This window comes from Paenibacillus sp. P32E (assembly GCF_001909085.1).
Lineage (GTDB): Bacteria > Bacillota > Bacilli > Paenibacillales > Paenibacillaceae > Paenibacillus_AQ > Paenibacillus_AQ helianthi.
On the sequence record NZ_LVYY01000008.1, the window covers coordinates 115,344 to 173,014 of the forward strand.

General features: G+C 51.0%; 46 protein-coding genes and 1 other annotated feature (2 of these 47 cut by a window edge). Of the genes, 11 read left to right on the forward strand and 35 right to left on the reverse strand.

Features of this window, described 5'->3' with window-relative positions:
* A protein-coding gene (locus A3848_RS09295) for an endonuclease MutS2 (protein ID WP_074084672.1) crosses the window boundary here: on the reverse strand, positions 1-989 show its beginning. It extends 1,378 nt beyond the left edge of the window; only the first 989 of its 2,367 coding nucleotides appear in the window; its start codon is at positions 987-989; its stop codon lies beyond the left edge, outside the window.
* A gap of 152 nt (positions 990-1,141) precedes the next feature.
* On the opposite strand from A3848_RS09295, the gene A3848_RS09300 reads away from it, so the two are divergent.
* The gene (locus A3848_RS09300; protein ID WP_074084673.1) at positions 1,142-1,489 is read left to right on the forward strand and encodes a phage holin family protein; all 348 of its coding nucleotides are present in this window, start codon (positions 1,142-1,144) and stop codon (positions 1,487-1,489) included.
* Between the two features lie 83 nt (positions 1,490-1,572).
* On the opposite strand, the gene A3848_RS09305 is transcribed toward A3848_RS09300, so the two are convergent.
* The gene (locus A3848_RS09305) at positions 1,573-2,619 is read right to left on the reverse strand and encodes a GGDEF domain-containing protein (RefSeq protein WP_143192365.1); all 1,047 of its coding nucleotides are present in this window, start codon (positions 2,617-2,619) and stop codon (positions 1,573-1,575) included.
* A 290-nt stretch (positions 2,620-2,909) separates the two neighbouring features.
* On the opposite strand from A3848_RS09305, the gene A3848_RS09310 reads away from it, so the two are divergent.
* Positions 2,910-3,302 (forward strand): cupredoxin domain-containing protein, encoded by a 393-nt coding sequence (locus A3848_RS09310; protein WP_074084675.1) that lies wholly within the window; start codon positions 2,910-2,912, stop codon positions 3,300-3,302.
* A gap of 101 nt (positions 3,303-3,403) precedes the next feature.
* Here the strand turns inward: A3848_RS09310 and A3848_RS09315 are convergent, their stop codons facing one another.
* The 4 genes from A3848_RS09315 to A3848_RS32850 all read right to left on the reverse strand — a co-directional run bounded on the left by A3848_RS09315 (position 3,404) and on the right by A3848_RS32850 (position 10,157).
* Positions 3,404-5,575 (reverse strand): cell division protein ZapA, encoded by a 2,172-nt coding sequence (locus tag A3848_RS09315; protein ID WP_074084676.1) that lies wholly within the window; start codon positions 5,573-5,575, stop codon positions 3,404-3,406.
* Between the two features lie 197 nt (positions 5,576-5,772).
* Positions 5,773-8,217, reverse strand: a complete 2,445-nt coding sequence (gene pheT, locus A3848_RS09320) for a phenylalanine--tRNA ligase subunit beta (protein WP_074084677.1) — start codon at positions 8,215-8,217, stop codon at positions 5,773-5,775.
* A gap of 338 nt (positions 8,218-8,555) precedes the next feature.
* Entirely contained in the window at positions 8,556-9,590 is a 1,035-nt protein-coding gene (gene pheS / locus A3848_RS09325) for a phenylalanine--tRNA ligase subunit alpha (protein WP_074084678.1), read from the reverse strand.
* A 65-nt stretch (positions 9,591-9,655) separates the two neighbouring features.
* Positions 9,656-9,940: a binding site (T-box leader), on the reverse strand.
* Positions 9,941-10,031: 91 nt separating this feature from the next.
* Positions 10,032-10,157, reverse strand: coding sequence for a hypothetical protein (locus A3848_RS32850; protein WP_256702252.1), 126 nt, complete (start codon positions 10,155-10,157; stop codon positions 10,032-10,034).
* A gap of 32 nt (positions 10,158-10,189) precedes the next feature.
* Between A3848_RS32850 and A3848_RS31275 the strand changes: the two genes are divergently transcribed.
* Together A3848_RS31275 and A3848_RS09330 are read left to right on the forward strand one after the other, a co-directional pair.
* Positions 10,190-10,357, forward strand: coding sequence for a hypothetical protein (locus A3848_RS31275; RefSeq protein ID WP_178381948.1), 168 nt, complete (start codon positions 10,190-10,192; stop codon positions 10,355-10,357).
* Positions 10,358-10,969: 612 nt separating this feature from the next.
* Positions 10,970-12,574: a diguanylate cyclase domain-containing protein gene (locus tag A3848_RS09330; RefSeq protein WP_074084679.1), complete on the forward strand. Its 1,605-nt coding sequence runs from the start codon at positions 10,970-10,972 to the stop codon at positions 12,572-12,574.
* Between the two features lie 148 nt (positions 12,575-12,722).
* Here the strand turns inward: A3848_RS09330 and pulA are convergent, their stop codons facing one another.
* The 13 genes from pulA to A3848_RS09395 all read right to left on the reverse strand — a co-directional run bounded on the left by pulA (position 12,723) and on the right by A3848_RS09395 (position 30,875).
* Positions 12,723-15,119 (reverse strand): type I pullulanase, encoded by a 2,397-nt coding sequence (pulA, locus tag A3848_RS09335; RefSeq protein WP_074084680.1) that lies wholly within the window; start codon positions 15,117-15,119, stop codon positions 12,723-12,725.
* A gap of 520 nt (positions 15,120-15,639) precedes the next feature.
* The gene (gene ptsP / locus A3848_RS09340; RefSeq protein WP_074084681.1) at positions 15,640-17,352 is read right to left on the reverse strand and encodes a phosphoenolpyruvate--protein phosphotransferase; all 1,713 of its coding nucleotides are present in this window, start codon (positions 17,350-17,352) and stop codon (positions 15,640-15,642) included.
* A complete protein-coding gene (locus A3848_RS09345) occupies positions 17,345-17,620 on the reverse strand; it encodes an HPr family phosphocarrier protein (protein ID WP_074084740.1) in 276 nt (91 codons plus the stop codon). Before A3848_RS09345 ends, ptsP begins: the two co-directional genes overlap by 8 nt.
* Before the next feature lie 100 nt (positions 17,621-17,720).
* Positions 17,721-19,784: a glucose-specific PTS transporter subunit IIBC gene (gene ptsG, locus A3848_RS09350; protein ID WP_074084682.1), complete on the reverse strand. Its 2,064-nt coding sequence runs from the start codon at positions 19,782-19,784 to the stop codon at positions 17,721-17,723.
* A 271-nt stretch (positions 19,785-20,055) separates the two neighbouring features.
* Entirely contained in the window at positions 20,056-20,925 is an 870-nt protein-coding gene (gene glcT / locus A3848_RS09355; protein ID WP_074084683.1) for a glucose PTS transporter transcription antiterminator GlcT, read from the reverse strand.
* Between the two features lie 150 nt (positions 20,926-21,075).
* Complete coding sequence (locus A3848_RS09360; protein ID WP_074084684.1) at positions 21,076-22,692, reverse strand: hypothetical protein; 1,617 nt, start codon at positions 22,690-22,692, stop codon at positions 21,076-21,078.
* Positions 22,685-23,395, reverse strand: a complete 711-nt coding sequence (locus A3848_RS09365; RefSeq protein WP_074084685.1) for an ABC transporter ATP-binding protein — start codon at positions 23,393-23,395, stop codon at positions 22,685-22,687. Before A3848_RS09365 ends, A3848_RS09360 begins: the two co-directional genes overlap by 8 nt.
* A gap of 91 nt (positions 23,396-23,486) precedes the next feature.
* Positions 23,487-25,037 (reverse strand): flotillin lipid rafts scaffold protein FloT, encoded by a 1,551-nt coding sequence (locus tag A3848_RS09370; protein ID WP_143192366.1) that lies wholly within the window; start codon positions 25,035-25,037, stop codon positions 23,487-23,489.
* Positions 25,037-25,573, reverse strand: coding sequence for an NfeD family membrane protein (locus tag A3848_RS09375; RefSeq protein WP_074084686.1), 537 nt, complete (start codon positions 25,571-25,573; stop codon positions 25,037-25,039). Before A3848_RS09375 ends, A3848_RS09370 begins: the two co-directional genes overlap by 1 nt.
* 184 nt (positions 25,574-25,757) lie before the next feature.
* Positions 25,758-26,921 carry an iron-containing alcohol dehydrogenase gene (locus A3848_RS09380; protein WP_074084687.1) on the reverse strand — a complete coding sequence of 388 codons (1,164 nt, stop codon included), beginning with the start codon at positions 26,919-26,921 and terminating at the stop codon, positions 25,758-25,760.
* Between the two features lie 180 nt (positions 26,922-27,101).
* Entirely contained in the window at positions 27,102-28,682 is a 1,581-nt protein-coding gene (locus tag A3848_RS09385) for a UDP-glucose--hexose-1-phosphate uridylyltransferase (RefSeq protein ID WP_074084688.1), read from the reverse strand.
* A gap of 26 nt (positions 28,683-28,708) precedes the next feature.
* Entirely contained in the window at positions 28,709-29,695 is a 987-nt protein-coding gene (gene galE, locus A3848_RS09390) for a UDP-glucose 4-epimerase GalE (protein WP_074084689.1), read from the reverse strand.
* A gap of 1 nt (position 29,696) precedes the next feature.
* A complete protein-coding gene (locus tag A3848_RS09395) occupies positions 29,697-30,875 on the reverse strand; it encodes a galactokinase (RefSeq protein WP_074084690.1) in 1,179 nt (392 codons plus the stop codon).
* 236 nt (positions 30,876-31,111) lie between these two features.
* On the opposite strand from A3848_RS09395, the gene A3848_RS09400 reads away from it, so the two are divergent.
* Positions 31,112-31,972 (forward strand): AraC family transcriptional regulator, encoded by an 861-nt coding sequence (locus tag A3848_RS09400; protein WP_074084691.1) that lies wholly within the window; start codon positions 31,112-31,114, stop codon positions 31,970-31,972.
* Between the two features lie 608 nt (positions 31,973-32,580).
* Here the strand turns inward: A3848_RS09400 and mgrA are convergent.
* The 4 genes from mgrA to A3848_RS09420 all read right to left on the reverse strand — a co-directional run bounded on the left by mgrA (position 32,581) and on the right by A3848_RS09420 (position 36,127).
* Positions 32,581-33,585, reverse strand: coding sequence for an L-glyceraldehyde 3-phosphate reductase (gene mgrA / locus A3848_RS09405; RefSeq protein WP_074084692.1), 1,005 nt, complete (start codon positions 33,583-33,585; stop codon positions 32,581-32,583).
* A 229-nt stretch (positions 33,586-33,814) separates the two neighbouring features.
* Positions 33,815-34,552: an NAD-dependent protein deacylase gene (locus A3848_RS09410; protein ID WP_074084693.1), complete on the reverse strand. Its 738-nt coding sequence runs from the start codon at positions 34,550-34,552 to the stop codon at positions 33,815-33,817.
* Positions 34,553-34,582: 30 nt separating this feature from the next.
* Positions 34,583-35,353: an HAD family hydrolase gene (locus A3848_RS09415; RefSeq protein ID WP_074084694.1), complete on the reverse strand. Its 771-nt coding sequence runs from the start codon at positions 35,351-35,353 to the stop codon at positions 34,583-34,585.
* A 33-nt stretch (positions 35,354-35,386) separates the two neighbouring features.
* Positions 35,387-36,127: an alpha/beta hydrolase gene (locus A3848_RS09420; RefSeq protein ID WP_074084695.1), complete on the reverse strand. Its 741-nt coding sequence runs from the start codon at positions 36,125-36,127 to the stop codon at positions 35,387-35,389.
* Between the two features lie 205 nt (positions 36,128-36,332).
* Between A3848_RS09420 and A3848_RS09425 the strand changes: the two genes are divergently transcribed.
* Both A3848_RS09425 and ilvD read left to right on the forward strand, forming a co-directional pair.
* Positions 36,333-37,373 carry an acyltransferase family protein gene (locus A3848_RS09425; protein WP_074084696.1) on the forward strand — a complete coding sequence of 347 codons (1,041 nt, stop codon included), beginning with the start codon at positions 36,333-36,335 and terminating at the stop codon, positions 37,371-37,373.
* A gap of 302 nt (positions 37,374-37,675) precedes the next feature.
* Complete coding sequence (ilvD, locus tag A3848_RS09430; RefSeq protein WP_074084697.1) at positions 37,676-39,361, forward strand: dihydroxy-acid dehydratase; 1,686 nt, start codon at positions 37,676-37,678, stop codon at positions 39,359-39,361.
* Positions 39,362-39,720: 359 nt separating this feature from the next.
* On the opposite strand, the gene A3848_RS09435 is transcribed toward ilvD, so the two are convergent.
* From A3848_RS09435 to A3848_RS09450, 4 genes are all read right to left on the reverse strand, one after another.
* Positions 39,721-40,815, reverse strand: a complete 1,095-nt coding sequence (locus tag A3848_RS09435) for a GerAB/ArcD/ProY family transporter (RefSeq protein WP_074084698.1) — start codon at positions 40,813-40,815, stop codon at positions 39,721-39,723.
* A 37-nt stretch (positions 40,816-40,852) separates the two neighbouring features.
* Positions 40,853-42,070 carry a Ger(x)C family spore germination protein gene (locus A3848_RS09440; protein WP_256701729.1) on the reverse strand — a complete coding sequence of 406 codons (1,218 nt, stop codon included), beginning with the start codon at positions 42,068-42,070 and terminating at the stop codon, positions 40,853-40,855.
* A 14-nt stretch (positions 42,071-42,084) separates the two neighbouring features.
* A complete protein-coding gene (locus tag A3848_RS09445) occupies positions 42,085-43,713 on the reverse strand; it encodes a spore germination protein (protein ID WP_074084700.1) in 1,629 nt (542 codons plus the stop codon).
* Between the two features lie 173 nt (positions 43,714-43,886).
* Entirely contained in the window at positions 43,887-45,266 is a 1,380-nt protein-coding gene (locus A3848_RS09450) for a polysaccharide deacetylase family protein (RefSeq protein ID WP_074084701.1), read from the reverse strand.
* A gap of 243 nt (positions 45,267-45,509) precedes the next feature.
* Between A3848_RS09450 and A3848_RS09455 the strand changes: the two genes are divergently transcribed.
* Positions 45,510-46,709 carry an AI-2E family transporter gene (locus tag A3848_RS09455; RefSeq protein WP_074084702.1) on the forward strand — a complete coding sequence of 400 codons (1,200 nt, stop codon included), beginning with the start codon at positions 45,510-45,512 and terminating at the stop codon, positions 46,707-46,709.
* Here the strand turns inward: A3848_RS09455 and A3848_RS09460 are convergent.
* The 3 genes from A3848_RS09460 to A3848_RS09470 all read right to left on the reverse strand — a co-directional run bounded on the left by A3848_RS09460 (position 46,670) and on the right by A3848_RS09470 (position 49,881).
* Positions 46,670-48,466 carry a peptidoglycan D,D-transpeptidase FtsI family protein gene (locus tag A3848_RS09460; protein WP_256702257.1) on the reverse strand — a complete coding sequence of 599 codons (1,797 nt, stop codon included), beginning with the start codon at positions 48,464-48,466 and terminating at the stop codon, positions 46,670-46,672. The genes A3848_RS09455 and A3848_RS09460 overlap by 40 nt on opposite strands.
* Before the next feature lie 242 nt (positions 48,467-48,708).
* Positions 48,709-48,912 carry a methyl-accepting chemotaxis protein gene (locus tag A3848_RS09465; RefSeq protein ID WP_074084704.1) on the reverse strand — a complete coding sequence of 68 codons (204 nt, stop codon included), beginning with the start codon at positions 48,910-48,912 and terminating at the stop codon, positions 48,709-48,711.
* 9 nt (positions 48,913-48,921) lie between these two features.
* Positions 48,922-49,881: an acetylxylan esterase gene (locus A3848_RS09470; protein ID WP_074084705.1), complete on the reverse strand. Its 960-nt coding sequence runs from the start codon at positions 49,879-49,881 to the stop codon at positions 48,922-48,924.
* 399 nt (positions 49,882-50,280) lie between these two features.
* Here A3848_RS09470 and A3848_RS32220 point away from each other — a divergent pair, with 399 nt between their 5' ends.
* Positions 50,281-50,430 carry a hypothetical protein gene (locus A3848_RS32220; RefSeq protein WP_178381949.1) on the forward strand — a complete coding sequence of 50 codons (150 nt, stop codon included), beginning with the start codon at positions 50,281-50,283 and terminating at the stop codon, positions 50,428-50,430.
* Here A3848_RS32220 and A3848_RS09475 read toward each other — a convergent pair.
* From A3848_RS09475 to A3848_RS09495, 5 genes are all read right to left on the reverse strand, one after another.
* Positions 50,427-51,452, reverse strand: a complete 1,026-nt coding sequence (locus tag A3848_RS09475; RefSeq protein WP_074084706.1) for a glycoside hydrolase family 130 protein — start codon at positions 51,450-51,452, stop codon at positions 50,427-50,429. The genes A3848_RS32220 and A3848_RS09475 overlap by 4 nt on opposite strands.
* Before the next feature lie 60 nt (positions 51,453-51,512).
* Positions 51,513-52,346 (reverse strand): carbohydrate ABC transporter permease, encoded by an 834-nt coding sequence (locus tag A3848_RS09480; protein ID WP_074084707.1) that lies wholly within the window; start codon positions 52,344-52,346, stop codon positions 51,513-51,515.
* 5 nt (positions 52,347-52,351) lie between these two features.
* Positions 52,352-53,233, reverse strand: a complete 882-nt coding sequence (locus A3848_RS09485; protein WP_074084708.1) for a carbohydrate ABC transporter permease — start codon at positions 53,231-53,233, stop codon at positions 52,352-52,354.
* Positions 53,234-53,359: 126 nt separating this feature from the next.
* Positions 53,360-54,733 (reverse strand): ABC transporter substrate-binding protein, encoded by a 1,374-nt coding sequence (locus A3848_RS09490; RefSeq protein WP_074084709.1) that lies wholly within the window; start codon positions 54,731-54,733, stop codon positions 53,360-53,362.
* Positions 54,734-55,124: 391 nt separating this feature from the next.
* Entirely contained in the window at positions 55,125-55,886 is a 762-nt protein-coding gene (locus tag A3848_RS09495; RefSeq protein ID WP_074084742.1) for a response regulator transcription factor, read from the reverse strand.
* A 275-nt stretch (positions 55,887-56,161) separates the two neighbouring features.
* On the opposite strand from A3848_RS09495, the gene A3848_RS09500 reads away from it, so the two are divergent.
* Both A3848_RS09500 and A3848_RS09505 read left to right on the forward strand, forming a co-directional pair.
* Positions 56,162-57,112 carry a glycoside hydrolase family 113 gene (locus A3848_RS09500; protein ID WP_074084710.1) on the forward strand — a complete coding sequence of 317 codons (951 nt, stop codon included), beginning with the start codon at positions 56,162-56,164 and terminating at the stop codon, positions 57,110-57,112.
* A gap of 80 nt (positions 57,113-57,192) precedes the next feature.
* Positions 57,193-57,671 carry the 5' portion of an AGE family epimerase/isomerase gene (locus tag A3848_RS09505; RefSeq protein ID WP_074084711.1) on the forward strand. Its footprint extends 751 nt past the window's final position, so the window shows 479 of its 1,230 coding nt (coding positions 1-479); it begins with the start codon at positions 57,193-57,195; its stop codon lies off the right edge, out of view.

A 57,671-nucleotide genomic window follows, 5' to 3' on the forward strand; every position in this document is an offset into this window, starting at 1 on the left:
ATTGAGCTATAGTGGTTGCCAAGCTCGACATCCAGCGGTACCACCTGCTCTGCCGGAATCAGCGGATGCCGTCCCTTGCGCAGCTTGAGGTAGCCCCGGTCATTCATGCGGGGCTGGGTCGCCTTCATATCACGGGCCAGACGCGCCTTGGCAAAAATGAAGTCCAGCTCGCCCAGAATATCCACGTCATAGGCCATTTCCTCAGCAATATCGCCAACGAGAGCAGTTAGCCGGTGCAGGATGATCTCAATCTCCCGCTCCTCACGCAGCCGGGTTTCACGCAGCTTGTTGTTCATGGCCACAATGGATTCCGGTTCGATAAAGAGCGTGGCACCGGAGCCAGACTGGTCATGCACAATTCCGCCGAAATGAGCACGGTATTCCGCTTTGACCGGAATGACGAAACGGTCACCACGAATCGTCACAAGCTGATCCTGCAGCATTTTGGCAACGGAGGAAGAGCGGATCATGGAATCCAGCTTCTCGCGGATTCGGGTCTCGCCTCCGCGCAGCTCACGGCGGATGGTGGCCAGCTCAGGGCTGGCCGTGTCCAGCACATCGGCATTCTCGTCGATGCAGCTGCGGATGGCATCCTCAACATGCTTCTGTTCTGACAGCAGATCACTTTGTGCGAACAAAAGGGCGATGGTCTCATCTTCATGCATCGCCGCCAGAAACCGCTTGACTCTGCGTGCACCGCCGATAGTATTGCCAACAGAAAGGAGCTCGCTGGTTCCCAGCATTCCTCCAATGGAGGCACGTTTCAGGGCCATTTTGATGTCCGTTATGCCGCCGAAGGAAGGAATGCCTTTCAGCCGGTCTACATTCGCCGCTTCGTCCGTAGCCTGCAGCAGCTTTTTCACAGCTTCAAAATCACCGGAAGGCTTGAGGCTTTCCGCCAGCAGCCGTCCCATCGGGGTCTGCGTATATTGCGCCAATTTATTTAAAATCTTGCGATATTCAAGCGTATGCAAAATTTTGTCGTCCAATTACAGTCACAGCTCCCTTCATAGATGGTTACATTATACCTAATTCAGCCGGGTTTCGCTATTTGGGTAAGTTTTCAGGAATAGAAAATCAGATGCAGGCCACAATAACAACTGCACATATCCTTATGCGAAGGCCAAAGGAGGTTAGTTCAGTGAGATTTTTAGGTCATGTGGTCCGTTTTATCGTGGCAGCAATCGTGCTGCTGGTGGTTGGCTGGATTGTCCCGCAGTTCACGATTGGCGGTTTCTGGAGTGCGCTTATTCTTGCGCTAGTCATTGCACTGCTCGGCTGGGTCATTGAGGGCATCTTCGGCAAAAAAACAACGCCCTTCGGCCGCGGCATCGTCGGTTTTCTCGTTAGTGCACTGGTCATCTGGATCGCCCAATTCATCGTGAGCGGTGTCAGCGTCACCGTGCTGGGAGCGCTTCTGGCAGCACTGGTCATAGGCATCATCGACTTGTTCCTGCCGGTCTCCACACCGTTTGAAGCTGCAAAATAAAGAAGAAATCTGCTGGTCTTACTGCAGACACAAAACCCCCTACTCCGGAATTATAGCGGAATCAGGGGGTTTATTGTATTAACTTATGCATAAGACAGGATGTTATCGTTCATAGATGCAGTGACTACCGCATTTTTACCGGTGCGCTTGGCGGCATATAGGGCATGGTCTGTTTTGCGGAAAAGCATTTCTTTCCCGTCCCCGAGCTTGTAGTCACATAACCCGATACTGACTGTAATTGGCTTGCCGCCGGCATAGGGATGCTCCATCGCCGCAATGTTCAGCCGCAGCTCTTCAGCCGCAGCGTAGGCCTCGTGAAAGCTTTTATCTGTAAAGATCACCGCAAACTCTTCCCCGCCATAGCGGGCCGCAAAATCATTCAAGCCAATCAGGCCGCCGACCTTCGCCGCAACCTCCTTAAGCACAAGGTCCCCAACCCAATGACCATAGGTATCGTTGACCCGCTTAAAATTATCGATATCGAACAACGCCAGCTGCAGCCTGAGGCCGTTGCTCTCACACTGCTCCAGCAGCGAAACCAGATATTCATGAAAGGTCTTATGGTTGTAAAGTCCAGTCAGAGCGTCAATCTTGAGCAGCTTGTCCGAGATCGCCCGTTCCACCAAAAGTCCCTGTTCAGACTTGGTCAACTGCTCCAGATGCTCACGCACCTCGCGGGCCCGGATAATGACAGCCTGAGTCATGGCAACAAACACGATAAACACACACTCCACCATCAAAAACTCCAGCAATGGCTTCTCCAGCATTCTCCGCTCCAGCCCGAAGTAAATTCCACCATAGAACAGCAAGCTGAATGCACCCAGCACACCTAGAAGCCTCTGGTCAAAATAAATAAGAGCTATCATTATAGGCAGCATAAGTGTCATCTGCGCTCCATCCACAAAGGGCTCAAGGACAAAATACATAAGATAAGACACAATGAACCCGCACACGACCACCACCTGCTTGTGATACAGCAAAGTGGACCGGAGCCACATTTCCGCTGTCATCATGGCTATAAGAATCATGAGATTGCAGCCGATGAACAGATGCCCTTTAGTCGGAATTAGGACCGTTCGGACCTCAACCGCAGAATCCGACAAAACAAATAACAGCTGGGCTACCAGCATGAAAAAGACAATAATCCAATATCCGGTCAATATTTTACGGTGCCATTTCTCCGTATTCAGTGAAATTTGGGCTAAATTAATGTGGATCCCCTACTTCTCAAGCTATAATATAATTGCTTTAAGTATAATGAATTTTAAACTTTTTTGCATCATTTTTTTGCAAATTTCGACAAAGTTTGGAGTTTGCTTGCGGGAAGGAAGTTTTCCATTGATTTTCCAAGACTTCTTGGCCCAATTAAGCTATGCTAGGGGCACGCAAGGCTCACCACTATTCCTGGAGGAGGATGAAGATGATCCGGAGATTTACCATTCTACTGTCCATCGGTTTGCTGCTAGTACTGTCCGCCTGCGGAGGAACAAGCAGTAACACCAACGACGCAACTTCCCAGAATGAAACGGCTGATGCCGGAATTACGGCAAAAGAAGAACTCATCATTACAGCAGCGAACTACAGTTTTGATCAAAAGACGTACCATCTGAAAAAAGGGGTTCCGGTAAAGATTATTTTTAAAAATGAGAGCGGTAATCACGGCATTCTGATTCCGGAGCTGAATCTGCGGCTGGATGGCAAAGATGCCTCCCGGGTTATTGTCCCGGATGAAGCCGGAACGTTCGAAATGACCTGCGCGATCATGTGTGGCTCGGGCCACAGCGGGATGAGCGCTCAGGTGATCGTAGAGTAACAGCCATGTTCATACAGTCAATCTATATTAGGGCATGCATATAAAAGGCGGGCCCCAGGCAATCTTACTGCCTGGGGCCCGCCTTTTCATGCGTCCGCCATTCAACTGTCCTGTTCGATCAGTTGAATCCATTCATTATATTCACGCTGGAGCTTGGCATATTCCGCCTGAAGTCTGCGATGCTCCTCCGACAGCTTGTCCAGCTCGCCTTGCCGCAGTTCAAACTGTGCCTGAACCAGGCGCAATTGGCCCTGAACCAGCTCATAGTTCCCGCCGATCTCAGCAAGCTGCTGCTGCACTTGTGCATACTCGCGGCTCATGGAGTCCGTTTTCGCTTCGGCCTGTCCGGCTTCCTGCTCCCAAATCTCAATCTCCTCACGCAGCTGAGCTTCCGTCTCGTTCCACAGCCTCTGACTCTGCTCAAGCTCCTCGTATTTGCGCTTCCATGAGGCTTCCACCTCGCGGGTTTCCCGCAGAGCTTCCTGCTGTTCCACCGCCGCAGCGGCGGCTTCCCGCCCGGCCTCATACAGCTCTTCCAGACGGCGGGCATTTTCTTCACCTTCGGCTTCCAGAAGCTCGTATCTTTCTTTCAGCTGCTCACCGTCCTGCAGCACCTCATCATACTGCGCAATGAGCTCCTCATAACGTCCGCGCAGTGCTGCCAGCTCCTTGCGGGAGGCTTCGGCTTCTTCGCGATGCTGACGGCTCTCGGTTTCTGCCTCGGCCCGCAGTCCGGATTCACGGTCAAGCTGCTGCACCATGCCGTCCGCTTGCCCCCGCAGTGTATCGATCTCACGCTGCAGAGTCAAAGACTTCTCTTCCGCTTCCAACAGCTTCATCTCCAGCTCCCCGATAGCCTCCATATGCTTGTCGGCAAGTTCTTTCCAGTCTGCCGCTTCCGCTGCGGACTGGGTGAACTGACCTTGCAGCTGATGCAGGCTGGCCTTGGCTTCACCGAGGGACTCGCGGAGCGTTGAAGCTTCTTCCTGCTTCGCCTCATAACGCTGGCGCAGCTCTCCCAGTTCGTCACTGAGCAGGTCTCCGAGTTCATTAGCAGAACGCAGTTCTTCCTGAACCCGGCTCAGGCTATCCGCAGTTTCCTGCAGCGAAGCTCTAAGCCCTGCCGCTTCGTTCTGCGCGGCCTCATGACGTTCACGCAGATTCTCCAGCTCCTCGAGCTGCAGTGTTCCCTGCTGTGCTGCGGTACGAAGCTCTTCTGTCAGCTGTTCTTCGCGCAACAGCACCGCTTCATATTGAGCCAGCAGTGTCATGCGGGAATCACGCTCGCCCTTCAGGCCAGCTTCGGCTGCACGCAGCCTGGACTGCAGCTGCCCGGTGCCGCCGCGAAGCTCGCCAAGCTGCTTCTCCAGCTCCAGTACTTGCTGCTTATGCCGATGCTCCTGCGTGCCTTGCGACTGCCGCAGTTCCTTATTCTTGGCAAGCTCCTTCTGAAGCGCCTCGCGCTCCTCTGTGAGCTCCTTCTCCAGTGCGGACTTGGTATCCGCCAGCTCCTTGCTGAGTGATGAGCGGATCTCCACAATCTCGCCACCGAGCGACTCCCGGGTCTGGGTGAGCTCCACTTCAAGCTGGGATAGGGTTTCCGCCTTCTCCCGCTCCAATGTCTCGCTCAGGGTCTGCAGCTCCTTGAGGTGAGCAGCTTTCAGTTCTTCCAGCTGCTGCAGACGGGCCGCCTCAGCGGCAGCAAGCTCCTGCCGGCGGCTCTCACGGGCTGCAGTCTGCTCCTGCTCATAGCTCTCGCGCAGGGTCAACAGCTCTGCTTCACGCGCCTTAAGCTCTTCAGCCAGTTGCTCGCGGGCAGCCGTTGCTGCCGTCTCCGCTTCCAGCAGCGCCTCGGCATGCAGCTTCCGCTCCTGCTCCTGAATCTCCAGGTGCCGCCTGCGCTCCTCTTCGGCAGCGGCAATCAGACGGGCAGCCTCCTCCTTGGCTGCTGCCTCCATCCGTTCGTACTCTTCCTGCCGCTCCTTCTGCGCTTCCGTAAGGCGTGTGACTTCTACACGTAGCTCCGTACGCTCTCCGGTCAGCATATTCAGCTCATTCTTAAAGTCTTGCACCTGAATGGCCTGCTCTGCCATATGTACAGCAGCAAGCACCGCGATCCGCGGGGTATCCAACTGGGAATGTGATTTGGAGATTGCGCGCATATGCTCGTCTACATAGCGGGCAACCTGTTTCATATATTCAGTGCTGCTTCCTACAAGTTTATAAGATGTTCCATATATCTCCACGGCGACACGAGTCCGGTCCATAGCCACAGTTGTGCCCTCCTTTGTATGTGTGCTGATTCTAAGCTGGTATCTCTGCTCCTATTGTAGCGTCATTTATTCTCTTTTGCCAAAAAGCCGTACATTTCATAGATTCTGCCGGTAGCCGCCGTAGCCCCAAGGGTTAGAAAAAAACCGCAGCGAACTCCGTTTGTAAATGGATTCGCTGCGGCTTTGCACAATTCCTGCTACTTTCTTAATTCTGCGCCAAAAGTTTGCTGAAGTGCTGATACGACCCTATCATGCACTTCTACAACCTCTTCGTCAGTCAGGGTATGATCGGTATGGCGGTAGAGCAGTGAAATGGCCACGCTCTTCTTGCCGCTCTCCATCTTGCCTCCCGTGTACACATCAAATACCTGAACATTCTGCAGCAGAGTTCCGCCGTTCTCACGGATGGAAGCCAGCAGGTGACCTGCAGGCACTGCAGAATCCACCACAACGGCGATATCCCGCTCCATGCCCGGGAAGCGCTGCAGCTCAGTGTACTGTATATTGGTGCGTGCGTTGCTGTAGAGCGGCTGAAGCAGCAGCTCGGCCACGTAGGTATCTTCCAGATCCAGCCCGCGCTGCAGCTCTGGGTGGAGCTGTCCAAGCGTTCCCAGCTTCACTCGGCCTTCAGTACCCTGCAAGTATATCGAAGCCGAACGGCCCGGGTGGTAATCCTCAGGAGCATCGCCTTCATAAACCACGCTGTCCGCAAGGCCCAAGTGGTTAAATATAGTTTCCAGCGCACCCTTCAGGTCGAAGAAGTCCACAGGTTGCACGGCTACATTCCATTGCTTGGATGCACGGCTTCCACTCAGCAGAAGTCCCAGCACCGGCAGCTCACGGGGCTGGCGGGTGAGCTGATCTTCGTCTGTGAAGAACACATTCCCGATTTCGAACAGCGCCAGATCACTTTGACGGCGGTTCGTGTTGTAGCGGGCGATTTCCAGCAGCTGTGGAATCAGACTAGTGCGCAGTACACTGCGGTCCTCGCTCATCGGCATCGCCAGTTTGACAGAAAGCTTGCCTTCAGCAAGCGCCGGGAAAAGCTTACTTTGCTCCGGCTGAATGAAGGAATACCCCATAACCTCCTGATAGCCCCCATGTGCCAGCAGACGGCGCAGTTCACGGCGCTGGGACTGCTTGCTGGTCAGTGCTCCAGGTGTAGTCACACCCTCAATCAAAGTTGTAGGGATATTGTCATAGCCGTATAACCGGGCGATTTCTTCAATCAGATCGACATCATAGCTGATATCGCCGCGTCTTGTCGGAATCTGCACCTCTACGAGCCCCTGTCCCGCATCTCCGCACTTGAAGTGCAGACGGCTGAACAAAGTCTTCACTTCCAGCAGTGACAGTTCTGTGCCGAGATAACGGTTAAGCTTCTCCAGGGATAAGGTGAGCACCTTCTCTTCCGCAGTCTCCGTCCCTGCCTGCACAATATTCTCGTGCACAGAACCTCCGGCATATCGGGCAATCAGGGAAGCTGCGCGGTTCAATGCAGAGATCACGGCATTCGGATCGACTTCTTTCTCGAAGCGCAGAGAAGCTTCGGAGCGCAGACCCAGCTGACGTGAGGTTTTGCGGATCGTCCCGCCGTCGAACTTGGCCGATTCCAGTACAATATTGATGGTTTCATCTGTTACTTCAGTCTGCAGTCCGCCCATGACTCCGGCCAGACCCACAGCCTTCACCCCATCGGCAATAACCAGCATTTGCGGCTCCAGCTTGCGCTCCTGTCCGTCAAGCGTGGTCAAAAGCTCGCCGTCCTTGGCAAAACGCACACTCAGTACGCCGCCTTCCACTTTGTCGCCGTCAAATGCATGCAGCGGCTGTCCGTACTCCATCATCACATAGTTAGTGATGTCCACGATGTTATTAATCGGACGAACCCCCGCAGCCATCAGGCGGTTCTGAATCCAGAGCGGGGATGGCGCAGTCTTCACTCCGGCAATGTAGCGCACCGAATAATGCGTGCAGTAGTCTTCGTCTTCTATCCGGACAGAGATGGAGTCGGAGGCTGAGCCGCCCGATTCTACCAGATCAGCTGCCGGATCAGGCAGCTTAAGCTCACGTCCGAGAATTGCGCTTACTTCGTAGGCGGCACCAATCATGCTTAGACAGTCTGAACGGTTAGGCGTCAGATCGAAGTCGAGAACTTCATCATTCAGATCCAGCACCTTCAGAATGTCCTGACCGATTTCGGTGCCCTCAGGCAGCACCAGAATGCCCTCCTGCAGTTCCTTGGGCAGCAATTTATCGTTCAGCCCCAGCTCCTTGGCGGAACAGATCATCCCCTGCGACAATACGCCGCGAAGCTTGGCTTTTTTGATATCCAGACCAGGCAGCTTGGCACCCACCAGTGCTACAGGAACCTTTTGTCCAGCGGCCACGTTCTTGGCTCCGCAGACAATCTGCAGATCCTCGTCTTGTCCTGCATCTACAATGCATACATTCAGCTTATCGGCGTCAGGATGCTTTTCTTTCGATTTGACATAGCCGACCACTATGCCGGAAAGGCCTTTGTTGCGGTGCTCCACACCGTCAATCTCGATGCCGGCGGTCGTAATTTTCTCTGCCAGCTCATCTGCGGTAACGCCCTCAAGCGATATATATTCCGTGAGCCAGGAGGTTGATACTTTCATGTTCGCACACTTCCTTTTGTTTCAGATGTATTTATCTACGTGCCGGATTTGCTTGGCAATGCGGAAACAGTGAGCAGCATTGGATCTCTGTACTTCCGTTTTAAAATCATTCGTTAATAGGGTCCCTGCGGGGAATGTTTGGAATTCCGGCCGCTGTTAGATTTGAATCTCCTGATTTAAACCGCTGATCGCGGTAGAAATCCAAACCTAAAGGCGGACGCGTTCGCTCCTCCAGTTCCAAACTTCCCCTCCGGTCCATTTGTTAACAGATTGATAAAACAGAAACAAAGATCCTCGATAGCTGATCCTGCCCGCCCAGCCTCTTACCCGCCAAAAATCTAAATCCCCTTGAACTGCTTCACAAAAGCCATATCATTCGTGTAGAAATGACGGATGTCATCGATACCGTACTTCAGCATCGCTATCCGTTCGACACCCATACCGAAGGCGAAGCCGCTGTACTCCGCAGGATCATAGCCGCCCATTTCCAGAACGTTCGGGTGAACCATGCCGGCGCCCAGGATTTCCAGCCAACCGCTCTGCTTGCACAGACGGCAGCCGTCTCCACCGCATTTGAAGCAGCTCACATCCACCTCAACACTCGGCTCGGTGAACGGGAAGAAGCTTGGACGCAGGCGGATGCCCGCGTGCGGCCCGAACATTTCTTGGGCAAACTGCTGCAGCGTGCCCTTCAGATCGCTCATGCGGATATGGCGGTCAATCACCAGACCTTCAACCTGATGGAACTGGAAGGAGTGGGTCGCATCATCATCATCGCGGCGGAATACCTTGCCGGGACAGATGATTTTGACAGGGGCTTCGCCCTTCATGGCCTGCATGGTGCGAACCTGGACCGGTGAGGTCTGCGTGCGCATGAGGATATCCTCCGTCAAATAGAAGGAATCCTGCATATCACGGGCCGGATGGTTCTTCGGCAGGTTGAGCGCTTCAAAGTTATAGTAATCCGTTTCCACCTCTGGCCCTTCCGCCACCCGGTAGCCCATGCCAATGAAAATATCCTCGATCTCCTGAACCACCCGGCTAAGCGGATGAATTCCCCCTTGCGGCAGACTGCGGCCCGGCAGGGTTACATCCACTTTTTCCGCATTCAGGCGGTTTTGGGTCTCCTGCTGCTGGAAGGCCTCTTGTTTGTTTTCGATAATTTCCTCAATGGCGCCCCGCACCAGATTGGCTACCTGGCCGATCACCGGGCGCTCCTCCGCGCTGAGCCCGCCCATACCACGCAGAACCTCTGTAAGTTCGCCTTTTTTACCCAAGTACTTTACACGCAAATCATTCAGAACCTGCGGATCGGTAACTTCCTTCAGCTTCGCTAACGCTTCGACCTTCAATGCTTCAAGCTTTTCTTTCATGGCCGTGTACTGCCCCCTTATCATGGTGTTGTCCTTTTTGCAACAAAAAAAGGCCTTTCCTCCCGGTAAGGGACGAAAAGACCGTGGTACCACCCTTGTTAGACTGTCTGATGACATCCCCAATAGCATTGTTCTGCTTTCGGCATGACTAAGACCTGTCTCACTTTAGCAGAAATAACGGTCTGCCGCCGGTTTCCCCTACGCTCTCCATCAAGCATGGCTTGAAAGAAATTCAAGGAACTGCTCCGGAGTGAACTTCGGCAGCTCTGCTTCCTAGAAACGCTCTCAATCCACGGCGTCTCCTCCCTGTAAGCCAGGCACTGCGTACTCTTCTCCATCACTGCATTTATCATGGATGCTGCTGAATCAATCCATCTTCTGCTTAGAAGATATGTTTATTTATTATATGCAAAATTAGCCGGTTTGACAAGCCGGACAATTTCAGGCCAGTTTTTTATCTTCTTTTAAGCTTCCCTTAAGCTTCAAGGGGTATTTCAGGATCGCTTCTGCAGCTTCAAATACAGCCACAGCAGCAGCTGCTGCAACGGAAATTCCCACACTATCCATGCTGCTCCATCAAGCTCGGCACCGTACTTAGCGTGAAGCGGAGTGATCTGACTTCTTCTGCCCCAATGAATGTCGCCACCTCCTGGAACATGGTGATCATCTCTTTCCTGTTCTCTTGGTTTACCGGTATTGTCTTTGAAATGATGCCTGCAAACAAAGCGGCAAGAATGCGCCCTATCTACGCCCAGCGCAATGAATAGACTATAGTTGGTTTTACCCATGTTTACGCAAGACATACGGCCGCAAGCCTCTTTTTTGGAGGTTTATGGCACTTTTTGGGAGACTCCCGACTTTTTTTGCCTGAAATGCTGCGTTATGCCTATGGCCTTGGACCCTTCTCTGCGGATTATTAATCAGAGAGGGTATCGTTTCCGGTAAAGTTGGGTAATAGGACTCAAGGGCTGGAATATCTAGTAGGAAGCAGGCTATACATAATTTTTTCTAAAAAATAAGGATTTATGTTTCGCGACCATAAATCTGAGAATTAAAGGCAAATCTCCCACGGATCACGGATCTGAACCTGAGCCGAAGCTTCCGGAGTCTGGAGATTATTAAGCTATATCCACCTATTCCCAGGCAATTGCTCAACATAAGTGCTTCCTTTATACTGATGAGAAGAAACTTCGATCATACCGGGAGATTCCCATTCCCATTCCTGCCACCTTATTCTTCCCCTGCTCTGTATGACTCGCTTGGATCACAATCTCTTCATTATCCTGCTCACACAAGCAAAAGGTCCACTTATGAATAGACTTAGCGGTAATTAGACAGCATTAAAGAATACTTAATAGTTTTTGCAGGGGGTGGATGAAGTGGCAGGTTTTCCCGAGATCAAAAACACGCGCAGACTAATCCTTTTATTTGCCGCTATCTCCGTTCTTCTGGTGGGTATCAGTATTGCTTCCCTCCTATATTTAAACAACACAATGAATAAATTGTCAGCATCCTTATATAACGATGTCTATCAGAATTCCGAGCTCATTCTAAATGCTGACCGTGACCTGTACCAGTCTGCCTTAGCCCTCCATACTGCTATAAACGCAAATATTAACAGTGAGGAGCGCAGCAAACTGTCTCAGGATTTCGAAGAAAACAATGCCCAGGCGAAGCAGCGTCTTGGCATGGCCAGCTATAATATCAACTCTGTGGAGAATCCGTTTAGCGGGATGAGGCAAAGTGAACGGCTGCTTACTCAGCTGAAAGATGTCTTGGAAGACGTCGATGGCCCTTTTCAAACCTGGAAGGATACAGGCAGGGATCTCATCTCACAGCGGGTCCAGAGCAACTGGAACCCCAAATCGTTCTCTCCACTCCAAACTAATGCTCTGCTGGAGCAAGTCCGGGACCCTCTGGACCAAGCCGAGCAATTGATTGACGACTATGCACGGCAGGTAACTCAGGAATTCCGGGATAAAAAAAGCTCACTGTTCGCGTTGTACTCCCTATTCCTGTTTTTGCTGGTACTCGTTATTATTTATCTCTGCCGTAAGCTAATTACCCTTCAAAATGAAATGCTTGAGGAGAAGTCCCTGTATCAATTAATTGGCGAGACGATGTCCGACTTTATTATTTTGACAGATCCTAACGGGTTGATCTTATACGCTTCCCCTTCCCATTCGGGCCTGCTCGGATATATCCCGTCCAAAGGTGCTCCGCTCTCCAATTATATTAGGGAGGCGGAGATTACCTGGGCGAAGCTCAAAAGCGTGGTACAGGCCCCCCCGCGGATTTCCGAGCTGCGCATGCGTTCAGTAGAGGGACACTGGGTATGGCTTGAAACGAAGGTTACCCCGATTAAGGGCAGCGGCGCTTTTCCGGCGCAGTTCATGCTGGTATCGCGTGAAATCACCCAACGGAAGCAATATGAGGAACGCCTGCACAAGCTGGCCTTTTATGACCATCTGACTGCAATTCCTAACAGAGCCCATTTCAAGATGTACATGGAGAATCTGATCAATCAGCCGGAGGAACGCAAACAGAATATTGCGCTGGCCCTGCTCGACTGTGACCGCTTCAAGCAACTGAATGACACGCTTGGCCATCTGGCCGGAGATGAATTCCTGCAATTGCTCTCACGTGAGCTACAGCAGACCGTCAAGGGATCCGGACAGGCTTTCCGGATCGGAGGAGACGAGTTCGCCGTAGTGCTGCACCGCTTCACCAGCCCTGAGATGCTTGATGAGATCCTGGCCCGGCTGCTGCAACTCTTCAATAAATCCTGGTCGATCAACCAAGGCTCCAGCTTCCATACATCAGCCAGCATAGGAGTATCGCTATACCCGCAGCACGGAAGCAGTATTAATGAATTGCTCCGGGCCGCCGACCTGGCAATGTACCGCTCTAAGAATCACGGCGGCAACGAAGCCAATCTGTACAGCGAGCTTGTAGATGAAGAATATTCGGACCAGCCCAAATAAGCTATTCCCGTAAGGGGGAGCATTGGCTCCAGAGGACATATAAAAATGATAGACCAAGTCAAACTAAATTCTTATATCTTGACACAAAAAGAGCTATTCTGACGGCCCCCTGGCGGGTTGCCGTACAGAACAGCTCTTTTATTGTATCTTAACTGGTGAGCTGTAGCGGATCATCCTTACCTCCGCTGTTCTCCTGCAATCGTTCCCGGATCGTTACCTTAACCAGCTCCTGGCTGCCGGAGCAGTCAATGAAGCGGTCTGCGGCCCCGTCCTTCTCTTCCCAGTCATTCAATCTTAGAATGTAGCCTACCGACGCAGTTTCCGGGAGCACTTCGATCCGAGCCACAGCATGGCCATTTTCCATCTGCCGGAAATCGCACTGGCCATCCTGGATGCCTGTACCCCATATCCATAGATTCCAGCCCCGGTAATCACCATCCGGACGTTCATAATGGATCTCAATGATTTTGGACCTTGGCTCAGGCTGACCGTATTTATCATAGAGAATCATCATAGACAACCCTTCAAGCTCTACCTCTGCACCCTGGACAGTACGGAAGGCATCTGTTCCTGCAGAGGTATGATCCACAACGATATTCCAGCAGCTATCCGTTTCGGGGAGCTTATGGCTGATCGGCCCGGGATTTGCATTAAATATTACTACGATATTGTTCCAGACGTCACCACCGGCGTTATTCTTCAGCAGATAGGAGACCACTCCGCCCTCACAGCGGAGGAATTCCAGCGAACGCTCGATCTCCTGACGTCCATGAAGCCGGAAAGCCGGATGATTTCTCCGCAGCGCAATAAGTCCTTTGTAGTACTCAAAGACGGGAAGGAACTTCGCTTTGTTCTCCCAACGGATGGCATTGATGGCATCGGGGCTCCGGTAGCTATTGTGGTCTCCGTATTTACTGCGCAGGAATTCATCACCTGCTTGCAGAAAGGGAATGCCCTGTGAGGTTAGGATGATCCCGTTCGCCAGCAGAGACCGCCGTACAATCTCATCGCCGAGAATATCCTGCCGGTCAACCGCGAAGTAGGGATCGGCATCGGCAACTGCGGCTTCTACCACACCACCGTTCTTCAGCCGTCCATTCTCCAGTTCCGGCAGTTTGGCCGCCTGGCGCAGACCCTGCGTGGCAAGTACCTTATCCCACAGATTCAAATTATCGTGTGCAGTCACATAATTCACCGTTTCCACCGGAGAATCTGTAAATTCATGAATGGCTCCCTTGATCCCGGAAGCAACCGCACCTTCCTTGTCATATTCCCCGGTTACAAAGCCTTTGCCCCAGCCATCGCTGTCGCCTTTGATCGCAGAGCGGAAGTTGTCATTGAAGACTGCATATCCCTTGCCTTTTTGCACACCTTTTAGTGTTTTGGTAGCTAACGGAGAATCCCCGCCAGTCCAAGGCTCACCGTAGATCAGCAGATTCGGGTTGATCTCCAGACGCAGTTCCTCCGTAAGTTCACGCATGGTCACACTATCCATCAGTCCCATGAGATCAAAACGGAACCCGTCAAGGTGATATTCGGAAGCCCAGTAGGCTAATGAATCCTTAATATATTTGCGCACCATCGGCCGTTCCGTGGCCAGCTCATTGCCGACACCGGAACCATTGGAGAGGCGGCCGTTATAGTCATGCCGGTAGAAATAATCGGGAACCAGCGGCTGAAAAGGTCCTTTTTCCACAGAATAGGTATGATTGTATACGACATCCATAATCACGGAGATCCCTTTACTGTGCAGCGCCTGTACCATTTCCTTCATCTCACGAATGCGGGTTCCCGGATCTGACGGATTGGTGCTGTACGAACCTTCCGGCACGTTATAGTGCTGAGGATCATATCCCCAGTTGTATTCAGTGAAAAAAGGCTCCGCTCCCTTTCCGCTGTCTGCTCCGAGTTCATTAATAGTCTGAAAATCAAATACCGGAAGCAGGTGCACATGGGTAATGCCTAGCTCCTTCAAATGATCAATACCCAGCGCATGTCCCGCAGAATCCCGCAGCCCGAATTCAGTAAAAGCCTTGAATTTGCCTTTATGCAGCATACCGGAGTCCTCTGATGAAGAGAAGTCCCGTACATGCAGCTCATAGATCACAGCATCAGCAGGATGAGGCAGAGCAGGAGAGCTATCTAAGACCCAGGCTTCCGGATCAGTGCCACTCAAGTCCACAATGGCTGATCGTATACCGTTGGCCGACACCGCCTTGGCATAAGGGTCCGCTGCCTCTTTAATCGTTCCGTCCTCAAAAACGGCGCGGTACATATAATACTTGCCTTTCAAATCCCCAGAGAAACGGGCCTGCCAGACCCCGCCCTCCTGACGCTGCATATTCACGATACGCCCGCTGTCCCGGTCACCGTAGTTCACGGTTTCTGTCCCATTCCCCCCGGTATCATACAATACCAGCGACACGGTGAAAGCTGTGGGCACCCATACTTTGAAGAGGCTGTAATCTGCAGTATATGTCAATCCAAGATCATTGCCTGTATAAATTTCTATTACTTTCTCTGCATTTATATAATTGCTGTTCATTCATGATCACCATCCCAGTGTTCTCCCCACAGTTGCCGGAAAACGGATCTATTGCTGCTACTATCCAACTATTTCCACATCATTTAAAAATAATACTTGCACGGCTTTGCAAGCGGAGCATCAGGAGTACAGTCTTGCTCAGGTCCAACCCATGACTTGGCTTAACATATTATATGTAACACGATGTTCACAAGTTTGGGTCCAGCAGCCTATTCTGCTGTCTATACTTCCTATATCGGTAGTGATGACTTCTCAATTAAGCTTATCAAGCAAAAGCCGCTATTCTATCGGAAGTATAACCTGCTATGGATTGGATAGCTACTGTAAATTGATGTTATGTACTAACTCATAGCCTATCATATCCTTCTGACGCAGCACCACTATACAATGTTACAACTACTATTTAGAAACAGGCGATCCGCTTAGTAATAAAAAAAACCAGCCCCCCAATTAGGAGGCCGGCATAAAGTAGTTGGAAAAGTAGACTTGCTAAAAAACGGAGTAATGCTTGAAGCAATAATTAATTCACACTGCTCTGCACAAGTGCAGCAACTTCCTCGGCGGTACCGAGCTGCAACGCTTTTGCTGCCATTTCCTTCATGTCTGCGGCAGAGAGCTTGGAAATCTGGCTCCGTGCCGGGAGAATAGAGGTGGCACTCATACTGAATTCGTCAAGACCGAGGCCCAGCAGCAGCGGAATCGCCGTGCTGTCACCAGCCATTTCGCCGCACATGCCCGTCCATTTGCCTTCAGCATGGGCAGCATCGATTACAATTTTGACCAGGCGCAGAATGGCCGGGTTGTATGGCTGATACAGGTAGGATACCCGTTCGTTCATCCGGTCTGCAGCCATTGTATATTGGATAAGGTCATTGGTTCCGATACTGAAGAAATCCACTTCCTTGGCGAACTGGTCAGCTAGAACAGCTGTGGAAGGAATCTCCACCATAATGCCAAGCTGAATGTTGTCAGACACTTCCTTGCCTTCTTCACGGAGCTTGGCCTTTTCCTCCAGCAGCAGATCACGGGCTGCACGGAATTCACCAAGCGTAGCGATCATAGGGAACATGATCCGCAGATCACCGTGGGCACTTGCTCTGAGTAGTGCGCGGAGCTGGGTGCGGAAAATATCCTGACGATCCAGACACAGGCGGATCGCCCGGAATCCGAGGAAAGGGTTCATTTCCTTAGGTAGATCCAGGTACGGCAGTTCCTTGTCACCGCCGATATCCAGTGTACGTACTACAACCGGCTTGCCGCTCATATTCTCCAGCACTGTGCGGTAAGCATTGTACTGAATTTCTTCGGAAGGAAGCTTGTCGCGGCCCATGTACAGGAACTCCGTCCGGTACAGGCCTACACCTTCGCCGCCATTCTCGATTACACCATTCACATCATTTGGTGTACCGATGTTGGCAGCCAGCTCTACATGCTTGCCGTCAGCGGATACGGTCGGCTCGTCGCGGAGCTTTTTCCACTCGGCGATTTGCAGATCATAGGCTGCCTGCTTGGCTTTGTACTCCGCTACCTCAGCATCGCTCGGGTTGATCAGAACATCACCGTTCAGACCATCCACAATCACCAGATCACCTGCCTTGACTTCGGACAGTACATTCTTGGTGCCGACTACCGCCGGAATTTCCAGGGAGCGGGCCATAATGGCCGAGTGCGAGGTGCGTCCGCCGATATTCGTCGTAAAGCCCTTGACGAAGTTGCGGTTCAGCTGTGCTGTATCAGAAGGCGTCAAGTCCTGGGCAATAACAATGACTTCCTCACTGATCTCGGCAGGACTGACATAATGGATACCCAGCAGATGGTTCAGCACCCGTTTGGTCACATCGCGCATATCAGCTGCGCGTTCCTGAAGGTACGCGCTTTTCATATTTTCAAACATCTCAATAAACTGAGTGGCAACTTCATTTAAGGCATAGTCCGCATTAACCATTTCCTCACGGATTTTGTCCATTACGGGACTGATCAGCTCAGGATCTTCCAGAATCAGCAGATGGGATTCAAAGATCTCCGCTTTCTTCTCGCCTAGTTCAGCGAGGGTGCGTTCCTTGATGCTCTGCAGCTCGGCTTTGGACTTCTCCAGCGCGTCTGTCAGTTTGGCAACCTCTGCCTCCACATTACCTACAGCTGTTTTTGTAATGGTATAATCCGGATGTTCCAGGATAAAGGCACGGGCTACGGCAATACCTGCTGAAGCCGCGATTCCTGAAATTTTACTCATGCAGCTCTCCCAGCCCTTCTTTAACCATAACTTCCTGAAGTGCGCTCAGCGCTTCGGACTCTTGACTGCCTTCTGTAATCAAAGTCAGAGTATCGCCTGCTTCAAGACCCAGAGACAAAACGCCAAGGATGGACTTAAGTGTTACTTTTTTACCTTTAGCTTCTGCAAAAGCTTCGGTTTCTTTGAATTTTGTTGCTGTATTTACCAGCGCTGTTGCCGGGCGTGCGTGAATTCCGTCTTCGTCGATAATTCTGAATGTTTTTTGCATGATAATATCCAACTCGCTTTCTGTTCATATAGGATTTGTTTTTTATGGTGAAGGCTACGCTCCCTTTAATTATAAAGGAAGCGCTGCGCCATTGCACATCTTACAGGATACTGATGATATCCTTGTCGCCGATAACCACTTTACCCGGCTTCTTCAGTGTAACTGCAGAACCTTCTGGCAAATTGGAGAAAATGACTGGTGAAATTACGGAAGGCGCATGAGCCTTAACGTACTCCAGATCAACTTCCATAATCGGCTGTCCTGCGGCTACCAGATCGCCTTCTTCGACCAGGATCGTGAAACCCTGACCTTTAAGCTTAACTGTATTTACGCCGATATGAACAAGTACTTCCTTGCCGCCATCGGACATGATACCAATCGCGTGCTTGCTTGGGAAGACGTTGAACACTTTACCGTATACCGGCGAAGCAATCTTACCGTCATCTGACAGGAACGCAAAACCGTCACCAGTCATCTTCTGGGAGAACACCGCATCCGGCACCTGTGTAATATCGAGCAGTTCCCCGTTGACCGGAGATACGATATCCTCAGGAATAATCGCTGTGCCTTCTTCTCCTGTCTTTTTCTCCAGCTCAGGCTGCGGAACAGCTGCAGCTGGTGCGGCAGCTGGAGTTCTGCCGTTCATTACATCCTGAATCTGTGATTTGATCGTATCGGAACGGGTTCCGAAGATCGCCTGCACGTTGTTGCCGACCTCGAGCACGCCTGATGCGCCAAGCTTCTTCAGACGGTTCTTATCCACGCCGGCTTTATCTTTAACTTCTACACGAAGACGTGTAATACAAGCGTCCAGATGAGTGATGTTCTCTTTACCGCCCAGTGCGGCCAAAATGTTACGCGGCAGATCATCGCCACTTCTGGATACATTCTCTGTGCTTATTTCCTCTACATCGTCGGAAGGATCTTCACGTCCCGGTGTTCTGAGGTTGAACTTCCGGATTACAAAGCGGAATCCAAAGTAATAAATAACCGCAAGCACAAGACCTACCGGAATAACCAGCCACCATGCTGTACGGTTTGGAATCACACCGAACAACACATAGTCGATGAAACCGCCGGAGAAGGTCATCCCGATTTTGACATTCAGGATGTGCATGGTCATAAAGGACAAGCCGGCAAATATTGCATGTACTGCGAACAGCAGCGGAGCTACGAACAGGAATGAGAATTCCAGTGGCTCAGTAATCCCGGTCAGGAAGGAAGTCAGTGCCGCTGAAACCATCAAACTGCCGACAACCCGTTTATTCTCAGGTCTGGCTTCATGATAGATCGCCAGCGCCGCTGCAGGCAGACCGAACATCATGAACGGATATTTACCGGTTGTAAAGGTACCCGCTGTGAAATCCACGCCGTCACGCAGCTGCTGCATGAATATCCGTTGGTCACCGCGAACGAGATCCCCGGCCTTATCGACATAGCTGCCGAACTCATACCAGAACGGCGAGTAGAAGATGTGATGCAGACCGAATGGAATCAGGGAACGCTCGATGACCCCGAAGATGAAGGCCGACAGCGTCAGGTTCGTGTTGATCATACTCTGCGATACATAGTTCAGACCATGTTGAATTGGCGGCCAGATGATCGTCAGTGCAAGCCCGAGAAGCAGGGAAGTGACTGCCGTCATAATTGGAACAAAACGTTTACCCGCAAAGAAGCCGAGATAGGACGGGAGCTCTATACGGAAGAACCGCTTGTACATAGACGCTGCTAGTATCCCGACCAGGATACCGCCGAAGACGCCAGTCTGCAGGGTTGGAATCCCAAGTACACTCGCATAGGCGAAGTCCTGCTTGCTCAGCACCCATGCATTAATGCCAAGCACAGTTCCCATGGTCACGTTCATGACGAGGAACCCGATAATAGCCGCAAGCCCGGCTACCCCTTCACCGCCGGCAAGCCCGATGGCTACCCCGACTGCAAAGAGAAGTGACAGGTTACTGAAGACAATTTGTCCCGAATTCATCAAAACATTGGCAATGGCTTGAACCACATTATTCTCCAGTGCCGGAACGTATTGGAGGAAGTCAGGGTTAACCAGCATGTTGCCGATCCCAAGGAGCAAGCCTGCCGCAGGCAGAATGGCCACTGGAAGCATAAGCGCCTTACCGACCCTTTGCAACACACCAAACATTTTTTTGAACATTGAGGTCACTTCCTTAATTGTTAATTTCGTTCAAACAGAAGCCAAAAAAGGCATGAGCAACACAGCATACAGGTTGTTCCTCTAACACAAGGTTAGATTACCCCGACTTGGGGCTGGACAACCAAAATACTGTAAATCACTCATGCCTGATCGTATCAGTTACACGCTTTGTATTCTGTTTAGTTTAACCAGGGATCATTGTAGCACCGTTCTTTTGAACATGCAAGCACAAAAATAACCCCGCAAACAAAGGGTTATCTTGTTTTGATTCCTACTCCGGAAGCTCCATATCTTCTTCATCCTCTTTCTTCTGGGCCAGCCGCTGCAGATGAATCGTCAGGTAGCTTACCTCTGCTGCATACACGGGAATATGCACCCGCTGCTCAATGACCTTAGTCAGCTTCCAGGCCAGCATATACATCTCGGGGTATTCGCGTTTCATCAGTCCATCGAGCGATGAGGTCTCCCGCACAGTCTCCCCCCGGCGCAGCCGTTCCAGTACGAAACGCAGATGGGTCACGAGACGGGAATAATCCAGCGAATCTCTCGGGATATGATAATCCAGATTGTCTTCCACCAGGTTCACCATATCACCGATCAGCAGGGAATGCTGCTTGACCTCGGAGATATGCCGGTTGCTGAGTGCGCTGACAATATGCAAGGCAACAAAACCAACCTCATCCGGCGGCAGCTTTACCCCCATCGCCGCGTTAATCCGTTCCACCGCATACTCCGCCAGGTTGTATTCTTCCGGGTAGATTTCTTTGGTTTCGTACAGAAACGGGTTATGAATGGCTATATTCTGCTCGTTTCGGCGGATGGCGAACGAGATATGGTCAGTAAGCGCTATATGGATATGCTCATTCAGCGGCTGGCGGCTGCTCTGCATAATGTGCAAAACAATCTCCTGCATGACCTCTATGAGCTTCTCTTCGACCTGGGGAACGAGTTGCTTATATTGTTCCTGTTCCTCCTGGTTACGGAGAATAAACATCTTCTCCACAGAGGACAGATTGATCCGGTCGCGTGTTTTACGGTTAAACCCGATGCCCTTGCCAATGACAACCACTTCGGCATATTGGGGATGCTGGGCGATTATCACATTATTATTGAGTACTTTCGCTACTGTTATGCTGCTCACTACGTACACCTCTTCGAATTACGGATTTCGAACTTAAGCAGCAAATATCTTAAAATAAGACTAAACACCATTATACTTAATATTCATTCTAAACATCAAGCTATAATACATGTTTTTTAGTCCAAAATCAGTAAAGAGCAGCGAAAGTAATCATTTCACCCGAAAGGTCTTTGCCGAATATCTGTAGACCAGAAACAAGGCAATCAGCACATAGGCAGCAGAAGCCAGCAGCACTGTCACCGCAAAATGGGCTGGGGTACTCTGAAACTGCATGCATATAATGCCTACACCCAATACAATACTGTTCATGATACTGAAGAATGGATTCTTCACGTTCAGTTCTGTGCTGTAGGGCTGAAAAATATAGTACATAAACAAATGATGCACGGAAAAAAACAGCGACAGGCCAAGAATCGCACCGCTGAAGATCAGCGTGTCCGTCATTCCCCAACTTTCCCCCGATAAGAGAATGAGCACATTTACTACCACACAGATCGCTGCGGCCGGAATCAGATTAAGACCACTGATGCGAAGCAGTCGAACGCGGAAATTGCTCAGGACTGCAGACCGCTCACGATAAAAGCCATACCGCAGCAGACTAAGGTCGCAGTTGAAGAACATCGCCTTGCATACCCGCTCCCCAATAGAGGTGAAACTCATGACAATGACAAGCATGGGCAGCGTGCTCATTATATACTGGACCAGCTTCGAGAATGTATCCGGCGCAGTCAGCAGAATCAGCAGACCGGCTGCAAACAGTGCGCCAATAATCAGCAGCCGCCGCTGAATGGGTTGAATCAGGAAGCGTCTGTGCCGGGAGAAAAAGATTGCGTTCAGGTAGGCATAGCCGGTTTTGTCCGCAAATTGTCCGGGCAGCAGCTGATTGGATGTGAAATCCTTCTCTTGGGTCTCGACCTGCTTCCTATTTGCCTCTTTCATCATCCGTCCCATATCCAGCAGCGGATCATCAATCTTGGTGACCGCGTCCACTGCGTTACGGTAGCCGGGATACCTGGCAATATACAATGCAGACAAAGCTCCTAGGACCACAAGCGCCACACTCAGGGGAAGGTTGAACATTACTCCATCCATATCCATTAGCGCATTTCCCGTGTACAGAGGCACAAATGCAAGCAGATAACCCACTCCAATGGCGGACCAGACCAGACCGTTTTTTTTGACCAGCACTATTTCCCTCGTATCAAATATCCACAGATGGAGTGCTTCACCGGCAATGCGCCATAGTGAAAGCAGCAAGGACAGAAGCAGCCCTTGCCAGAGCGGTGCGCTATATACATGAGCAAATACCATCATCGCAGGCACAAAATAAATAAAAAAAGTCAGCGCCCTGAGCGTCAGGACAGCATGCATGTACTTGTCGGCGGGCAGCCTCATCAGCTTGACACAAATATATTTATCCCGCTTCGGTTCCAAAATAATGGCGTTGGACACAGTGCCCACCCCAAAACTCAGCAATACAAGCACTTGCAGGTACAGATCGTATTGCTCAGGAAGCGTAAGCTCCTTGGCAGCGAGAACGACAGGCAGATACACAATAAGCCCCAGGTAGGCAAACTTGGTCAGGAAACCCCAGATGATTTTCAGAATAAGGGCCACTACGGTAAAAGTCTTCTTCAGGGCGGTCCGGGAATACACGCTGTCATTTACCAGTTTGCCGACCAGAGGTAATCTCCCAAAATAATACAGAAGACGGTTCGCACCCGAGGCCCCCCGGATCTGCATAATGGTGTTCAGCGTGCTAATCATGTTCGCCGCCATCCTTCAGCAATGCAATAATCCGTTCCTCAAACTCAGGACTATGCAGGATGTCTGCAGGGATCTCTTGAAGCACGCCATTGTTCAGCACCACAAGCTCATCACACAGATCGGCAGCAAGCTGCAGAATATGGGTGGAGAAAATAATAATATGATCCTGCTTCATCTCACGGAGCAGCTTCTTGATCTCCAGCGCCACCACTACATCGAACGAAGTAAGCGGCTCATCCAGCAGAATCAGCGGCGGGCGGGTGATGATAAAGCACAGCATCTGGATTTTATTCTTCATGCCGTGGGAATAGCCTTTGATCAGCCGGTGGCGGTCCTCTTCTTCGAAACGGATAATATCAAAATAGTCCCCGATGGTTTTGCCCGGCTGGATTTTGTCCCGGTTGATGTCCATATAGAATTTCACAAACTCATAACCTGTCAGAAACTCCGGGAGAATGGGCAGCGAAAATACATACCCGATCTCCTCTTCTCGCAGCGGCAGGCTGACTTCATCTCTTCGCAGAAAAGCGCCTCCGCTGTCCATGCGTGTTTCTCCGCTCAGGCAGTTGAACAGTGAAGTTTTGCCGGCACCGTTACGCCCCAGCAGGCCGTAAATTTTACCTTTTTCAAATGTAAAGTCGATACCTTTAAGTACAGATTTGTCATCAAAGCTTTTGCGGATATTATCCAGAATCAGCTGCATATAGCCTCCCTACACTTCTCATTAAGTCGAGGAATAGAAAAAAAGGGATGACAAGCTGAAGCTGCCGGTCATCCCAAGGTTCATGATCCTGTTATTCTGCGGGCTTCTCAGCCAGCGCAACTGGTGCTGGAGCCGTAAGAGCTGAAGGCGGACTGACGGATGAAGCCGCCGGCGCTTTGGAGCCTGCCTTTCCTGCCGTCAATCCTTTGATTAAGGCTTCCACATCGATCCCGGAGACGCTTTTGAGCATTTCAGGAGCCGTAGCCATTAACTGGGTCACATAGTTGCTGACACGGGCAGCTCCCTCTCCGTTGCCGGTATCCACCACAGTCAGCTTATCGATGGAAGCCAGCGGCTCGGCGATACGTCCAGCCAGCTCAGGCAGCATCTTCACGATAATATCGAGCACTGCGGCCTCGCCGAATTTCTGGAACGCTTCCGCCAGCTTCTCTTTGGCTTCTGCTTCCGCAAGACCGCGCAGCCGGATAACCTCGGATTCTGCTTTACCTTTAGCCAGCTCGGCATCCGCCACCGCCTGACCCTCCAGCCTCTTTTGCTCGGAAGTAGCTCTGGCCTGGGTTTCAATACTGTATTGCAGGGCATCCGCCTCACGCATTCTTTTAGCCTTGTCGGCTTCTGCCGCCTGCTCTACCGCATAGCGGTCAGCCTCGGCTTTCTTCTTCACTTCGGCATCATACTGTTTCTCACGCACTTGAATTTCTTTGGCTTGCAGATCAATCTCCCGTTCCTTACGCACCAGTTCGACCTTCATCTGCTCTTCAACCACCGTCTGCTTGGCACGCGCCTCCTGAATGTGGTACGCCTGGTCGGCTTCCGCCTTCGCGGTATCCTGATCACGCTTAAAGGCAGCAACCTTCAGCTGATTTTCCTTGGACGCTTCGGCTATATTCGTATCGCGCAGCAGTTCAGCCTTCTGCCCTTGTTCTTCCGCATTAGCCTTCTGAATTCGCGCATCCCGCAGCGCTTCGGCTTCGGCAATTTCTGCATCGCGCTTCACGGCCGCAATCCGCGGCTTCCCGAGCGCTTCCAGATATCCGTGCTTGTCGCGCACATCCTTAATCGTGAAGGACACGATCTGCAGCCCCATCTTCTTCAGATCACGCGCCGCTACCCCCTGAACCTCCTGGGCAAAACGGTCCCGGTTGCGGTATACCTCCTCCACCGTCATTGAGCCTAGAATCGCCCGCAGATGACCCTCCAGCACCTCCTGTGCTTCGCTCTTCAGGGCTTCAATCGGCTTGCCCATGAACTGCTCAGCTGCCGTGGCCACATCCTCGGTGGAGCTGCCCACCTTGATAATCGCCACCCCGTCGGCAATCACAGGTACACCCTGCTCGGTGTACACCTCCGGCGTCGTCACATCCAGCTTGTGGGACAGCAGCGACATGAATTCAGCCTTCTGAAAAACCGGCAGAATAAACGCACCGCCCCCGCGGACAATCTTAATCTTGCGGCCGGAGCCGTCATCGGAAATATGATTGTTACCCAGGAAAGAACCGGTGACAATCATCCCTTCATCGGGGCCAACCGTTTTATACCGTGCCCAAAATGCAATGCCGAGCACAAAGAGCACCGCAACAACCACTGCAGGTATAAATAAGTATTCGGGCAAACCGTACATTACGCGTCCTCTCCTTTTCGCTTTTCGAATTCAGACACAACCGCAACACCTTCTTTGACTTCAACCACTACAACCTTAATTCCGGCAGGAAGCAAAAGGTGATCAAAGCTTGCCGCTGTATGCAGACTATTGCTTGCACCGAACTTCACCATAATCTCGCCATAGCCTTGTGCCGGAACGGGAACCGTTACTTCACCGATTCTGCCGGGGAGCTCGCTCATAGAAAATCCGCTGGACATCTCGCTCTTGTCCATAGGCTTTACCACCCCCAAATACATGACAACAGCCATGAACGCCGCAGACAGCAGGGACAGGGCCAAAATGGGGCCGTTCTCCAGACTGCTGTACCGGGTCAGCAGAATGCCTGCTCCCCCGAATACAGTGATACCTCCCGCCAGAACCGCAGGGCTGATGAAATGAAAGGACACCACATCAAAAATGCCATGAAGGGCACTGCCGATCAGATCTCCCACAATCACGCTGACCACGGCAAAGATGACGCCAAGCGCCAAACAGCCCAAATACAGCGTCTCCATATCGTTCTCCTCCCGTCTTTACTTCCGGACTGTCATACTAGGTTAAACGCACAAACCATGTCCCCGGTTTCACAATCTTGGGTAAATATCTCAGTATTGTAGGATGAAAAGAAAAAAACCGTCCCCCGAAAGGGACGGTTCATAGCTCATTTAAGTATTGACCGGCAGAAGGCTGCCGTTTCGCTTACAGTGCCATTGTATAAATTTCCACAACGTCTTCACGTTGCAGCTTGCGGAAATTCCCAAACGGTCCAAAGCGGACAGCTTTGTCGGCCATGTTGCCAATCTCGCTGTTATCGATATCATAGTCGCCCAGTGTCTTCGGCGCTCCGATGGAATCCCAGAAACGGCGCAGCGCTTCGATACCCTCAAGACCCACCTCTTCATCGGTTCTGCCCGCAGCATCAATGCCAAATACATGAACAGCCAGCTGACGGAAACGGGCAGGGTTCGTGCTGAGGTTGTATTTCATCCAGTGCGGGAAGAGAATCGCCAATCCGCCGCCATGTGGAATATCGTATACAGCCGATACGGCATGCTCAATATTGTGGGTTGCCCAGTCTCCCGCAAATCCCATGCTTACCATTCCGTTCAGTGCCATTGTGCCGCAGTACATAATCGTTTCGCGCAGTTCGTAGTTGTTCAGGTCTTCAACCAGCTTCGGCGCAGTGGCAATCACTGTGCGAAGCAGCGCCTCACAGAACCCGTCCTGCACTAGTGTATTACCGTCAGTATGGAAATAATGCTCCAGCACGTGGGACATGATATCCACCATCCCGTAAACGGTCTGGTCACGCGGCAGAGTGAAGGTATTCTCCGGATCAAGAATCGAGAAAGCCGGGAAGGCGTGAATACTGCCCCAACCCATTTTTTCTTTGGTGACTTCATTAGTGATCACGGAGCCATTGTTCATTTCCGAGCCTGTAGCAGCCATAGTGAGCACTGTTCCCAGCGGAAGAGCCCCCTGAGGAGCGGCCTTGCGCTCTACAAAGTCCCACATATCCCCGTCATATTTCGCACCCACTGCAACCGCCTTGGCACAGTCCAGGACGCTTCCGCCGCCTACGGCGAGGATCAGATCAATATGATTCTCACGGCACAAGGCTACACCCTTATGTACGGTGGACAGACGCGGATTCGGTTCTACACCGGACAATTCCGTAACTACTGCACCAATGGCCTTCAGCTCGTTGATTACATTCGCATACAGACCGCTGCGCTTGATGCTGCCGCCGCCGTACATAAGCAGTACATTCTTACCGTATTTGGGCACTTCCGTCTGGAGTGCACTAAGGGTACCTTGTCCAAAAATCAACTTGGTAGGATTATAAAATTCAAACTTGCGCATAAGGACGAACCTCCGTTTAGTTCAGGAATGTGATGCAATATTCTATTATAGACCTCTGATCGGCAGCATTCAAATCAGTTCCTGGCGAACAGAAGCTCTGCGCAAAAAGATGCCCCCGTGCCAAGCAGCAGGGGACATCTCACAGGGTAGAGCTATTGGATTAGCAGGAGCCGTGTTGGCTCACCGGAAGCCAAGGCTGTTGGCAAAGCGGTGGAACGCCGCCTGACCTTCCGCGGTACGCTTATACACACCGGCATGCTCAAGAATATGGGTGAACTTGATGCCGACCTCATTTTGTACCGTCTTGACTGCTTCTTCACGGTCCATGGCAGTGCCAAAGCGGACAGCCAGTTCCTGAATCCATGAAGCATGCTGTGCCAGTGCGTGATCTGCCTGGGACTGGACAGCATCCAGCAGCGCCGTATCTCCCGCCAGAATACCGGCAATGGCATCCAGTTCTTCCTTCAGGCGGCCTGGAAGAATCGCGAGACCCATGACTTCGATCAGGCCGATATTTTCTTTTTTGATATGGTGCATTTCCCGGTGCGGGTGAAAAATCCCTTCAGGGTATGTCTCGCTGGTCCGGTTGTTGCGCAGCACCAGATCCATTTCAAAACCGCCGTCCTCCGCCCGGCGCACGATAGGCGTAACGGTATTATGCCGGGTCTGCTCCCCGTCCACCTCGCTTGAGGCTAGTATTTCAGCTGTAGGATCACTATAGGTTTGCCAGGCCTCATAGATCGAATTCCCGCACTCCAGCAGCACTGCCGGATCTGCACCCTGCAAACGCAGTACCGACATCGGCCATTTCACGATACTGAGGCTTACACCCGGATAAGCCTCGTGAGTGAAGGTGGCCTCCTTTGGCGCCTTCTGGATCGGAAAGGTGTGGCGGCCGCCCTGAAAATGATCATGGGTCAGAATCGAGCCGCCGACAATTGGCAGATCCGCATTGGAACCGATGAAGTAATGCGGGAAGGTCTCCACAAAGCTCAGCAGACGCTTAAGCGTATCCTTAGTCAGCTTCATCGGCACATGATCGTGATGGAACACGATGCAGTGCTCGTTGTAGTAGACGTAAGGCGAATACTGGAGGAACCATTTCTCATTATTCAGCTTCAGCGGAATCACACGCAGATTCTGCCGGGGCGGATGATTGAGCCTTCCGGCGTAACCGACATTCTCGCGGCACAGCAGGCATTTCGGATAGACCGGAGGAGGAAGCAGCCGGGCCATGGCAATTTCCTTCGGGTTTTTCTCCGGCTTGGACAGATTAATCGTCATTTCGATGTCACCGTACGGAGATTCCTGCAGCCAGAACACGTTTTTGGAGATCCGGTCCATGCGGATATAATTGGAATCTATGCTTAACTTGTAAAAGCGGTCCGTCGCCGCCTGAATACCTTTTTCAGCTGTGAGGCTGTAGAATTCGGCATTTACCTCGGAAGGACGGGCCATGAGGAGGCCCATGATCTTGGCATCCAGCAGGTCGCGGTACGTATCCGAATTTTCGGGAATCAGGCCCATTTCAAAGCCATAGTCAATCAGAACATCCAGCGGAGCTTGCGGACTCTCCAGTGGAGCTTCTGCGAATTCGGCAGCATACGGCTCGCTGAAGCCGAACTGATCCAGCAGTTCATTGCGGCTGTAGTCCACGTCCGCAGGCTGAATCAGCTGCTTATGGATTGCAAACCCTACCAGCTGCTCGATCGCATACAGCGCCTTTTCCGCAGATGGAGCGGTATTATTATGGTTATTCATTTCAATTCTCCTTCATGTGCCGTAGCTTATTCCCCGTACCCTTGCGGATTGGCCGAATGCCAGTTCCAGGCGCTTTGAATGATCCCCTCAACATCGGCATGCTGCGGGTTCCAGCCAAGCACAGAGCGGGCTTTGTCGGAGGAAGCTACCAGTACAGCCGGATCTCCGGCGCGGCGTTCCTGAATTACCACCGGAATATCAAGGCCGGTTACCTTTTTCGCAGTTTCAATGACCTGCTTGACGGAGAAGCCCAGCCCGTTGCCCAGGTTGAAAATATTGCTGGCGCTGCCGCTGCGCAGATAGTTGACGGCCCGTACATGGGCATCGGCCAGATCGCTGACATGGATATAGTCGCGCACACAGGTTCCGTCTTCTGTCGGATAATCGTCACCGAATACCGCAATGCTCTCGCGCTGCTTCAGCGCGGTTTGCAGCACCAGCGGAATGAGATGGCTCTCCGGACGGTGGTCCTCGCCGATCTTGCCGCTGGCATGTGCACCTGCGGCGTTGAAATAGCGCAGCGCCACATATTTGATGCCCAGTACCTTGTCGAACCAGGACATCATCCGTTCCATAGTCAGCTTGGTTTCGCCGTATACATTCGCCGGCTCGGTGCGGTCGGTTTCCTCAATCGGCACCTTTTCCGGTTCGCCATAGGTTGCGGCTGTCGATGAGAAGACGATTTTGTCCACACCGGCATGCTGCATCGCTTCCAGAAGGCATTGTGTGCCGTAAACGTTGTTGTCGTAGTATTTGACCGGGTCCTTCATGCTCTCGCCAACCAGTGAGCTTGCAGCAAAGTGGATGACGGCGTCGATCTTATTTTCCGAAAAGAGCTTGGAGAGTGTTACCTTGTCGCGCAGGTCGCCCTCATACAGCTTGCCGCCCAGAAGCGCCTCACGGTGCCCTGTCAGCAGATTATCGATCACCACTACCTCTTCACCACGATCCAGCAGCTCCGCTACTGTATGAGAACCGATATACCCTGCTCCACCTGTTACCAGAATCGCCATCTTACTTCACTCCTTTCAGTTCTTCTACGCCATTGCCGATTCCGCATACATAGAACTCACCGGTAAGGCCGGTTCTGTTCTTGTAGGCTTCTCCTACTTCACGGATAAACCGTTCCACATCATCTTCATGCACCAGCGATACGGTACAGCCGCCAAATCCTGCGCCAGTCATACGTGAGCCGAGCGTACCAGGAATCTTCTGTGCTTCTTCCACCATGACATCCAGCTCTTCGCAGCTGACTTCATAGAGGTCGCGGAGCGAGACGTGGGAGTCATTCATATATAAACCGAACTGCTTCAGGTCGTTGTTCTTCAGCACTTCTACGGAATCGAGCACACGCTGATTCTCTTCCACTACATGGCGGGCACGGCGTCTTACCGTTTCGTCGGTGATTTTATCCTTGTGTATTTCGAATTGTGCGGGTTTCATCTCTGCCAGGTAAGACAGGGAAGGAACCTCCTGCTTCAAAATCGCCAAGGCCTCATCACACTGGCTGCGGCGCTCATTGTATTTAGAGTCCACCAGGCCTCTCTTCTTGTTCGTGTTGCCGATCACCAGCTTGTAGGAGCCGGTTACAAAAGGAATCAGGCTATACTCCAAGGTGTCGCACATGAGCAGGATCGCCTGGTCACGCTTGCCGTTGGCTACGGCGAACTGGTCCATAATTCCTGAATTCACACCTACGTACTGATTCTCCGCGCGTTGGGACAACAAAGCGATTTCTACAGTATCCGTATCTCCGCCAAGCAGCGTCAGGAAGGCAAACCCGGTGACCACTTCAATGGAAGCCGAGGAGGACAGGCCTGAGCCGTTCGGAATTTCGCCATGGAACAGGAGGTCGTAGCCTGCGGATACCGGAAGATCTTTTTTGGCCAGCTCCACCATCACACCGACCGGGTAGTCTACCCATTCGCCAGTCTTGGCTTTACCGATTTCACTGTAGTCAATCGAGGCCTCATATGGAAAATTCGTCGATGCGAACCGAACCTTGCCATCCTTGCGCGGACGCACAATCAGTGTGGTTCCGAAGTCCAGTGCTGCCGGAAACACGTAACCTCCGTTGTAGTCCAAATGCTCACCGATGAGGTTTACCCGACCCGGAGCATAGAATACACGCACCTCCTCTGTGCTCTCTCCGTATTTCTCGATAAATTTGACTTTCAGATCCTGTATGCTCATTAATGCCACTCCATCCTTTCGCTGCTTCTCGTTTTAACTTTTGGAAATCGTATTGCTTCGTTTATGCTTACATTATAATAAAATCAGACTTGCCCTGATAATGCAATCATGTGTGTAATGTATGGACAAATGTGACTTCCCGTAAAAGAAGCGATATAATCAAAAGTAAGATTATTCTTCTCATTCACCCGCCCTTAGGGCTATGATTGCGCTAACGGGGGAAAGGCGGTTCCAGTGTGGAACATACTTATTCCGTAGGATCAAATCCGGTGGTTTACGACAATCAGCACTTACATGTGCTTTTTGCCGGCGAGAGCCAGACGCTCCCGCTGCATCAGGCCGGCCCCAAAATCTATGATTACTTCCTGCTGCACTTCATCGAATCCGGCTTCGGAACCTTCCGGACGGAGGAGCGGAAATACGAGCTGGGACCGGGAGACTGCTTCCTGATTCATCCCGGACAGCTGGTCAGCTATCTCTCTGATGAAGACCAGCCCTGGCGTTACCGCTGGGCTGCATTCACCGGCACGGACGCAGACGCGCTCGTGCTGCAGACCGGCTTCACTCCGCAGAAGCCGGTCCTGTCCACCCTCGAAGGCAGTACCTTTCCCGGCGCACTGGCCGGGATGATGCGTGCCTTCTATGCGGGCAAAGAGAGCGCCCATCTGACCTCGCTGGGCTATCTATACCTGATCGTCGGCGAAGCAGCCGAGCTGCTTCTCTCCTCCTCCCGGCTCCCCGGCCCGGAATCGCAGGTGAAGCGCACCGTGAAGCAAATGATCCACTACATGGCTGCCCAATATGCCCATCCCGTCTCCATTGAGCAGATGTGTGCCAGCCTTGGCTACAACCGCGCCTACCTCTCACGCATCTTCAAGCAGGAAACGGGCCTCTCGCCCGTCACCTATCTGCTGAAGCTGCGTATCGAGAAATCACGGCAGCTCCTGCGCGAGCGCCCGGAGCTGTCCGTCGAGCAGGTGGCCGCCTCGGTCGGACTGACGGACGCTCTGTACTTCTCCCGCCAGTTCAAACGCCTCTGTGCCCAGTCGCCTACCTCTTACCGGATTACAACCGCAAGGCATGGAGAGAAGAAATAGGCTGTTGATATTCTGTAACTTAGAACAAATATATGTCCTTTGACTAAGGCCGGAGCTTGCAGGCCGGAGCCTGCAAGCTGGTAGACTGCTGGATGGGACGCAGCAGGCTGTTGATGGCGCCAGTAGGGACTGGATAGGGCGAACATTAGGCCGCTGGATGCGACGCAGAAAGCTGCTGGATAGGCGCCAGTAGGCCCACGGATGGCGCGCAGCAGAAGTTTGGAACGATCCGGTGCGTTGATCAGACCAACTCGACTGCATCCAGCACCCGATAAGTGCTAAGTTGGAATTTGTATCACTAATCTGCAGAATTCTACCTCGCCCAGATGCTTAGTGGATTTTATACACCTATTTTGAGCCAAATGAGGATAATTACCTGATATGGAGCAGATTAGGTCTACTTATTCCCACTATTGCCGCTTGAATGGCCAAATGTCTCGAATCAGGTCTACTTTTTCCACTTCCCCCACGGATCTTCTTCCATCAGCACTATTCTGAGACGGCACTCCGCAGCAAGTGCCTCTCATCGGATTGCAGCAAAAGCCCGTTTCCGGTCAGGAAGCGGGCTTTTGCTATGTGAGTGCAGATGATTATAAAAGCGGCTGTTCTCAGGACTCGCTGTCCGTCTTCAGGATCGTTTCGATCCGGTCCAGCTCCTCTTGTGAGAACTCGCCATGCGATAATGCGGCAATGTTCTCCTCGATCTGGCTGACCCGGCTTGCGCCGATCAGCGCGGAAGTGACTCTCCCGCCGCGTAGGGTCCAGAGTAGTGCGAATTGCGCCAGGGACAGGCCGCGCGAGACGGCAAGCTGATTGAGCGCGTGGATCTTGCGAAGCACTTCGGGTGTAATCCGGCTTTCGTTCAGAAATACGGACGGGCCTGCTGCCCGAGAATCATCGGGAATGCCGTTCAGATATTTATTGGTTAAAAGGCCTTGTGCGAGCGGGGTGAAGGCGATGCTGCCGACGCCGTGCTCCTCCAGCACGTCCTGGAGGCCGCCTTCGATCCAGCGGTCAAGCATGGAATAACGGGGCTGATGGATCAGCAGCGGTGTGCCAAGGTTTTTCAGAATACGTACGGCCTCCACGGTCTGCTCCGCTGTGTAGTTGGACAACCCCACATACAGCGCTTTGCCGGAACGGACAGCAGTATCCAGTGCCCCCATCGTTTCTTCCATCGGCGTCTCCGGGTCAGGACGGTGCGAATAAAATATATCCACATAATCCAGCCCCAGCCGTTTCAGGCTCTGATCGAGGCTCGCCAGCATATACTTGCGTGAACCCCAGTCCCCATAAGGACCCGGCCACATATAATACCCCGCCTTGGTTGAAATAATCAACTCATCACGGTAGGGTGCCAGATCGCGGGCGAGCACCCTGCCAAACATCTCCTCCGCAGACCCCGCAGGCGGGCCGTAGTTATTGGCCAGATCAAAGTGGGTAATTCCAAGATCGAAGGAACGGGTGATCATGTCCCGGCCATTCTCATAGGCATTGATCCCCCCGAAGTTATGCCAGAGTCCCAGTGAGATTGCCGGAAGCTTGAGGCCGCTTTTGCCTGTACGGTTATAACGCATCCCTTCATACCGTTCGTCGCTAGCCACATATACCATTATCCATCCCTGCCTCTCGTTTCGCTGATGTCGCGCAATACAAGATGAACTTGAGAATGGATAACGATCATTGCGAAATCGCCTTAAATAACAAGGCATTCCGCCGCAATGATAGGCCCAGCATTCTCAAGTTCACGTTCTATACCCTATTTTAAACCTCCCGGGATCAATGTAATCTCCCAGGATCATGCAGCATGGATTACAGCGACCGTATGGCGTTTGCTGAGAGCTACAGCAACTTCTGTATTCTGCCCGTCACTTCGCCGATACGATCCGTCAAGATCAGGTCTGCCTTATGATCATACGGGGTCGGCTCTCCGTTCAGAAGCACTGTGTGCCGGCCACGGAAATAAGTAATCAGGCTGGCGGCCGGCTGCACAGTAAGCGAAGTACCTCCGATGATAATCAGATCTGCAGCCGCGATGGCCGCGACAGATTCCATAAGGACATCATGATCGAGCTCCTCTTCATAGAGCACCACATCCGGCTTGATAATCCCGCCGCAGGCCGGGCAGCTCGGAACGATGTCCTTTATTGCAAGCACCTGATCCAGCCCATACGGAAGCGAGCAATCCATGCAATGGTTGCGGTGAATGGAACCATGCAGCTCCAGCACGCGCCGGCTTCCGGCAAGCTGATGCAGGCCGTCGATGTTTTGCGTGATAACGGCCTTAAGCTTGCCGCCGCGCTCCAGTTCCGCCAGCAGCAGATGCGCACCATTCGGCTTCGCTTCGGGATGAATCATTTTACTGCGGTAGAAGTCAAAAAATATGTCAGGTGAGGACATGAAAAAGCTGCGGCTCAGCATCACCTCCGGCGGATAAGGCGAATTATGCTGCTCCCTATACAGACCTGCCGCCGAGCGGAAGTCCGGAATCCCGCTTTCCGTGGATGTGCCGGCGCCTCCAAAAAAAACGATGTTGCCGCTGTCCTTGATCCAGGAAACCAGTGTCTGCAATGAATCCATAAGTCTGCACGCATCCTTTCTATATATAGCTCAGATTGTGAGGCGAAGCTGATGAAAACCCGAGATAACAGTATCCGCATCCAGTAAATGGGCGGTGCTCCCGGCTGGGGATATGCCAACGGACAGCCGCAGGCCTGCGCCTTTGCCGAGCTGCATGTCGGCATTGCTGTCGCCGATAATAACCGTCTCTGCAGGTCTGAGGCCCAGCTCCCGGCAGGCAGTCTCCGCCATTTCAGGCGCAGGCTTGCCGTGGGTCACACGGTCTCTCGTAACCACAGTGTCAAAATAACCCGTAATCCCCATCCATTCCAGCTGCTCCCCGGTGGTAGAAGAACCGTCGGAGGTGACTACGCCAAGCTTCAATGAAGCTGCCGCACATTGCTGCAGAAAAGGCAGCAGATCGGGCAACGGCTGTGCCGACTTGCGGCGGCGCAGCTCGTTCATCGCTTCCTTGCCGATGGCCGTTATACGGGCCAGGGCTTCATTCCAAGGAACTCCTGCTGAATAGAGCTGCCAGGCCAGAATGCCGCCCGTCTCCTCTGCGGTAGCCATGGACAGCGGTCCGGCAGGGTCATAGCCGATCACTTTCCCCGCGGCGTCATGGACCGTGCCCAGCACCTTGGCGATGCCTGAGCCCAGGCGGTTTTCTTTTCCAATAAGTGCGAGTTGATTCTCCAGTCCTTCCAGCATCAGGTTAGCCCAGGTTCCCCAGGTAGCGAGTAGATCAAGCAGAGTGCCATCCTTATCGAACAATATACCCTTGCAGGGTACAGCTAACCCATTTACATGCAGTACGGCCATTCTTCGGCTCCTTTCCTGTGGACAGGATATGGGTTAACGCAGATTGCCGAGCCAATCCAGCACTGACCGTGCGGTAAGCGTCTGCTGCTCATCCTCTGAGATGGTTGCTTCCCCGTCACCCTTCTGCTTGCCATAGCTTCCGAACTGGGCATGATTCCCGCCTTTGACCGAATAATATACGGTATTGCTTGGCAGATAGGAACGTCCTTTATTGTAGCTAGCCTGATCAACCACTTGATCCTCGGTGCCCAGAACCGACAAAACAGATAAAGTTGTATCTTTCAGACTGCCTTTCTCATCCGGATAGGAGGCCAGAAAATACACGCCCTTCAACTGGTCTGCATGCTCTGCAGCAAAACGTGAAGCCATAACCCCGCCCAGCGAATGGCCGCCCAGCACAAATGACAGCTTCGGATGCACTCGGATGATCTCTTCGGCGGCATCGCTTTTGATCACTGCGAGATTAAGCGGCATTTTGGCGATGTAGAAGGGATGCCCCGCAGCGGCGATTTTTTGGGCCAGGGGAGCATAAGCCTCCGCTTTAACCAGCGCACCCGGATAGAAAATCACAGCCGTTCCGAACGTGACGGAAGGCTCAAACGAAATCCAGTTATCATTTTGCTCCACGCTGACACCACCTGCGGAGACCAGTGCATTCTCAGCCCTTATTCCCGGTGTGTAAGGTGTCAGATATCTCCATACCCAAAAACCCGCCGCAACCAGAATGATAAGAATCCCCAAAAGAACGCGGCGCTTGGTTATTTTTTTTCTCAATGGTGTTCACTCCCGATTACTGCATACAGAAAATTATAGAGGAATCAATGAAATCAAACAACCTTCAAGACATCGCCACAATTATCCGCTATGATAGCGCTTACTATAGGTAGTATTGTGATGTATTTCACAATTGTTTTTACAGAAATCTTGTATTTTAAAATTAAAGTAATTTGCTAAACGCAACCAAATTGGAGGTTAGTTCATGGCAGGGGAAAGCTCGCTCGCAGCACGCGGAGAAACCTTTTTTCTCAACTTGCGCTTCATGCTTATTGTCACCGTATTTGCCGGCAATGCGATTGAGCCTCTGATTGGCACCCTTAGCGGAATGCACAGCCTGTATTTGTGGATTTTCAGCTTCCATATGCCGCTGTTCGTACTCGTAACAGGCTATTTTGCCGGAAAAAGCCTCACTGGAGCCGCTGGCCGCAAGGTTCTGCTTCAGATTGGACTACAATACCTTATTTTTCAGACTCTGTATTCAGCGCTGGACGTTTCCGTCTTCCGCGTATCCAATATTCACCACTCCTTCTTCGCTCCTTATCTGCTGCTATGGTTCCTGGCTAGTCATGCCTGCTGGCGCCTCCTGATGCTCGGCATGGGCAGATGGAGCAAAGCCGCACAAATCATTTTCGCGGTTACTGCTGGTGTCGCGGTCGGCTATTTGCAGCTAGACGGTGTCTGGTTCAGCATCAGCCGTACCTTTGTCTATCTGCCGTTTTTCGTCATCGGCTATCATTTCTCCTTCGAGGCGCTGGCCCGGATCTATACCAAAACTGTCAAAATCGCTGCCGCTGCCGCATCTGTACTGCTGCTCCTGATTCTGGGCATGCTCGGTTCAAAACTCCCCCTGGGCTGGCTGTACGGCAGCATGACCTATATGCAGCTTGATGCTCCTGAATGGTATGCGGGAGTGTACCGGCTGGGAATGTACGGACTGCAGCTTGCCGCCTCCCTCGCTTTTCTGGGATGGGTGCCTTACCGGCTGAGCCGGATGACGGACTGGGGCCGCCGCACCCTCTATGTCTTCCTGCTGCACGGTTTTGTGGTCCGCCTTGCTGCCGTGTCAGGGATTTACACGTATCTTGACAATGCCGCCGGAGCTTCGGCCCTGCTGCTCTGTGCTGTCTCCTTCACGGTTCTTCTGGCCCAGCCAGCAGTCAAACGCGTGCTTCATCCCCTGGTCGAGCCTTCTGTAGACTGGATGATTACCCTGCAGCGTGCGGCCCTGCGCCGGTCACTGTAACATAATTCCAAATAAGCCTTTCCCCTCCGGGATGGGCTTTTTTTCACGTCCTGCAAGGGGGTCTCCTCTCGACAAACTTCACATTGTCCGGTAGAAAAATGAGGCCTTTTGTGATAGACTCTCTAATAACGTTCGTATTATATCCGCTGATATTTTATAGAAACGGCTTCGCCCTCCTTCTGTTTCCGCAAGAAGCTGGACCCCGTTCCTTCTATAAACCGCAGATACGCAGCTTTTGGGATTGTAATGCGTTAATGCGACACTATATCCGGTTTACATTTAATTAGGAGGGGAATATCATCATGGCAGACAAGAAAATGCGTTCAGACATGATCAAAAAGGGCTTTGACCGCGCTCCGCACCGTAGTCTTCTGCGGGCAGCAGGCGTAAAAGAGGAGGATTTTGGCAAGCCGTTTATCGCGGTCTGCAACTCCTATATCGATATCGTTCCCGGCCACGTGCATTTGCAGGAATTCGGCAAAATCGTCAAGGAAGCCATCCGTGAAGCCGGCGGCGTTCCATTTGAATTCAACACAATCGGCGTCGATGACGGTATCGCCATGGGGCATATCGGGATGCGTTATTCCCTGCCAAGCCGCGAGATCATTGCCGATTCTCTGGAAACTGTCGTTTCCGCACACTGGTTCGACGGCATGGTCTGCATCCCCAACTGTGATAAAATCACCCCGGGCATGATGATGGGCGCCCTGCGCGTGAATATCCCGACCATCTTTGTCAGTGGCGGGCCAATGAAGGCTGGTGTAGACAGCAAGGGCAAAAAGCTCTCACTCACATCCGTATTTGAAGGCGTCGGCGCTCACCAGGTCGGCAAAATCAACGATGCTGAGCTGCTTGAACTTGAACAATACGGCTGTCCGACCTGCGGCTCCTGTTCCGGGATGTTCACAGCGAACTCCATGAACTGTCTGGCTGAAGCGATGGGCCTCGCCCTTCCGGGTAACGGCACTATCCTCGCCGTAGCAGAAGAACGCAGAGCCTTCGTACGCAAATCAGCGACTCAGCTGATGGAGCTGATCAAGCTGGATCTGAAACCTCGCGATATCGTAACTAAGGAATCACTCGACAATGCCTTTGCACTGGATATGGCGATGGGCGGTTCCACCAATACTGTGCTTCACACGCTGGCACTCGCTCAGGAAGCTGAAATTGATTATCCGCTGGAACGCATCAATGAAGTTGCCAACCGCGTCCCTTACCTGGCCAAGCTGGCTCCGGCATCCGATATCTTCATCGAGGATGTGGACCGGGCAGGCGGCGTAAGCGCCGTGCTGAACGAGCTGCTCAAGAAACCGGGGGCAATCTTTGGGGATTGCATGACGGTTACCGGCAAAACACTGGCTGAAAATGTCACAGGGCATGAGATCCAGGATACGAGTGTTATTCATACGCTGGACAATCCTTATTCCGTAGTAGGCGGTCTGTCTGTCCTCTACGGCAACCTTGCTCCTGAAGGCTCGATCATCAAAGTCGGTGCTGTAGATGCTTCTGTTGGCGGCTACCATAAAGGTCCCGCCATCTGCTTCGATTCACAGGAAGAGGCGCTGGAAGGTATCGCCAACGGTAAGGTCAAGGAAGGGCATGTGGTTGTTATCCGTTATGAAGGTCCTAAGGGAGGACCAGGCATGCCGGAAATGCTCGCTCCAACCTCGCAGATCGTCGGTATGGGTCTTGGCGCTAAGGTAGGCCTGATCACCGATGGCCGCTTCTCAGGCGCTTCACGCGGAATCAGCATCGGGCATATCTCGCCGGAAGCCGCTGAAGGCGGACCGATTGCCTTTGTCGAGGACGGCGACATCATCGAGCTTGACCTCAACAACCGCAAGATCGAGCTGCTGGTTGATGAAGAAGTACTGGCTATCCGCCGCACCGGCTGGAAAGGCTTTGAGCCGAAGGTGAAAACCGGTTATCTGGCCCGCTACTCCAAGCTGGTTACCAATGCCAGCAAGGGCGGCGTGCTGAAGATTTAATATTGTTCTAAAGGATAGCGTACTATAAAACCAGGCTGTCTCATAAGTGGATACTCCTACAACAGAGACAGCGACTTATTCACTTGTAAGAGTAAAAAGGCAGAAAAACAGCGATCCTCCGGTTATCGGAGGATCGCTGTTTTGCGTTTTTGGTCATTTGCGGCTTGCTTCATTAGATTGTGGGCAAGTGAAAGGTACATATCCCGCTTAAACAGCGGAGAGAACGAAATGATTGTGGAAAAGCGGTAGCGGTCGCCTTGGTCTCCGGATTTTCACCGCTAAGGGGAATGAAAAAAATCTGGAGAGCACAGCGATTGGAACAACGTTTCGTTCGGGGAGCGTACACCCAAGTGCTCACGTTAATCCTGCTTTGTCCGCTTTCTGATAAGGATGATGATAAGCAGCAACAAGGGTAGAAGGATCTGAAAAACTGGAAAAACATAATTCAGGACAATTCTTCGGCCTGTAACGATATGATGGGTATAGTTTGGAGATAAGAAGGCCAATCCGAAAGTCAGAATGGCTACCGGGGCCACCCACTTTTTATAAGAAATACCCGTTATTTTTTCGAGTCCGATTACGGCACCATTAAAAAAAGCTCCCATCTTCACACCTAATCCAAGAAAAAGCAGTAAGGTAAATAGAGCGTCCAGCCGCTCAAATACTTCTGCCAAGTCAATCAATTGAACGGTCTCCAGAAGTGGCAAAGTGCTGTATAGTGCAATCTTTGGACCCAAAACAAAAATGTTCAATTGATTAATGAATGTTAGTGAGAGTGCCGTAAGCACATAACTGATAATCACAGCTCTGTTGAGTCCTTTTCCTGTGCGGGCATAGGGATAAAACACAAGAAATAATACAGTTTGTCCGAACGGAAAAGAGACAATCTCCGGTAAAGCCGCATTTAGCACGGGCTTCCACCCGGATTCCAAAACTGGAAACATAAATTCAAAGTGGAAGAGGCCCGTGACAGGAATCAGAATACTGATTAGGGCATAACTAACTAACACAATAGGAAAAAAAATGACACACATCAGGAACATTACTCTATATCCATAACGGATCGAATTGGATACAACAAGGATGACGATCAGCATAATAATCCACAGTGATGTCTGGTTTAACAATGTCATTACAGTGATTTCGCCAAAATCGCGTAAATTCCGTGAAGCTTCATACGAGAAATAGCCCACAAACAAAAGATTTATGAATGTCCCGAGATACTTCCCCATATAACGCCGAAACAATAAAAATAGATCTAGAAGAGGTTCCTGATGATGAATACTTAAATGCATCAGGAGTACAAATAGGCCGGCTAATGCCCCTACCAGCATGGCTAACCAGGCGTCCTGCTTAGCTTCCCCTCCAATAAAAAATAAAGTTGTACTGCCTACCTCGAATAATGAAATACATATAGCCAGCTCTGATAGCCGAATTGAGTTGCGTTGGCTCATTTATTTCATCTCCTGTTTAGGGGTGTAATCATTAATCCTATTCGGATTCGAGTAACCGGCTAAATGAACTTTGAAATAAACCCGGCCGTTTCAGGTTCACTTTTACATCGATGTCAATGTCCATGTTTGCTATTTCTCCGGGCCAATCTTTTTTTAATCTTTTCCAGTCCTTAGGGGATTTACGGTGGATTTTATTGCCTATTCCTACAAGGTCGATTTTTAAGTGCTGTACAGCTTTCCAGCCTTCCAGGATTTGCGAGCGGATGATCTCTTCTGCCCGCTGCTCCAGCTTGCCTATACTTTGCGTTTTTAAAAGATCTTCATGGGTTGTGGTCTCCAAAAACTCACCTACAACCACTTTAGCCTTAACTTTTAATGTATAATGCAGGGCTCCTTTTACTGGAGTAACTTTAACCTTAGCGTTACGAACCAGGAATGCGGACACATCGGTAGCATCCTTACTGTTATAGCTTATTGTGGTTAAATGGATATGATTGGTCAGCCAGGAGATTCCCAAACTCTCGTTTTGGTCCAGAGTTCCAACCATTTTTGCTTTGTGGAAGACGCTTAACCCGGAAATTTCTAAGTTGCTGCTGGTAGAGGTCTTTTGAAATACACTTGCTGACTCCAAACTTGAGCTGTCAGTGCCCTTAATGGATATTTGTGGAACTCCGGCGGCAGCGCTGTCCGAGCTGATGCCGAGCGCTAATTCGTGTACGGATACCGAAGGATAATATGAACTTAATTGCTTATTTTTTTCCAGTATTTTGGATAACGCTCTGCCGGGAAGCTTCTCCGGGGGAATCAGCTTATTCAAGTAATCTCTGGCTACGCCGTTGGCTATTAAGACTTTAACGGTTTCCCGCGCGTCCGGATTCCGATAATACGTGTCTAGAATTTCTTCAATTCCGGTTTCTGCTGCTTCTTTGCCAATAATAAGAATATTAGTATGTGCAAAATACAGCTTACGCGGATTTTCCCGGCTGCTGGACGCTAAAGCTTCTCTGATGGTTTTGCCATGTGCAGAGAAGGTATGCACAGCAGCTTGAGATCCGGCCCCGCCGGATGATCCGCCTGCACCGGAAGACATTGCCGGTGGAATGATGACCTGGTAAGTAATGGTCCAGTCCCCCTGATGTCCATCAAATCCCGTTGCTGTTGTGATGCCTAATTCGTTCATTTCAATACGGTTTCCGCACCCCGCAAGCATTAGACCTGTAACCAGCAAAATGGCAATTACCCGGCATCGGTGCACATACATCTCCTCCTTTACGCATGGGGTTCAGGCTCGTCTGAGTTGCGGACAATATTATTCGAACCGACAGGATATTGATGAGAAGCCTGTCTTTTTTTATTCGTTCCTGATTTTAAATTAGGTCTTGTTTTCATTGCCCACCAGGGTGCCCTAATAATTAGATCCTTCATATTTGACTTGTAAAATGGACTGTATGGCAATAGATAGTCAATACCAACCGACTTAAGAGAGAGCAGATGAGCTAAAATAGGAACAACCCCTGCCATGATCCCGAATAAACCGAGAGTTCCTGCCAGCAGCATGAGAATAAAGCGCAATAATCGTACAGCAGTTGCCATACTGAAATATGGAATGACAAAGTTGGATATCGCCGTAAAGGAAACAACGATTACCATTGCTCCCGAGACCAGACCTGCTTCCACAGCCGCTTGCCCAATAACCAGAGCTCCTACTATGGATATAGCAGGACCAATCGCACGGGGCATCCGGACGCCTGCTTCACGAATCACTTCAAAAGTTAATTCCATCAGCAATGCTTCCAGCAGTGCTGGAAATGGGACCCCTTCCCGTTGTGCAGCCAGAGTTACTAACAGGATCGTAGGAATCATTTCTTGATGGAACGTTGTCAAAGCAATGAATAAGGAAGGAAGCAGCAAGGATACCAGGAACGATATCAATCGGATCACACGTAAAAAAGAAGAAATATCGTAGCGCTGGTAATAGTCCTCCGCTGTCTGGAAAAAGTTATAAAAAGTTACCGGGGCGATTAATGCGAATGGTGTCCCATCCACCAAAATAGCTACTTGTCCATCTAAAAGACTTCCGGCAACGGTGTCCGGGCGTTCTGAATTTAGCATTGTGGGAAAGGGAGTGAGCGCCGCATCTTGAATGAATTCTTCGATATAGCCGCTTTCAAGGATACTATCGGTATCAATGGTCTGAAGCCGTTTAGTGATCTCCTGAACCACACCGAGATCGGCAATTCCTTCTATGTAGGTTACAATTACAGTGGTTTGTGAATATTGTCCGATAATATGGCTGTCAAACTTAAGATCAGGTGTCCGCAGTTTTCTTCTAATCAGAGTAATATTGGTTGAGATATCCTCTGTAAAACCCTCTTTCGGCCCCCGGACCACACCTTGTGAAGTGGGTTCCTCCACGGCCCTTCTTACCCCGCCGGCAATGGAAACGGCCAGAGCAGATTGTAACCCGTCTATTACAATGACGGCATTGCCTGTAAGGACAGCTTGATAGATCTGATTTAGCGAATCAATGATTTGAATATTTCCTGCAGGCAGCGTCTTTTTTAATAAAGAAGCAGCAAGATACTCTTCTAACCGGTTAGAGGGTGTGTGTGCAGTTTCTTTAACTAAACTTTCAATAAGATCGGATAACAGACCTGGATCAATTAGCCCTTCAATATAACAAATAGCAAGAGGTCCGGTATGCTCAGGATCAGGATCACCGGAAAAGTCCCGGATGGTAAAGTCAGGGCTTTGACCCAGTCTCTTTTTAAGAGTGCTTAGGGTACTGGCTAATGATGTATTTATAGGCTCATTCAAGGCCTGATGTTTGGACTTCTCCACATCTTGGCTGGAACCTTTCGCTGGCTTCAATACACTTTTAATCCAGTCTTTTAGCATAACTAGCCTCCTCCCCTGTGTATACTATTTGCGGTGATTCGCCATTGTATGCATAGCAGGACATCCATAAACAAACCGCTAGGCTGACAGAAACCCATGCAGAAACATCAAAAAGCCCCAGGACCCAAAGGCCACTGAAGCTTATAATTGCTATTTCATTATGTTACGAGTTGCTAATGTACGACCGTGGCTGCGGGAAGCTCGGCTTCCAGGGTCATCTCTTCTTCCCTTACCCGCTCACGCGGCTTGACTTGTTTCTGCGGACGCTGTTGATTCATCTGGTCCAGAAGCTGGGAGATGGGCATCAGCATCATTTTGGGAACCAGTACCTCGCTCCGTTCCTTAAGCCTTGCCCCTCCAGCAGGATGAATGACACTCAGCAGAATACTCAGGTAGAACTTGGTTGACCGGGCAAACCAGCCGTTTGGCAGATCCAGCACCATAAACCCGAATTTCTCCGGCCCGCGGTTAATCATACTTACACCGTACAGCGCTTTCGCTTCAGCGAGGTCCACATCTGCAGCAATCCGCTGCGCAAGCACCGGCATATCCTTCTCCATACGGCGGATCATACGGATCGCCAGCTGCGCCGAGGAACGGGAATGCATGCCGAGCTCGAATAACTGCCTGTTGTCGATATGGAGCTCAATCACCTTGTCGCCTTTACTTAGATGCTCCCCGCCTTCCATCTGCACGGGTTCACCCTGATATTTGCGTATGCGGTAATGCAGGAACGGATCTGCCGGAGAGAGGGTCTTCAGCCGGAACATTAGTTGGAAAAGGTGCTCCCATGCCAGCCACAAGCCGACAATCAGTCTTTTACCAAAAGAAATCCGCTGAATGGGAGAACTCTGCCCCCCCTTGATCATTTCGTCGATCCGAATACTGTGCAGCCCGCGCCGTTCCGCCTCCTGGAGCATCCGTTCCAGGGCAATCAGCATATGTTCAGGCGCTTTCAGATCCGCACCAAGCGTAGTACCGCAATCATGCAGCAGCATGACTTCGCCCGGATTCAGCTTGCTGATCAGCTTCTCCGTCAGCCGGTCCGCGCCAACCTTCTCTTTCCAATCACCGAACATGGCTGACCAGAGCACGATCTGCACCTGACGGCGCTTGGAAAAATCAAATAAATTGACGATTCCCCAGGGTGGACGGTAATAGGTGCTCCGTTCACCGGTAATGCTGTAAATGATATCGTCGGTGCGCTGGATTTGGCGTTTCACGGTAGGCGGACGCATGAGCCAGTTTGTCTTGTGCACGTAGTTATGAATCCCGATCAAATGCCCCTCCTCATGCATGCGCTTGATAATTTCCGGATTGCTCTCCGCATGGGAACCGACAACAAAAAAAGTAGCCTTAGCCCCGTAACGCTTCAACAAATCAAGCAAAACCGGGGTATACCGCGGGTCTGGCCCGTCATCAAAGGTAAGGGCAAATTCAGTACGGCCGGTCCCTTTGCGAAAGACACGATATCCAAATATCCGGCTGATCATACCAGGGATAAATGCATAGAAGGATGAAATGTAAAATAACCAGAGCAGCAAAGTCTGCATATAAATTCCCCGCTTTTCCAGAGTTGACTTTGGCTCGCCTATACGTCTGCAAGCAGATTCTGTGATACGGCCAAGTAGAGTAAAGTATGACTCGCGGTTTTTAGGTAGGCAGAGTCCCACGAAAAAACGTTACCCCCTATTTTAACACAGGTATCAAAGAAATAGACGCTTTTTTGTTAAAATCGTGTACAATGAATTCAAGTTAAATTTGTAAATTTATCTAAAAAGGAGTCGTTTATACCTATGCTGCCTCTGTACAAAAAATATTGGCGCACCTTCTTCGACATCGGTCTGGTCGTACTGACAGTGTATCTTGTTATGTTGGCTTTCAGTATGCTTTACCGCTTAGCAGCGCCTGTATTCTTATCCTTTTTCGTATTTCTTCTGATCGAGCCGCTGGCCCGTTTCCTTAACCGCCGGGGAATTGCCAAATCGTTTGCCTCCGCCATTTCGGTGATCCTGTTCCTGATTGTACTGCTGGGCGTTTTGTTCGGCGCCGGACTTCTCATTACGATGCAAGCGTTACAGTTCCAGGATGATCTGCCCCGGTATACATATATAGTCCAGCAGCAGTTTGCTGAGACAACCACTTATTTGCAGCATAAGGTCGATGCGCTCCCGCCAGATCTTACTAACAAAATCAACGGTTATTTCAAAGAGGCCACCAATGTTCTTTCGGGCTGGCTGGTGATCTTCCTTAAATATATGATCGGAGTTCTTGGCTCCTTCTCGTCATTTATGGCTAATTTCGGCATTGCCATTATTTTAGCCTTCTTTCTCAGTATGGAAATTAAAGACTGGCGCAAAATCGCTCATGACAAAATGCCGAAGACTTTCAAGACTGCTTTCGCCTTTTTGCAGGGCAATGTCTTCAAAGCAATCGGCTCCTATCTCAAAGCGCAGCTGATTCTGATCAGCATTACTTTCGTGATTGTTCTGGTCGGACTCTTTATTCTTAGGAGCGGCAATGAAATCACCATGGCACTGGTCTGTGCCGTGTTCGATGTGCTTCCTTTGCTCGGGGTGTCAACGATTCTGATTCCCTGGATTGTATATCTGTTCATTGTCGGAAATACTTCGCTTGCCATTGGGCTGCTTGTGCTGCTTGTAGTAGTGCTGATTGTGCGGCAGCTGCTGGAGCCCAAGATCACAGGTAATTCCATCGGTGTATCTTCGGCGTTCCTGATGCTGTCGTTCGTGATTCTGTCGAGCTCTCTCTTCGGATTTGCGGGCTTAATCCTCTCGCCGATCCTGCTCATTCTGCTCAAAGAGCTGTTACAGCAGGGCTATCTCCAAAGCTGGATCTTCCTGCCGCAGGAAGAGTTCATCGTCTCGCCATTTGCTGCCTCCGGTGAACCTTCAACACCGGGAGGAGCAGCGGTTTCAGGGGAAGGGGACGGAGCTCAGGCTCCCGTAGATTCCGACAGGAGCTCAAACACCTGACCGAACAGCCGGGTGGCCGCATGCGGACTCCCAGGAGCCACATCCTCTACCAGAGCGGATACAGCATATCTGGGATGGCCGACCGGCCCATAACCGATGAACCATTGGTTATTGCGAGACACACCCTTCACCAATGTCTGAGCTGTCCCTGACTTGCCTGCTACGGGCCACTTCGTGCCCAGCAGGCTTTTGCCCGTTCCATCCGTTACAACCTTGCGCATTAGGGACAGGAGCACCCGGGCTGTCGATGGGGAGATTCTGCCCTGCCGAACCGGAGACAGATGCGACGGCAGCTCCTGGAGCGTTTGCCCGTTGGCAAATGCCACCCGTTGCAGAATACGCGGTGCCCGCACTTCACCACCATGCAGCAGCGTGACTAACAGATTAGCTGCCTGCAGCGGTGTAACCCGGACATCCCGCTGGCCGATCGCTGTCTGTACCCTGGCCCCGCCGTCATCCGGCAGCAGGGTGGTGAAGATGCTTCCGGGCTGCTCTCCGGACAACGGACGGAGGAGCGGCAGGCCAAGCGTATTCTCCGCTTGCCAGCTGATATCCCTGCCCAGCCCCAGAGCAAGGGCTGCGGACTCCAGCTGCGCCCCGTTCAGGCGCTCAGCCAACGAAGCAAATACGGTATTGCAGGACACGGCGAACCCTTGCGCCAGGGTAAGGGAGCCGTGTCCTTCGCCTTTCCGGCAGGAGAGTCCGTATTTCCCGTAATGTCCTGAGCAATAAAACCTCTCTTCGGGAGAGGTTACTCCGGCCTCCAGTGCCGCAGCAGCTGTAACTATCTTGAAGATCGAGCCAGGCACCGCCGCCTGCAGCGCCCGGTTATTCCACTCTCCACCCTCAGGCGAGATGTGCCCCGGATTATAGAATGGGAATGACACCATGGCCTCAATATCCCCGTTTTTCGTATCCAGCACAACAACTGCGCCTTCCTTAATTCCGGATTTCATAACCAGCTTCTCAATGCCTTCCTGAAGCTGCTTATCTATTGTTGTATACAAAGACAATGGATAATACGGATTCCCCGGCGCCCTAACCTTCAGGGGACTACCCGGAAGACGGTTCCCCCGCGCATCCACCTGCGCATATACTTCGGTATGGCCCACCCCCTGCAGCAGGGGTTCAAGCGTCTTCTCCAGCCCGTCGGTTCCCGTCATTGGAACTCTCAGACCCGTTGTCGATTTCTCCAACTGAGCTGCCGAAGCTTCTGACATGTACCCCAGCCACTGGCGCCCAGTCTCTTCCCCTTCATACCTGCGGGCAAACGGAAGCGCCCGCACACCGCCGATGGCAAGTGATTCCACAGCTTCAGCCTGTCCCGGGGTCAGCTCCAGCGGATTCTTGCCACTGCCGGACGGCCAGAGCAGCGGTTCTTTTAGCCCCTTGCGCCTTGCTTGAAGCTGCTCGTAGGTCACACCCAGTACAGTGGCAAGACGCTGCAGCTGTTCCTTACCCGCCTCGCTGTCCGCCGCAGCTTCAGCCTCCTCCTGCGGAAAAAAAGCCGCAGTCCACACGGTTTCACCCGCCAGCGGCTGCCCACTGCGGTCATACAGACGGCCACGGCCGCTGTCCAGCACCATCTCCCGCTCGCTCTGAATGGCAGCCATTTGGGCCATAGTGTATTCCGCCCCCGGAACTTTACGGTCCTTAAGCAGCAGTTGGACCCATGCAAGCCTTAGAATCAACACCCCCAACAAAATACACAGGATGAGCGCACCCCAAATGATACGTTTATGAGCAAGCTTGTGCAAAGCCATTCCTCCTGATGTTTGTTGACTCACTAAGAACTTCATGGTATCTATTATGCCCACATGGCGGATATATTACCTGCAGCGGTCAAAAGGCTCCACCCACATCTCTCCTTTCGTAAGGACATTTCCATTCCGCTTCCTGCATGCAAAAATACGCCCCTTCCCAATTGGAAAGAGGCGTATTTTCCTTGAAATGTTCAGATATAGGCATCAGCCCACAGCCTTTGCACCTTGCCTGTACATTAAACTTCGAAAGTCTTTCTTTCATCCGATAGTGCAGCTACCGTCTCATTCATATCCGACATGATTTTATTGATAATTTCAGCTACCATGGCAATGGAGCGCTTGGACTGTTCAGACAGCTGGCGGATTTCATCGGCCACCACTGTGAATCCCTTGCCAGCTTCACCTGCACCAGCCGCGCCAGATCTACGATAATCTTGCACGGCTTCCCGTTACAAGGTCATGAAGGTCTGCAGCGTCCGATCGGAAAGATATGGAAGATACTCATGACCGTATTCATGATATACCATCAGGTCTTTTGTTGCTGCGATTTTATTGTATGCTGCGAATTGTGTCGAAGGTGGACAGATCGTATCCACAAGTCCGGTTACCCACAACACTTTGGCCTGGATTCGGCCTGCCAGATTCTGAATGTCGATGTACCCGAGCCGGTTGAAAATCTCTTCTTCCCGTTCATGATGCGGATCAAAAAAGCGGAAATAATAGTTAATCTCTTCATAGGCGGAAGTGGTAATATCCAGCTCCCATGCCCGTTTATAATCAGAAAGGAACGGATAGACCGGAACGGCCAGCTTAATCCGTGGTTCAAGGGCAGCACAGGCTACAGTAAGCCCGCCGCCTTGGGACAGGCCGAATGCGCCAACCCGTGCCGGGTCCACTTCGGACATATTCATTAGAATCCGTGCCGTCTGGACGGTATCCAGGAATACGTTCCGGTAGTACAGCTTGTCCGGACTCGGATCATCGATTCCACGGATGATATGGCCGCGTATGGTTGTGCCCAGGACCGTAAGGTTGTCCTCGGACAAACCGCCCTGTCCGCGGCAATCCATAGCAAGTACACTGATGCCGTGTGCGGCGTAGGTAACCTTTTCCATCCAATCGCCACTATCGCAAGAATAGCCGTGGAACATGACCACGCCTGGTCCTTTCACTTGTTCCGATTTCTTCGGTCTCACGTATTTGCAATGCACTTTGGCACCGCCTACTCCGGTAAAATACAGATGGAAGCATTCCGCCAGCTCGCTGGTAAACTCCGCAGGTACCAGTTCGTAATCCATCGTCTGAGTATCGAGATCAGCCAGGGCGCGTTCCCAGAAGGAGTCGAAATCGGCAGGCTTCGGGCTGGAGCCTTGGTAGGCTTTTAGTTGGGGCAGGGATCTTTCGGACATAAGAAATCCTCCTAAGGGTTGGATTGAATTGTGTTGGCAAAATGCGTTGGTTGCAGGCATGGGGAGTGTACGGCGTAACTGCGGGGAATGTTGGTTCCGATCGCTGTTGTTCCCGGATTTCCTGATTTGTACCGCCAGGCGGTAGAAATCCGGGAACTGCATATGCTTTCGAAGCGAGCTTTCCTTCGGAAAGCTTTCAGGCGAACGCTCCGCTTCTCCACTCAACATTCCCCTCCGTTACTCCCCACTCCCCATCCACCAACAGGGGTTTGCAAGAACAAGTTAAATCCAATACGTCGGATTTAACCATTAAGATCAAAACCTTTAAGATCAAAACCTTAAGATCAAAAACCTTAGATCAAAAACAAAATGAAAAACCCATTAAGCATGGGTTTTGGGTTGATGCAGCAACGTGGCGGCCACAGAGATGGCCGCCACTCGCTGCAAAGGTTGGCTGCGCTGGTCGCACAGGCTAGCTGCGCTGACCGCACAGTATTTCATGATACGGTTAGCTTCGTTACCGAAAGCCTTGGATCAGCACCGTTTTAGATCTTGCCCAAACCGGCGTCGTCGCCGACTTCCTCATGGGTTTCGATTACGTAGTTGACGATTTCTTCAACAGTGGTGTAAGCAACGCCAACATAGGTGTCTGCTGCGCCATAATAGATGGCGATCCGGCCGGTTTCAGCATCATTCAGGGTGGCGCAAGGGAAGAGCACGTTGTTCACGAAGCCTCTTTCTTCGTACCATTCCTCCGGTGTCAGCACGAAGTTCTTGGAGCGGTATTTGACCTTGGATGGCTCATCCTTGTCCAGGATGACAGCACCCATGCTGTATACGAGGCCGTTGCAGGTTCCGGTAACGCCGTGATAGAACATCAGCCAGCCTTCGGTGGTCTCGATAGGGGCAGGGCCGCCGCCGATTTTGGTACTCTGCCACCAGCCTTGACCGCCTTTGGTCATGACATGACGGTGTTTGCCCCAGTATACAAAGTCAGGGCTTTCGCTCAGGAACACATCGCCAAAAGGCGTATGGCCGCTGTCGCTCGGACGGGACAGCATCACGAAGTTGCCGTTTATTTTTCTTGGGAACAGCACGCCATTGCGGTTGAACGGCAGGAACGGATTTTCCAGACTGACGAAGGTTTTGAAATCCTGGGTTTTGGCAACACCGATCGCGGCACCGTAGAAATCCGTACACCAGATGATGTAATAGGTATCTTCGACTTGGACCAGACGCGGGTCGTACGCATAACGAGGCATGTACGGATTACCGGCTTCATCTGTAAACTGAATCGGTGCATCGTCAATTTTCCAGTCCAGGCCGTCTGCACTGTGGCCCATGCGCAGATGAGGACGGGTAGTGTTATCCTCTACACGGAATACCCCCAGAAAGCTGCCGTCATAGGCAATAACCGCACTGTTGAAAATACGTGCCACGCCTTTAGCCGGGTTGCGTTTGATCACCGGGTTATCACTGTGTCTCCATACCGGACTATCATTGCCTGCCGGTCTGTCCTGCCAAGGTATATTCGGAATATTCTGACTTGCTATCAACTTAACTTCTTTCATAAGTAAAATTCCCTCCGTGAGTGCAGCAGTGCTGCGATTATTTTAAATGAAGAACCGATTTTATTTTACCGACCCTTGGGCAAAACCGTTGTAAATATACTTCTGCAAAGCTATGAAGGCTATCAGTGTAGGGATAATGGCGATCATAATAGCGGCGCAGATAACCTCCCACTGTGAACCATACGGACCTTTAAATTTAAATAGCGCGGTGGAGACCACCTGCAGGCTGCTTTTTGGCATATACAGGAAAGGGGTGTAGAAGTCGTTGTAGATGTTTACGCCCTTCACAATAATTACCGTTACAATGGCCGGACTCAGGAGCGGAAGGATAATTCTCCAGTAAATCGTCCAGTATGAAGCTCCATCCAGCATTGCCGATTCATCAAGCGATTCGGATATAGAGTCCAGGAACTGCATGAATATATAGACGGCGATAATATCCGTACCCAGGTACATCAGAATCGGTGCCCAGCGGGTGTTGAACAATTCCAGCGAGTTGATGATCTGGAAGGTGGCTACTTGTGTCGTAACTCCGGGAATCAGCGTCGCGAGCAGAAAAGCGCCCATCAGCAGCTTGCTGCCCCTGAACCGGAAACGTGCCAGAATGTATGCCATCATCGATCCGGTAAGTGTAGCACCGGCAATAGAAATGACTACAATAATAAGAGTATTCAAGAAGCCCAGGAGCATATTCCCGTCCACAAAAGCTTTGGTATAGTTAGCGAAATTCAGCCAGTTCTCCGGCAGGGTAAGCGGACCCGTTGTCGCATACTCTTCATTCGTTTTTAATGAAGCGAAAAAGACGACAGCGATCGGAATAAGGGCCATCAGCGCTCCCAAAATCAAACTGAGGTATTTGAAGAAAGAGGCTACGTTGTATTTTAAAGTATGCATAGTTCTTACTTCTCCTCCTTAATCAGAACACGCTGCAGAATGGTGACAAGAACAACAATACCCAGGAGCACTACGGCCATTGCCGAAGCAAGACCCAGCTTGCTGTATTTGAAGGCCACATCGACGGTCTGGATGACAAATGTACCGCTGCCATTGGAACCACCGGTCATGACATACGGAATTTCGAATACACCGATCGCTCCGCTTACCGCGAGGATCAGATTGAGCTGCAGAATCCGTTTGATGCTCGGAATAATAATGTGTCTGAACTGGTGCCAGCGGTTGGCTCCGTCAATTTCAGAGGCTTCGTAAATATCACTGCCGATGGAGGATATCGCTCCAAGGAAGATGATAAAGTTCATTCCCATGTATCTCCATACCGATGCAAAGGCGAGCGAGATATTGATCAGATGGGGGTTAAGCAGCCACTTCTGCTGCCAGGCTCCAAGTCCGACGAGATCAAGGATGGTGTTCAGGGTGCCTTCCGGCTTGAAGAAAAACAGGAAAATAAATCCGATGGCCACACCGTTCAAGAGTGTCGGAAAGAACAGAATTCCTTTGAACCAGTTCTTCATACGGACATTAAAGCTTAAGATCGTGGCAAAATACAGCGCCAGCCCCATTTGGACGAAGGTGGCGAAGAAATAATACAAGCTCACCTTGAATACGGCGAAATACTCCGGTTTGGTGAAAATGGTCTTGTAGTTGTCAAAGCCGATATACTCCATGTTTTTGCTTAGACCATTCCAGCTTGTGAAACTGTACTGGAACATTTTGAATACAGGCAAATATGAGAACGTCAGCAACAGAACTACCGGAACTAATGAGAATAAAACAATGATTAATATCCGCTGATTTTTATAACTTAAGTTGGACAATCTCTCCACACCTCCTAAGAAGACTGCTTAGCACTCCAAATCCTTCTCCACACCGCAAAAGTGAAGGGGAAAACGCCGCTGCCGGCATCCCCCCGTTCTCTTCAATCTGTCTTCACTCCTGCGTTTAATCAAAATTTACTTAGCTGCCGTTACTTTGGCTCTTGCAGCTTTCCATTTATCGTTCAGGTCTTTCATAATGTCGTCATAGGAATCTCTTCTGTTGCCAATCGCCGCTTCGATGATCACTTTCTTGAAGTCAGGCTGCCAGAGGCCGATTTCAGCTTCTTTGTCGATGGCATCAACCCAGCCCTCTTCACCGGCTTTTGCAGGGGCAATCGTATCAAACGTTACATCTGTGCCATTAAATTGTTTCAGGATTTCCGGAAGCTCAGCGCCTTTTACCGGGCTCATGCCGCCGCCTTCAGTGGTAGGATAGCCGGATTCGTTGATGAACCAGTCCACCCAAGCTCTTGCAGCTTCTTTATTTTTACTGTGGATGCTTACACCCAGGTTATAGTCGTCAGACAGCGGAACCAGAACCTTGTCGGCGTTGGTCGGGAAAGGCATGAAGCCTACATCGTCAGGGTTGGTTGCCAGGCCTTTGATTTGACCGATTGCCCAAGATCCCAGCATCATGGTACCGATTTTGCCGTTAGCCAGGTCAGCCTTGGAAGATTCCCAGTCCGTAGTTGTAGGGTCTTCTTCAATCAGGCCATTCTTGGCAGCGTCATACAATACTTTGTACAAGTCATAGTGCGGCTGGCCTTTAACGAAGTTATCATCCGATGCCACTTGGCCGATATTCACATAATCACGATTTCCGGCTACGGTAGCCAGATCCGCTTCCCATTGTGTCAGTGTCCAGCCGGCAGCATAGTTCGTGTAGAGAGGAACCGCGTCCGTCTTGTCCTTGATGCTCTTCAGTGCAGCAGAGAACTGGTCAAAAGTTCTTGGAATCTCAGTAATTCCGGCATCCTTGAATACTTGTTTGTTGTAGATGACACCGGAGAAGTTAACCGTGATCGGAATCCCGTAAGAAATACCATCTACACTGCGTTCTTCCAGCCCGGTATATTGCTTCTCCAGATCGGACATTTTACCCAGCGGTTCAAAAAAGTCCGGCAGATCTTTAATGGCTACACTTGTAGGCAACAGCAGAACATCGCCGTAATCATTTGTGCTCATGCGGATTTTAATCTGATCCTCGTAGCTGGACAGCGCTTCGAAGTTTACTTTGACATTCGGATATTTCTCATTGAATTTGGCTGCATAGTCTTTGAATACGGTATCAACAATATCCGTTCTTTGTGTGATGACCGTGATATCCCCTTTGATATCCTTGGCTGCGTCACCTTCAGGCGCTGTTGTCGCCTCGGTATTTGTTCCAGTATTGCCTGCATTGGTTGCTGCAGCATTGTCTGTGTTATTGTTGTTAGATGAACAACCTGCGAACAAACCCGCCATCAGTGTCAGTGCTGCCAGACTAGTAACTGCTTTGGTCTTCTTCATTGTTTTTTTGACCCCTCTCTTCATTTTGAACCTTGAACCGAATAATAACAAAACAATAACAACAAGCACCACAGATTAACGATTATACTCCAGAAAAATCAGTTAATTCTCCATTTCGTTTGAAAAGTGATGATGTTATCGCTTACAAACACATTATAAATCGTTACCAACCCCAAAACGATGGTTTCAATTGTTTTTTCTGGTCTTCAATTTGTTATTTTTGTTTTTTATACATCCAATTTGTTATCTATCATTATATGAAGAAAAAGGGAATCTCCCCCATTGCAGGGAGTCCCCCTTCACTCGATGCACGCAGAATAGCCCCGCTTTGCTGCGGAGCTAGTTTATAATATAAGATTTTCTCTGCCATGATTATCTCGGCAACTCCTCACTATCTGCAGCGGCTCTTATAATCCTTCGGCGTCATGCCGCACATTTTCTTGAACAGCTTATTAAAATATACCGGATCACTGTAGCCGACCCGTTCAGCAATTTCGTAATTCTTCAAATCCGGCTGACCGATCAGCAGTTCCTTGGCCTTGGCGATGCGAATGCCTATCAGATAATCTGTAATCGTCTGGCCTGTCTTGTATTTGAACAACCGGCTGATATAGCTCGCGTTCATACCCACCGTCTCCGCCAACCGTTCAAGTTCAAAGTTATGGCCGTATTCCTTCTCCAGAATGCTTTTGGTCTGTTCAACCACATAATGCTCCCCACCCTCGGGGGCCAGTTGCACTGCACTTTCCGGCTCTGCCTCTGCAAGCTGAAGCTTTTTGTTCTCTTCCACACTTTTTAGCAAATCATACAACTGGGCCTTCTCAATGGGCTTAAGCAAATAATCGAGTACTCCGTGCCGCATAGCCCGGCGGGCATATTCGAATTCACTGAACCCGCTCAATACCGCTATGGGGAGTTGCTTCAGATGCCCTCTCACCTCTTCAATCAGCTTGAAGCCATCCATTCTTGGCATCTTAATATCTGTAATAAGAAGGTCTATATCATTCTGGCTAAGATCCCGGAGATGATTCCAGGCCTCCAGCCCATTGCCATAGGAACCGATAACCTCAACTTCCAAATCCATTCTGGAAGTGATTTTCTCAAGCCCGCGGCGAATCACTTCCTCATCGTCCGCAATCATGACCCTGATCACCACAAATCGCCTCCAGTCTAGTCGCATCCACAAATGTTTGCGCTATCATTATCAATTATAAGCTTCATTTTCTCATTAGCATATGTGCTCTATTGTACTTTTCTAGTCTTGAATTTACTTTACCCATTTTACCCTTGAAATCACTCCCGAAAAGGGTTATAACTAAATTATATTCTTGTTATTGTTAAATAACAAATTAGTAATAACAAGATAACAAAACGCCTAAATGTTTCGATCCCTTTATCCTACTATTCTGACAAAGCGAGGTTACTGAGATGTCACTGCAGAATGAATATGTCGGAGGCGTTACTTGGGGTTTCATGGGCACACGCGGGACCTGGGCAAATGAAGAAGCTGAAGCTTCAATGGAGCTTATGAAATCGGTCACTGGAGCGAACTGGACGGCTATCGCCTTCAGTGCGGTTCAGGCTACTCCGCAATCCACGGAAATTCCTTATGCGGATAAACCCACAGTTACCGACGATGAGGTCTTATGGGCAATCCGCAAGGCGCAGTCGCTTGGTCTGAAGGTATGCCTGAAACCGATTGTGAATTGTGCAGACGGCACTTGGCGCGCTCACATCAATTTCTTCGATAAGGATGTTCCCTGCGAGCCCAAATGGTCGGACTGGTTCAGTTCTTACACTGCCTTTATTTTGCATTTTGCCGCGATTGCAGAAGAAAGCGGTTGCGAGATGTTCTGCATCGGCTGCGAGCTGGTCATGTCTGACAGACGGGCTGCGGAGTGGCGGGCCTTGATTGCTGAAGTCCGCACAGTGTACAGCGGAATCCTTACTTATAATTGCGACAAGTATCAAGAGGACAATGTGACCTGGTGGGATGCCCTTGATGTAATTTCCTCCAGTGGCTATTACCCCGAGCTGGACTGGGAAGCACAGCTTGACCGGATTGAGGCAGTGGTGAAACGCTGCGGCAAGCCCTTCTTCTTCATGGAAGCAGGCTGCCCAAGCCGCACCGGCAGTGCAGCCATCCCGAACGACTGGTCACTTAAGGGTGACCCGAGCGAGGAGGAACAAAAGCGCTTTTATGAGGCCATGTTCCGCAGCTGTGAGGGCCGGGATTGGGTCCAGGGCTTTATGCTCTGGGATTGGCCGGCACGCCTGTATCCACTGGAGGCTGCAGCAGAGAACGATGATTACTGCATGTACGGGAAATCGGCGGCAGGTGTTATTAAGGAGTATTACAGCTCCAAGACCACCGCTTAAGTTTTTGCTTCCGAAGCGGGTTTTGTACGAAGTAATGCTGTAAGCAGATGCTTACAAAACTTTAAGGAGTGAACCACAAAATGAAGAATTCACCTCAGGTATGGCTGAACGAGCTGGAGGAAGAGCTGAAGGGCAATATTTTGCGCTTCTGGATGGAACACACACTGGATGAAGCACATGGCGGCTTTGTGGGCGAGATCGACAACCAGATGAATGTCATTGCCGGTGCCGAGAAAAGCCTTGTGCTCAATGCGCGGATTCTATGGACATTTGCGAGCGCTTACCGCCTGTATGGCACAGCTGAATACTTAAAGATGGCTGAACGTGCCTTCGACTATCTGAACCAGCATTTCATAGATGAAGAGCATGGCGGTTTGTTCTGGATGGTGGATGCGCATGGAGTCCCTTCCCAGCCGAAAAAACAAATCTACGGCCATTCTTTTGCCATTTATGCGCTTGCTGAATTCCACCATGCAACGGGACGTGCTGATGCGCTGCAGCAAGCAGTTGACCTGTTCCATATGGTAGAGAAGTACGGCTATGATCCCATTTATAAAGG

Coding starts and splice junctions, on each gene's coding strand:
- A3848_RS09305 (WP_143192365.1), bottom strand. CDS start 2,619: ATGCTGGTAGCCCAGCTGTTATTTGTTTTGTCGGATTCTGCGGTTGAG.
- A3848_RS09310 (WP_074084675.1), top strand. CDS start 2,910: ATGATCCGGAGATTTACCATTCTACTGTCCATCGGTTTGCTGCTAGTA.
- pheT (WP_074084677.1), bottom strand. CDS start 8,217: ATGAAAGTATCAACCTCCTGGCTCACGGAATATATATCGCTTGAGGGC.
- pheS (WP_074084678.1), bottom strand. CDS start 9,590: ATGAAAGAAAAGCTTGAAGCATTGAAGGTCGAAGCGTTAGCGAAGCTG.
- A3848_RS32850 (WP_256702252.1), bottom strand. CDS start 10,157: ATGGATAGTGTGGGAATTTCCGTTGCAGCAGCTGCTGCTGTGGCTGTA.
- pulA (WP_074084680.1), bottom strand. CDS start 15,119: ATGAACAGCAATTATATAAATGCAGAGAAAGTAATAGAAATTTATACA.
- ptsP (WP_074084681.1), bottom strand. CDS start 17,352: ATGAGTAAAATTTCAGGAATCGCGGCTTCAGCAGGTATTGCCGTAGCC.
- A3848_RS09345 (WP_074084740.1), bottom strand. CDS start 17,620: ATGCAAAAAACATTCAGAATTATCGACGAAGACGGAATTCACGCACGC.
- ptsG (WP_074084682.1), bottom strand. CDS start 19,784: ATGTTCAAAAAAATGTTTGGTGTGTTGCAAAGGGTCGGTAAGGCGCTT.
- A3848_RS09360 (WP_074084684.1), bottom strand. CDS start 22,692: ATGATTAGCACGCTGAACACCATTATGCAGATCCGGGGGGCCTCGGGT.
- A3848_RS09365 (WP_074084685.1), bottom strand. CDS start 23,395: ATGCAGCTGATTCTGGATAATATCCGCAAAAGCTTTGATGACAAATCT.
- A3848_RS09370 (WP_143192366.1), bottom strand. CDS start 25,037: ATGTACGGTTTGCCCGAATACTTATTTATACCTGCAGTGGTTGTTGCG.
- A3848_RS09375 (WP_074084686.1), bottom strand. CDS start 25,573: ATGGAGACGCTGTATTTGGGCTGTTTGGCGCTTGGCGTCATCTTTGCC.
- A3848_RS09380 (WP_074084687.1), bottom strand. CDS start 26,921: ATGCGCAAGTTTGAATTTTATAATCCTACCAAGTTGATTTTTGGACAA.
- A3848_RS09385 (WP_074084688.1), bottom strand. CDS start 28,682: ATGAATAACCATAATAATACCGCTCCATCTGCGGAAAAGGCGCTGTAT.
- galE (WP_074084689.1), bottom strand. CDS start 29,695: ATGGCGATTCTGGTAACAGGTGGAGCAGGGTATATCGGTTCTCATACA.
- A3848_RS09395 (WP_074084690.1), bottom strand. CDS start 30,875: ATGAGCATACAGGATCTGAAAGTCAAATTTATCGAGAAATACGGAGAG.
- mgrA (WP_074084692.1), bottom strand. CDS start 33,585: ATGGTATATGTGGCTAGCGACGAACGGTATGAAGGGATGCGTTATAAC.
- A3848_RS09410 (WP_074084693.1), bottom strand. CDS start 34,552: ATGGATTCATTGCAGACACTGGTTTCCTGGATCAAGGACAGCGGCAAC.
- A3848_RS09415 (WP_074084694.1), bottom strand. CDS start 35,353: ATGGCCGTACTGCATGTAAATGGGTTAGCTGTACCCTGCAAGGGTATA.
- A3848_RS09425 (WP_074084696.1), top strand. CDS start 36,333: ATGGCAGGGGAAAGCTCGCTCGCAGCACGCGGAGAAACCTTTTTTCTC.
- ilvD (WP_074084697.1), top strand. CDS start 37,676: ATGGCAGACAAGAAAATGCGTTCAGACATGATCAAAAAGGGCTTTGAC.
- A3848_RS09435 (WP_074084698.1), bottom strand. CDS start 40,815: ATGAGCCAACGCAACTCAATTCGGCTATCAGAGCTGGCTATATGTATT.
- A3848_RS09445 (WP_074084700.1), bottom strand. CDS start 43,713: ATGCTAAAAGACTGGATTAAAAGTGTATTGAAGCCAGCGAAAGGTTCC.
- A3848_RS09450 (WP_074084701.1), bottom strand. CDS start 45,266: ATGCAGACTTTGCTGCTCTGGTTATTTTACATTTCATCCTTCTATGCA.
- A3848_RS09455 (WP_074084702.1), top strand. CDS start 45,510: ATGCTGCCTCTGTACAAAAAATATTGGCGCACCTTCTTCGACATCGGT.
- A3848_RS09470 (WP_074084705.1), bottom strand. CDS start 49,881: ATGTCCGAAAGATCCCTGCCCCAACTAAAAGCCTACCAAGGCTCCAGC.
- A3848_RS09475 (WP_074084706.1), bottom strand. CDS start 51,452: ATGAAAGAAGTTAAGTTGATAGCAAGTCAGAATATTCCGAATATACCT.
- A3848_RS09480 (WP_074084707.1), bottom strand. CDS start 52,346: ATGCATACTTTAAAATACAACGTAGCCTCTTTCTTCAAATACCTCAGT.
- A3848_RS09490 (WP_074084709.1), bottom strand. CDS start 54,733: ATGAAGAAGACCAAAGCAGTTACTAGTCTGGCAGCACTGACACTGATG.
- A3848_RS09500 (WP_074084710.1), top strand. CDS start 56,162: ATGTCACTGCAGAATGAATATGTCGGAGGCGTTACTTGGGGTTTCATG.